We start from the raw sequence: 55,870 nt of genomic DNA, 5'->3' as shown, positions 1-55,870 counted from the left end.
GGGCTGGGCGGGGGGGGGGGGGGGGGGGGGGGGGGGGGGGGCGGTGTCCGGTTGGGGGGTGTGCGGGGCGCCCGGGCGGGCCCCGGCCCCCCCCCTTCTCCGGGTCGGTCTCAGCCTTCGACGCCGAGGCGCTCCAGGATCAGCGTGCGGACCGCCGCGGCGTCGGCCTGACCACGGGTCGACTTCATGACCGCGCCGACCAGCGCGCCGGCCGCCGCGACCTTGCCACTGCGGATCTTGTCGGCGATGCCGGGGTTCGCGGCGATCGCCTCGTCCACGGCCGCGGTGAGCGCGCCGGTGTCCGACACGACCTCCAGGCCCCGGCTGGTCATGATCTCGGTGGGCGAGCCCTGACCGTCGACCACGCCCTCCAACACCGTGCGGGCCATCTTGTCGTTGAGCTTGCCGGCGTCGACCAGCCCCTGCAGCTCGGCGACCTGGGCGGGGGTGGCACCGATCTCGGCCAGCTCCACGCCGCTCTCGTTGGCCCGGCGGGACAGCTCACCCAGCCACCACTTACGGGCCGCGGCCGGAGTGGTGCCGGCGGCCACGGTGGCCTCGATCAGCTCGACCGCGCCAGCGTTCAGCACCGACTGCATGTCCAGGTCGGAGAGACCCCACTGCTCCTGGAGCCGGCGCCGGTGCACCCGGGGCAGCTCCGGCAGGGCGGCCTTCAGCTCGGCGACCCAGGCCGGGTCCGGGGCGATCGGCACCAGATCCGGCTCGGGGAAGTACCGGTAGTCGGTGGCCGTCTCCTTCGAGCGACCCGGGGTGGTGTCGCCGGTGTCCTCGTGGAAGTGGCGCGTCTCCTGGGTGATCCGGCCGCCCGCGTCCAGCACCGACGCCTGCCGCAGCATCTCCGAGCGGACCGCCCGCTCCACCGACCGCAGCGAGTTGACGTTCTTGGTCTCGGTACGGGTGCCCCACTCCGCGCCCGGCAGGTTGAGCGAGGTGTTCACGTCACAGCGCAGCGAACCCTCCTCCATCCGCACGTCGGACACACCGAGGGTGCGGATCACGTCGCGCAACTCCGCGACGTACGCCCGGGCCACGTCGGGGGCGAGCGCGCCGGTGCCGGTGATCGGCTTGGTGACGATCTCGACCAGCGGGATGCCGGCCCGGTTGTAGTCGACAAGCGACTCGGTCGCGCCGTGGATGCGGCCGGTGGACCCGCCGACGTGCAGCGTCTTGCCGGTGTCCTCCTCCAGGTGCACCCGCTCGATCTCGATCCGGACCGTCTCGCCGTTGACCTCGACGTCCAGGTAACCGTCGACGCAGATCGGCTCGTCGTACTGGCTGATCTGGAAGTTCTTCGGCATGTCCGGGTAGAAGTAGTTCTTCCGGGCGAACCGGCACCACTCGGCGATCGAGCAGTTCAACGCCAGGCCGATCCGGATGATCGCCTCGATGGCCGCCTTGTTGGCCACCGGCAGCGAACCGGGCAGACCCAGGCACACCGGGCAGACCCGGGTGTTCGGCTCGCCACCGAAGTCGGTCGGGCAACCACAGAACATCTTGGTGTTCGTGCCCAGCTCGACGTGGGTCTCCAGGCCGATCACCGGTTCGAAGCGCGCAACGACCTCGTCGTACGCGGGCAGTGTCGTGGTCATGAGACGCTCCAGGCGCGATCCGGACAGAACCTGTCCAGCCTAATGGGGTTGCCGGGCCATGCTTCGCCCGGGTTTCCAGAACACCCCGCGACGGGCCCACGCCCCGGCGTATCGAGACGGCCGTCCGGGTAGGTATCGACCATGACGAACACGGGGGACGAACCGGCGGAGATGGAACGGGCCCGGCTGGTCGCGGCCGCCCGGCGGCGCTCGAACCGGCTGACCATGACTGCGGTGGTGCTGCTGCTGGCCAGCGTCTTGGCCACGTTCGCCGTCGGGGTGCTGATCGCCGACGGGAAGGGGAATGCCGGCGGCCTGCCGCCCCTGCTGTTCCTCCTGCTACCCGCGACGGTGGGCATCGCCGTCGCACTGCTGGTGAACGCGTTGATGACCAGAAACCCGTCACCGTCGGACGGCACCGACCCGACCAGCATGCGACGGGTCAAGGCGGCACTGCGCGACGGCCGGACCACCGACCCGCGGATCGACGCGCTAGCCCGCAAGGAGGCAGAGCAGCAGGTACGCCGGCGGTGGTCACCCTGGGCCCTCGGTGTGGCCCTGGCGATGCAGGTGCTACTCGCCGTCGGCACCGACCGAACGCCCACCCGCTGGACAGCCGGAGTGGGGGCGGTGGCCTGGGCGGTGGTGCTCTACCAGCAGTGGCGCACCACCCAACGGGCCCGCCGCTACCTCACCGGTTCGACACTGGATCACGCTGAGCGGTAGCCCAGCCGCATCAGCGCGTCGCGGGTGTCAGTCCACCACCGTTGGTACGCGGGCACTCCCTGCAGACGAGCCAGCGAGACCAACTCGCCAAGCTGGCCGTAGTGGTCGGTAGTCGACCGGCTCACCCGGTCCATCACCTTGTTCAGCGCGTTCTTGGGATCGGCCACTCGCTCCACCAGTCGCGGCTGCGCAGGGAGTCCCATCTCGGCATCAGTCCACCTGACGCCGAGCGCACCACGCAGCGCGTCACCATCCGCGAGAAGCCACGCCTCCGTCTCCCGCACCGGAACCACTGCCACCAGTTGCTCCGCACGCTCCCCCCACAACTCACGCAGCGGTCGCAGCCACTCTGCAACAGTCCGCTCGGCGTTGGCGCCCTGATCGTGATGAAAGAAGATCAGGGAGAAGCTTGCCGGATTCTGCTCGACGAGCCCGATGACGTCAGCTACCGAGCACGGGCCTCTTCGGTCGCGTAACGGCTGAACGTCAGCGACCTCGACCGCGTCCTCGAATTCGGTCAAGCAGATCTCGGTCAACGCCCTGGCAAGCAGCCGGGGAAGAAACTGGTCATCGGTGACGCCCTCGGACACCAACGCGGAGGTCAGATAACGCATCAGGTGTCCAACTCCGCCAGGACCTCGAACTCAGCAATTTCTCTCGGGCTCACCACGCTTCCGACATCCAACGCGTCATCGATCGTGAGCTGCTGCGCCCCTGCGATCGCTCGCCACCGACTGACCCGACTACGGGCCTGGCCGCGCTGGACACGACTGACGACGTCCATGAAGACCGCGTCCGTTCGCAGCCGGGCGTTAGCAGGTTCCAACGCTCGCAGGATCGCCGGCGAGTGACTGCTCAGGATGAGCTGAGTCAGAGCGGCACCATCGGTTCCAGCGTCGATGGCCCGATCCACGAGGTTCCGGAGGTACCTGACGAACTGCGCGAGCCGTTGCGGAAAAATGCCATTCTCAGGCTCTTCGAAGCAGATAAGACCGGCACCCCTGGGATCGTAGAGTGCCGCCAGGAGAGCGATCGCCCGCAGTGTGCCGTCCGAGGCCACCCGGGCAGAGAACGGCGCTTCCTCTCGGGTCAACACTTCCACCTGCCGCTGCCGGCGGGCCTCATCCTCAGCAAGGCGAACCCGGATGACACCCGGGATGACGGCGGCCAAGTCAGCGGAGAGGTCGTTCAGCGCCCCCTCCGGCCTGTCGTCATTGCCAGTCTCATCCGCCAACCGCCGCAGCGTGTTGGCCAGGTGACCTCCGTTGGCCGCGAGGCCATCGGGGTCGTCGTAGGAGTCAGGGGCACGCAGCGCACTGGGATCCAGATGCAGCAGACGCCACGACTGCATCTCCCGCTTGAGTGCGTACAGCAGGGGGAAATCTGTCGCCGTGGTCAGGCTGGACAAGACGGTGGCGGTGGCAGCCGTCGCCGGAAGCCGACGCTTACGCCCCTGATTGCCCTGCTGCCTGATGCTGAAGACCGGCCGGTTCTGCTCGTCCTGCTCCGTCTCCAACGGATCGGCCCCGGTGCGGTAGGCCGCCAACCGCTTACGCTGCGCGGCGTCGAACCGGGCCACCCACGTGTCGTCCGCCCGCCGGATCCTCCGAACTGACTCACGGACGACGTACGGCCGCTGTGTGCCGCTGTGGCCGGTCGACCTGAGTTCAAGCGTCAACTCGTAGCGAAGCCGCGAATGGTTGACTTCGGCCGTGTCACCAAACGCATCGGTAACCGATCTGTCCAGCAGTACTTCCGCGGCAAATGACATCACCTCGACCGAGGATCCGTCGGTATGCTTGTGAAACAGATCCACGATGTCGCCACGCATGTGTTGTGCGGCTTCAAGAACCGGGTCACCGGCCAGTCGCCCAAGAAACTGAATAGCGTCGAACAAGTTCGACTTGCCTGCCGCATTCCGCCCGATGATCACAAGGAAAGGCGGGATGTCCAACGAGAAATCACGGAAAGACTTGAAACCGTCGATCTCGATCCGCGTCAGCATCCCGCCCGCCCTCAGAGCGCCGGTGGAGTGAACGTGCCGACCGCGGACTCCAGCGCGGCCGCGACCCGGTACATCCGGTCGTCGGCCATCGTCGGGGCCATCACCTGAAGGCCCACGGGCAGCCCCTCGGAGAGACCACAGGGCACCGAGATGCCCGGGCCGCCGTACAGGTTGGTCGGGATGGTGAACAGGTCGGCCAGGTACATCTGGTACGGGTCGGCGGTTCGCGCGCCCAGCGGGAACGCCACCGACGGGGTGGTCGGCGAGATCAGCGCGTCGACCTGTTCGAACGCGGCGGTGAAGTCCCGCGTGATGAGTGTACGGACCTTCTGCGCCTGCCCGTAGTACGCGTCGTAGTAGCCCGACGACAGCGCGTACGTGCCGATCATGATGCGGCGCTTCACCTCGGGGCCGAAGCCGGCCTCGCGGGTCAGCGACATGACCTCCTCCAGCGACCGGTTGCCGTCGTCGCCGACCCGCAGGCCGAACCGGACACCGTCGAACCGGGCCAGGTTGGAGGAGCACTCGCTCGGGGCGATGAGGTAGTACGCCGGCAGCGCGTACGCGAACGTCGGGCAGGACACCTCGACGACCTCGGCGCCCATCTTGGTCAGCGCGTCGACCGACTCACGGAACGCGGCCATCACACCCGGCTCGGCGCCCTCGCCGAGGAACTCGCTCACGATGCCCAGCCGCACACCGGTCAGGTCGCCGGTCGCGCCGAGCTTCGCCGCGGCCACCACGTCCGGCACCGGCTGCGGGATCGAGGTGGAGTCACGCGGGTCGTGCCCGCCGATCACCTGGTGCAGCAGGGCCGCGTCGAGCACGTTGCGGGCACACGGGCCCGGGGTGTCGAGCGACGAGGAGAAGGCCACCAGCCCGTACCGGGAGGTGCCGCCGTAGGTGGGCTTCGCACCCACCGTGCCGGTGACCGCGCCGGGCTGGCGGATCGAGCCACCGGTGTCCGAGCCGATCGCCAACGGCGCCTCGTACGCGGCCAGCGCGGCGGCGCTGCCACCACCCGAACCACCGGGGATCCGGCCCAGGTCCCACGGGTTGTGCGTCGGGCCGTACGCCGAGTACTCGGTGGAGGAGCCCATCGCGAACTCGTCCATGTTGGTCTTGCCGAGCATCACCGTGCCGGCCTCCCGCAGCCGCTGCACGATCGTCGCGTCGTACGGCGGGCGCCAGCCCTCCAGGATCTTCGACCCCACGGTGGTCGGCACGCCCCGGGTCGCGAGCACGTCCTTGACCGCGACCGGCACCCCCGCGAGCGGGCCCAGCTCCTCGCCGGCGGCCCGGCGCTCGTCCACCGCACGGGCCGCGGCGAGCGCGCCGTCGGTGTCGACGTGCAGGAAGGCGTGCACCCGGTCGTCGACCGCGGCGATCCGGTCCAGGTGCGCCTGGGTCACCTCGACGGCCGAGGTCTCGCCCCCGGCGACCAGGCTCGCGATCTCCGTCGCGGTCATTCTGGTCAAGTCGCTCATGAAGCCACATCCTCGGTCAGGATCCGCGGTACGCGGAACCGCTGGTCCTCGGCGTCGGGCGCGCCCGACAGCGCTTCCTCCGGGGTCAGGCACGGCGTGACCACGTCCTCGCGGAAGATGTTGGTCAGCGGCACCGAGTGCGAGGTCGGCGGGATGTCCGCCGCAGCGACCTCGCCAACCTGGGCGACCGCCTGGAGGATCACGTCGAGCTGGCCGGCGAACGTGTCCAGCTCCTCCTCGGTGACGGCGAGCCGCGACAGGCGCGCCAGGTGCGCGACCTCCTCGCGGGAGATGGCGGCCATCCGTGCCCCCTTCTGAATTCCTGCTGGTCGGGCGGTGTGCCGGCCGCGCGACAGGTGGAGCGTGACACGCGGTGACCGGAGCGAGTCTATTGTTCCGCTCCGGTGCCGCGTCCTCGACTCCCCCTCCGCCGCGCCTCGCGCCGCGTCGGTGGGCGGGTCAGCGGGTGGGGCGGCGGGCAACGTCCGGCTGCGGGTGCCCGCCGGTCGGACGGACCGGCCGGTACCGGGCCAGCCAGGCGGCCAACTCCTCGGCCGGCATCGGCCGGGCGTAGAACCAGCCCTGAGCGGCGTCGCAGCCGGCGGCGTGCAGCAGCCGCCAGGTCCGCTCGTCCTCGACACCCTCGGCGACCACCCGCAGGCCCAGCGCGCCGGCCAGCTCGATCATCGACCGGACGATCGCCGCGTCGTCGGCGTCGTCGGCCATGCCGAGGACGAACGACCGGTCCACCTTCACCTCGGACAGCGGCAGACGGCGCAGGTGCTGGAGGGAGGAGTAGCCGGTGCCGAAGTCGTCCAGCGAGATGGCCACCCCGATCCGGTGCAGCCGGGAGATGGTGGCCAGCACCCGGCGCGGGTCGGCCATCAACGCGCCCTCGGTGATCTCGACCTGCAGCCGCTCGGCCGGCACCCCGTACCGGGCCAGCCGGTCGGCGATCTGGTCGGCGATCTCGCCGGTGTGCAGGTCGCGCACGCTCACGTTCAGCGCCGCGCGCAGGCCGATGCCGGCCGCCGACCACTTGGCGAGCTGCTCCACCACGTCGTCGACGACCCGACGGGTGAGCAGTCGCATCACGGCGCTCTGCTCGGCGACCCGGATCAGCTCCTCCGGGTCGACCATGCCGCGCGAGGGGTGCCGCCACCGCAGCAGGGCCTCGACGCCGACCACCTCGCCGGTCGCGATGGCGATCTGCGGCTGGTAGTACATGGTGATCTCGCCGGCGTCGTCGGCCGGCTCATCGTCCGCGTGCGCCCACCCGGTCGGTTCGGGTGGCTGCCCAGGCGTACCCGGCGCGACATCCCGCCGCACCCCGGACCGACCCCTGCCCACCGCGCCCCCGTTCGGGGACCGCCGGCCGTTCCCGCCCCCGGCGCGCCGCTCCCGGGCCGAGCCGGGACGGGTGCCGGCGACCGTGGTCCGGGCGTTGCGGCCCCGGATCGGGTCGGCTCCGGTGGCGATCCGGTTGATCAGCTCATCGGAGTGCACCAGCTCGGCGTCGGTACGCCGACGACGCGCCCACCACCGACCAGCTCCCAATGGCGCCGTGGCGACCGTCGGCGCCGACGCGGACCGGCCCGTCGCCACCGCAGGCAACGCGCCCTCGGCCGGCGCCCCGGTGGGCAGCGCCGCTCCGTCACCGCCGCGCACCTCCGCCGACGCGCCAAGGGGTACGTCATCCGTCCGATCGGCGTCGCCCGGCTCGCCGTGCCGGCCGCTCCCGTCCGGCTGCGCGCCCTCGCGCTGACCCTGGCCGCCCGGCTCGGCGTCGAACGGTCCCTCGCCCGACGGGCCGGCCTCCAGTACCCGGCGCAGGTCGGCGAGGAGCCCGAGTCGCTCGGCGGAGTTGTGGTCGGACTCCGGGGCGTACACGGCCACCGTGTCGTTGCGGTGCTTGGCGTCGTACATCGCCACGTCGGCGTGGCGCATCAGGGTGGCGAAATCCTCGCCGTGCTCGGGGAAGAGGGCGATCCCGATCGACCCGCCCACGTCCAACGGCAGCCCGTCGAGCGGCACCGGCTCGGCCAGCGCCTGGACCACCCGGTCGGCCAACTCCCGCGCCTGACCGACGTCGGTCAGCCCGGTCATCACGATGGCAAACTCGTCACCGCCGAGCCGGGCGATCATCTGTGGTCGCGGCTGCACGTCGGTGAGCCGGGCACTGACCTCGACCAGCAGCCGGTCACCCACGGCGTGCCCGAGGGCGTCGTTGACGTTCTTGAAGCGGTCCAGGTCGATCAGCAGCAGCGCCAGCTGCCCGTCGGGTTCACCACGGGCGGTCCGCTCGGCATGCAGGTGCACCTGCTCGGCCACCTCGGTCAGCAGGGCCTTGCGGTTGGGCAGCCCGGTCAGCGGGTCGGCAGCGGCGAGGTGCTGCTGTTCGTTGGTCAACCGCGCCATCCGGTAGACGGCGAAGAGCGGCACCAGCACCAGCGGGATCAGCGCGGCGCTGACCCGCGCCGCGGCCACCAGCACCGGAGCGAGCAGCAGCAGTGAACCGGTGGAGAGCAGCTCGAAGCCGAGGCCCTGGCGGACGGTGGGCCACCAGCGATCCCCGAAACGCAGCCGCACCGCCCAGCTGACCAACCCGTAGTTGACGACGAACCAGGCCAGCGCGGCACCGCCGACGGCGGCCACGCCGGTCCAGTGCAACCGCCCGCCGGAGAAGATCGTGCCCGACCCGAGCTGGATCACCCCGTACGCGGCGGCGAGGGCGCACGCGTACTGGCCGACGTTGAACGCCGTACGCCAGGCGGCGTGCCGCATCCGCCAGCCCGAGACGACCACCCCCACCGCCTGCACCACCACCGCCGGGCCGAGCCCCCAGCCGAGCAGGATCGCGAAGGTGAAGCAGGTCGATGGGAACACCGCCGACGTCTGCCGCCGCCCCGGCGGAACGAAGGGCCGCGCGTCACACACCAGGGCGAGCGCGGCCATCGTCCAGAACGCCACCGGCAGCCGGGGCAGTTCGTCGGGGAGCATCGCGAGTGGAACGGCTGCGGTCAGCGCGGCGACCGCCAGGATGCCGGCGACGAAGGCGGCGAACGGTGCGACCCGTCCCGCAGGAAGCGAGTTGCGTGGGTCGGCGACCTCCACCACACCTCCCGACCGACCATCGACGTGCCGGTGCGCACGTCGTGACCCAATGAAACGCCCTCGGCCCCCAGTTTCCCGGTATGACAGTCACGAATCGGTCGTAGTCGTAATTAAGTTGGTATACGCGGCCAGTCGCCGTGGCCGGCTGCCGACCGGGTCAGCCGCCCGGTTGAGCGACGTCCCGGGCGGCGTCCGGGCCCGCGTCCAGCAGGAGCCGGAACCCGTCCTCGTCGAGCACCGGCACCTTGAGACTGGCGGCCTTCTCGGCCTTTGACCCGGGGTTGTCCCCCACCACCACGAAGCTGGTCTTCTTGGAGACCGACCCGCTGACCTTGCCGCCCCGGCTCTGCACGGCCTCGGCGGCCTGGTCGCGGGAGAAGCCGGCGAGGGTGCCGGTCACCACCACGGTCAACCCCTCCAACGGACGCGGCCCCTCGTCGACCGCCTCCTCGGACATCCGTACGCCGGCCTCGGCCCACTTGCGGACCACCTCGCGGTGCCAGTCCACCGCGAACCACTCCCGGATGCTCGCCGCGATGGTCGGCCCGACCCCGTCGACGGAGGACAGCTCCTCCTCGGTGGCCGCGTCGATGGCGTCCATCGAGCGGAAGTGCCGGGCGAGCGCCTGGGCCGCGGTCGGGCCGACGTGCCGGATGGAGAGTGCCACCAGCACCCGCCACAGGTCCCGTTCCCGGGCGACCGCCAGATTATCCAGCAACTTGGTGGCGTTACTGCCCAGGCTGCCGTCCTTGTTGACGAAGAACGGCGACCGGGACAACTGCTCGGCGTCGAGGTGGAAAAGGTCGCCCTCGTCGTTGATGATCTTTGCGTCGAGCAGGGCTGCCGCGCCCTTGTAGCCGAGCACCTCGATGTCGAACGCGCCCCGACCGGCCAGGTGGAACACCCGCTCCCGCAACTGCGCGGGGCAGCTGCGGGTGTTGGGGCAACGGATGTCCACGTCGCCCTCCTTCGACGGCGCGAGCGGGGTGCCGCAGGCCGGGCAAGTGGTCGGCATGACGAACGGCCGGGCATCGGCGGGCCGCAGTTCGACCACCGGGCCGAGCACCTCGGGAATCACGTCGCCGGCCTTGCGCAGCACCACCGTGTCGCCGATCATCACGCCCTTGCGCTCCACCTCGCGGGCGTTGTGCAGGGTGGCGAGCGCCACTGTGGAACCGGCCACCCGCACCGGCTCGAGCACGGCGAACGGAGTGACCCGGCCGGTACGCCCCACGTTGACGTCGATGTCGAGCAGCTTGGTGGTGACCTCCTCCGGCGGGTACTTGAAGGCGATCGCCCAGCGGGGGGCACGACTGGTCGACCCGAGCCGGCCCTGGATGGAGACCGAGTCGACCTTGACCACCACGCCGTCGATCTCGTGCTCGACATCGTGCCGGTGCTCGGCGTAGTAGGCGATGAACCCCGCCACCCCGGCCAGGTCCGGGACGACCCGCCAGCGGTCGCTGGTCGGCAACCCCCACGACTTGAGTGCCGCGTACGACTCGGACTGCGCCCTGGGTTGGAACCCACGGCGGGCACCGATGCCGTGCACCACCAGGCGCAGCGGCCGGGTGGCGGTGACCCGTGGATCCTTCTGCCGCAGGCTGCCGGCGGCGGCGTTGCGCGGATTGGCGAAGGGCGCCTTGCCCTGCTCCACCAGGCCCGCGTTGAGATCGGCGAACGCGGCGATCGGGAAGTAGATCTCGCCCCGGACCTCCAGCAGCTCGGGAATGTCCGGGAATTCGCCGGACGGGGTGAGCTGGCTGGGCACGTCCCGGATGCTGCGCACGTTTGCCGTGACGTCCTCACCGGTGCGCCCGTCGCCCCGGGTGGCGGCCCGGACCAGCCGGCCGTTCTGGTAGGTCAGGTTGATCGCCAGCCCGTCGACCTTCAGCTCGCACAGGTAGGGCACCGGGCCGCCCGCGTAGCGTTCGACCCGCTCGGCCCAGGCCGCAAGCTCCTCGTCGGCGAAGGCGTTGTCGAGCGAGAGCATCCGTTCGGCGTGGGTGACCGGGGTGAAGTCGGTGGAGAAGGTGCCACCCACCCGTTGGGTCGGCGAATCGGGCGTCCGCAGCGCCGGGAACTCCGCTTCCAACGCCTCCAACTCGCGCAACTGCCGGTCGAAGTCGGCGTCGGGGATGGTCGGCGCGTCCAGGACGTAGTAGCGGTACTGGTGCTCGGTCAACTCCTGGCTGAGCGCGGCATGCCGCTCCCGGGCCTGCGGCGTCGGCTCAGCCCCGGCCGCGGCCTCCTGCGCCGGGCTGACCTGCTGACCGATCTGCTCCTCGGACACACCGCCACCTTCGGACACGCCTGCGACCTCCCTGATCACGCTACTCCGGCACCGTATCGGGCCGGTGGGACAATCCGCCGTCCGCCCGCGCCCGGAGCGACCTGCCCCTCAGCCGCGTCGGTGATCGCTTGACGCCGAGAGGATCTATTCCAAGGGACCTGACCGCCGACGCCCGTCGGTCGGGAACGTGTCGCGGCGAGTCGACCTCCAGCTGCGACAGGGACCAGATGCTCCCGCGCGGCACGACCTCGGGCCGCTCCACCCGCCACGGCGGCTCCCTGCTCTACCTGGCCGACGCGCTGCTCTACCTGGCCGACGCGGCTTCGCTGGCAATCTTGGACACTTTCCGTCAGCTGCTAACGGAAACTGTCCAAGATCTACCCTGTCAACCGCCTCCCGCGCCTCGGACGGCGTCGCCGGCACGGTCTTCGACCATCAGACGCACCACCGCCTCCGCTCACCGAACCCATGGAATAGATCGTCTAGTGGCGGTCGACGGGCCGATCCAGCTACCCACCATCACGTGATCAAGGACGACGGCACGGTGCCCCGGGCCGGTGAGGCAGTGGGCCGGTGGCCCGGTGAGGCAGTGGGCCGGTGGCCCGGTGAGCCGGTGGCCCGGTGAGCCGGTGAGCCGGTGGCCCGGTGGCCCGGTGAGCCGGTGGCCCGGTGGCCCGGTGAGCCGGTGGCCCGGTGAGCCGGTGAGCCGGTGGCCCGGTGGCCCGGTGAGCCGGTGAGCCGGTGAGCCGGTGAGCCGGTGCGGCAGTGAGGCAGTGCGGCGGTGGGCCGGTGCGGCGGGTGCGGTGTGGTTGGCGGGCGGCACGGACCGCGGCGTGCGAGGATCGCCGGACGATGGTGGCCCGTGGGTCGCCGGGACGCGGAGGTACGGATGCGCGCGGCACTGCTCTGGGCGGCGGCGATCCTGCTGGCGGTGGCCGCCGGCTGGGCGTGGAACAGTTGGCGGCACCGGGTGGCCAACCGGCGTCCGGACACCCGGCCGGGTCGGGGCGGCACCGGCGGTCGTCGTCCCACCCCGCCACGGCCCCGTGGCGCCGACCGGCCGACCGGCAAACCTCGCTCGCGCGACACGGGCCGGCACGACGGCACCCCGGCGCCCGGTGAGATCTGGTGGGCCGACGTGCCGTACGCCGACGGCAGCGGGTCGAAGGTACGCCCGTGTCTGGTGCTGCGCGCCGACTCCCGGGGCGCCGATGTCCTGAAGATCACCAGCCAGGACAAGAGCGACCGGGACGACCACGTCCGGATCCCCACCCGGGACTGGGACCCCGGCGCGGAGCACGACAGCTACCTCAGCCTGACCGAGCCAATCCGACTCAGCTCGGCCGCCTTCGCCGACCACGCCGGCCGCTGCGACGCCGACCTGTGGCGACAGGTCCGCAGCCTGCGCCACCTTCCCACCACCTGACCATCCCGCGGCCACCTTTGACCGTCTCGTGGCCGCCACCGACCATGATCAACTCGGATTCCTGAAAGTCGCCGTGTCCGAAGCTCCCGGATACCCCGGTTTTCAGAACCCCGAGTCGATCACGGCTGGCAGACAAAGCGAGACGGGCCAGGGGGACCAGACCAGACAGCCCAGGCGGGCCAGGCGGACCGGACAGGCGGGCCAGGCGGACCGGACAGGCGGGCCAGACGCGGGGCCAGACGGGCGGGGCCAGACGGGCGGGGCCGGACCAGGTCAGGCCAGATCAGTCCCAGGCCGCGCCGAGCGTGGCCAACTGGTCCGCGTACTCGATGCGGTTGGACCACTCGCGCGGCCAGGCGGTCATGCCGACGGCCGCGCCCACGAATGCCCCGGCCAGGGCGGCGATCGAGTCGGAGTCGCCGGCGGTGGTCGCGCCCCGGGCCAGCGCCGCGACCGGATCGTCGGCGTGCCGTACGGCGCAGAGCAGCGCGGTGGCCAGCGCCTCCTCGGCCACCCAGCCCTCCCCGGTGACCTGACACGGGTCGCCGCCGTCGTCCGGTCGCGTCAGGGCGTTCGTCAGCCGGCCGAGCACCGCCAGGCACTCGTCCCAGCCCTGGGCGATGAACTCCTCCGGGGAACCGAACCCGGCGCGTTGCCACAGGTCGCCCAGCCACGACTCCCGGTAGACCAGGCGCTGGGACCGTGCCCGCTCGGTGAGCACCGCGGGAAGTTCGGGCAGCGGGACGCCGGTGCGTAGCGCGAAGACCGCGTACGCGGTGAGTTCGCTGGCGGCCAGCCCGGTCGGGTGGCCGTGCGTCAGCCCGGCCTGCAACTGGGCCAACCCGGCGAGCGTGTCGAGGTCCGTGTCGAGCAACCCGACCGGGGTGACCCGCATGTTGGCCCCGCAGCCCTTCGAGCCGACCACTGTCGCCTCCTGCCAGCGCAGCCCGCGGCTCAGCTCGGCGCAGGCGCGCAGGCAGGTCATCCCCGGGGCACGGTTGTTGTCCGGGCTGACCGCCCAGGCCAGGAAGCGTTGACGCAGCAGTGGCTCCACCACCTCCGGCGTGAACGACGGCGCCTCGCGCAGCGCCCAACCCACCGCCAACGCCATCTGGGTGTCGTCGGTGACCAGCGCTGGCTCGCCGGACAGCTGACGCGGACCGGTCGGGCCGTACCGGCGCTCGATCTCGGCGACGGTCAGGAACTCGGTCGGCTTGCCCAACGCGTCACCGTAGGCGAGGCCGAAGAGCGAACCGGAGGCGCGCAGCGCAGAGGTGTGGATCACGGCGGCCATGGTGCCCGGCCGCCGCAACCCATGGCGAGCTCAGTCCCAGCAGAGGCAGAACGGGTGGCCGGCCGGATCGGCGTAGACCCGGAAGCCGTCGCCCTCACCCGGCAACCGCCGAGCCCCGAGCGCGAGCGCCGCCTTCTCGGCGGCCTCGATGTCGTCCACCGTCACGTCGAGGTGGAACTGCTGGGGGCGCTCCGGGTCCGGCCAGGCCGGCGGCCGCAGGTTGAGCGCCTGTTGGAAGGCGAGACGCGGCTGGTGACCGGGCGGGCCGCCCAGCACCACCCAGTCGTCATCGAAGTCACCCTCGGCGAGCGGTACGCCGAGCAGCTCGGCATAGAACGCCGCCAACGCCCGCGGATCCGGGCAGTCGATCACCACTGAACGCAGCTGTCCAATCATGACCGTCATCCTGCCCACCGGGTCCGACAGAAAACCTCAGTCCTCGGCGAAGCGTCGGCCGGCGTCCCGGCACGCGGCGAGCACCGCCCGGGCGTACTGCGGGGTCGCGCCGGCGAGGCCGCAGGCCGGGGTGACCACCACCTGCTCGGCGAGTTGCCGACGGGGAAAGCCGAGGCGGTCCCAGAGCTGGCGTACCCGATCGGCGATCTGTGCGGAGGTCGGCGCGCCACCGGCCGACGGCGGCCGGGTCGGCGCGGCCCCGGCCAACAACCCGAGGCCGGCGTCGAGCGCCTCGCCCAGCGGGTCGAGGTCGGTGACGAGGTCCAGGTCGAGGGCGACCGCGACGGCGCCGGTGGAGCGGATCAGCTCCAGCGGTACGTCCGGGGCGCAGCAGTGCACCAGCGTCGGCACGCCGACCGCCTCGACGACAGTGCGCAGCAGGGCGGCGGCGTCCACCGACTCGACCGCCCGGTACGCACCCAGCCCGCTCTCGGTCGGCACCCGCCCGGCCAGCACGGTCGGCAGTGACGGTTCGTCCAGTTGCAGCAGCACCGACGCTCCGGGCAGCCGGCGGGCCACCTCCGCGACGTGCCCGCGCAGCCCCTCGGCGAGAGAGCCGGTCAGGTCGCGGACCGCGCCGGGATCGCGCAGCAGGCGGCCACCGATCGGCAACTCCAGGGAGGCGGCCAGCGTGAGGGGGCCGGCGGCCTGCACCTTGATCGGCCCGGCGTACCCCTCGGCCTGCTCGGCGAGCTGGTCCAGGTCGCGTTCCATCAGGTCACGGGCTCGGCGCAGGTCGCGGCCCGGGCGTGGGGCGACCCGCCACCGCCCCGCGTACAGCTCGACGGGAAGTTCGACGAGCAGCCCGGCGGACCGGCCGATCATGTCCGCGCCGGGCCCACGGGCCGGCAACTCGGGCAGGTGGGGCAGCTCGGGAAGCTCACCGAGGACCACCCGCTGAGCCTCGCCGATGTCGGTGCCGGGCAGCGAACCAATTCCGGTCGCCGCGCCGGCCGGCCAGGGCCACGCCTGATCTGTCACGGCCGAAGGCTATCCCGCGTACGCCCCGGCCGTGCGGTCACCCGGTGATCGTCGCGGAGCCGAGGACCACGTCGCCGGCCGGGTCCGGCCGGTACGCCACCACGGCCTGACCGGCGGCGACGCCGCGTACCGGTCGGCGCAGCTCGGCGTGCAGCCGGTCACCGTCGAGCGCGACGGTGGCCGGCACCACGTCGCCGTGCGCGCGCAGCTGCACCTCGCACTCGACTGGCGCGTCCGGGCGGGCGCCGCCGGTCCAGACCGGACGGAAGCCGTGCACGTCGGACACCTCCAGCGCCTCGGCCGGGCCGACCGTCACCGTGTTGGTCTTCGGGGTGATGGAGAGCACGTAGCGCGGTCGGCCGTCCGGGGCGGGCCGGTCCAGGTGCAGCCCGCGACGCTGCCCCACGGTGTACGCGTACGCGCCGCTGTGGCTGCCGACGACCGCGCCGGTGGTCGCGTCCACCACGTCGCCGGGCGCCTCGCCGAGCCGGCCGGCCAGGAAGCCGCGGGTGTCCCCGTCGGCGATGAAGCAGATGTCGTGGGAGTCCGGCTTGTCGGCCACCGCCAGGCCACGCTCGGCGGCCTCCGCGCGGACCTGCGCCTTTGTCGAGTCACCGAGCGGGAAGATCGACCGGTCGAGCTGTTCGCGGGTGAGCACGGCAAGCACGTACGACTGGTCCTTGGCCAGGTCGACGCTGCGCCGCAGCAGCCCGTCCGCGCCGAGGCGGGCGTGGTGCCCGGTCACCACCGCGTCGAAGCCCAGGGCCACCGCCCGGTCCAGCACCGCCGCAAACTTGATCTTCTCGTTGCAGCGCAGGCAGGGGTTCGGCGTCCGGCCGGCGGCGTACTCGGCGACGAAGTCGTCGACCACGTCCTCGTGGAAGCGGTCGGCCATGTCCCACACGTAGAACGGGATGCCGATCACGTCGGCCGCCCGTCGGGCGTCCCGGGAATCCTCCAGGGTGCAGCAGCCGCGCGCCCCGGTCCGGTAGGTCTGTGGGTTGCGCGCGAGGGCCAGGTGTACGCCTGTCACGTCGTGCCCGGCCGCCACCGCCCGCGCCGCCGCCACGGCCGAGTCAACCCCGCCCGACATCGCCGCCAGAACCCTCACCGACCCACTCCCTTCCAAGTCCCCACCAGTCCCCCACCCGTCCCCCCACGACAACCCTATCCACCAGCCCCGAAAACCCCGCCACCCCACGAACCCCAGCCGCCCAACCGCGTCGATCAAGGAGTTGTGGTGCCCGGAATCGAGCCAAGAGCACCTTTTGCACCCCACCACAACTCCATGATCGACGCGGAGAGGGGCGGGGCGGGGCAGGGGCGGGGCGCGGGGGCGGGGCGGGGAGGACAGGGGGTCTAGCGAGGGGTGCGGAGGGCGGCGGCTCGGCGGGCTCGGTCGACCGCTGCCGGGAGGGCCGCGATCAGGGCGTCGATGTCGGCCTGGGTGCTGGTGTGGCCCAGGGTGAAGCGCAGCGAGGAGCGGGCGCGGTCGTCGTCGGCGCCCATCGCGAGCAGCACGTGCGAGGGCTGGGCCACGCCGGCCGAGCAGGCGGAGCCGGTCGAGCAGGCGATCCCCTGCGCGTCGAGCAGGAGCAGCAGCGCGTCGCCCTCGCAGCCGGGGAAGGAGAAGTGCGCGTTGCCGGGCAGCCGGTCGGTCGGGTCGCCGTTGTAGATCACCTCGGGCACCGCCTGGCGGACCCGCTCGATCAGGTCGTCGCGCAGCGCGGCCACCCGGGCCGCGTACTCCTGCTGGCCCTTCACGGCAGTCTCGACGGCGACCGCGAAGGCGACGATGCCCGCGGTGTCCAGGGTGCCGGAGCGGATGTCACGTTCCTGGCCGCCGCCGTGCAGCAGCGGCGTGGCCGGCACGTCCCGGGCGAGCAGCAGCGCGCCCACCCCGGTCGGGCCGCCCAACTTGTGGCCGGTGACGGTCAGCGCGGCCACCCCGCTGGCACCGAAGTCGACAGGCACCTGACCGACCGCCTGAATGGCGTCGGTGTGGAACGGCACACCGTGTTCGGCGGCGACGGCGGCCAGCTCGGCCACTGGCTGGACGGTGCCCACCTCGTTGTTCGCCCACATCGCGGTGACCACGGCCACCTGGTCGGCGTGCGCGGCCAACTCGGCGCGCAGGGCCTGCGGGTCGAGCCGACCGACGGCGTCCACCGGCAGCCAGCCGACCTCGGCGCCCTCGTGCTGGGCCAGCCAGTCGACCGCGTCCAGCACCGCGTGGTGCTCGACGGCACTGGACACCACCCGGCGGCGGTCGGGGCCGGCGCCTCGGCGGGCCCAGAAGATGCCCTTGACCGCGAGGTTGTCGCTCTCCGTGCCACCGCCGGTGAAGATCACCTCGGAGGGCCGGGCGCCCAGCACGGCGGCCACCCGCTCGCGGGATTCTTCGACCCGGCGACGGGCACGGCGGCCCGCCGCGTGCAGGGAGGACGCGTTGCCGACCTCGCGGGCGGTAGCGACGTACGCCTCCAGTGCCTCGTCGAGCATGGGAGTCGTCGCCGCGTGATCCAGGTAAGCCATCGCCTTCAGCGTACGGCCGGCACCTTGGGCACCGGATGCCGGAGGGGACCGCACGCACTGGGCCGGGGGTGGAGTCCCACCCCCGGCCCGTTCAGGCGGGCACCGCGGTGACGACGATGTTGTCGCGGTACTTGCGCGCCTTGGCGTCGAACGGCCCACCACAGGTGATCAGAGTCAGCCGCGGCTTGCCGTCGCGGGCGAAGTACCGGTCCAGCGGGATCCTGGTCTTGGCGTACTCCTCCCGGGCGACGACCCGGTAACGCCGGGCCTCGCCGTCGCTGCCGGTCGCGGTCAGGGTGTCGCCCTGGTCCAGCTCACGCAGCCGGAAGAACGCACCCTTGCCCTGCTTGGCGCTGTCCACGTGACCGGCGATGACCACCGAACCGGCATCCGTCTCCAGGCCGGGGCCGTAGCGGTACCAGCCGATCTGGTCGACGCTCGGCGGCACCTCGAACTCGTTGGTCCGCTCGTTGATGCCGACCGCGTTGACGGTGGCGGTGACGTCAATCTCGGGGATCACCAGCCGTACCGGCGGGATGATCTTCGGGCCGGCGGGCAGCTCACCGGCGGTCACCGGCACCGACGGGGCGTTGGTGGCGGTCGGTGCAGCGCTGGCCAACGTGCTGGCCTCCTCGGCCCCCACCGTCCCGGCTGGCTGGTTGGCGCAGGCCACCAGGGCGGCGACGGTGAGCGCGGCAACGCCGGCGGCCAGGGCCGCCAGCGCGCCGCGGTTGCGCACCGTCACTTGCGGCCGGTCCGTGCGGTCGCCATCCGCACCCCACCACCAACCAGCAGGAGTACGCCGGCACCGGTGAGCACGTACCACCAGGTGTCCACGCCCGTGCCGGCCTGGCCGCCGTCACCGCTGGGCACGCCGCCCGGGGCGGAGTGCAGGCCGGTGATGGTCTGGGCCACCACGTCGAGGGTCTTGCCCTCGGCGGAGCCGATCGCGTAGACGATCGTGGCGGTGCCCTCCTTGAGGTTGAGGTCCGCCGGGCCGATGGCCACGGTGTCGGTGCCGGCCAGCACCACGTCCGCCTTGACGTTGCCCGCGTCGACGTCGCCCTTGGCCTCGTTCGGGTTGGTCAGGTCCTCGAAGACCGGGGTGCCACCGGCACGGACGTCGACCGCCGGGGCGGCGGCGGTGTGCCGGACGATCAGCCGGGCCTTGCCGGCGTCGACCTTCGAGACGTCGTTCACGAACGGCGTGATCTTCGGCTGGCCGGCGGCGTCGAGGTGCGCCGCGATGCTGATGTTCGCACCGCCCGGCACCGCGGCGTTGTCGACCTTGAGGATCGCGCTGCCGATCGGCTCGCCCGGCTTGGTGAGCGCGATGTCGTAGTCGCCCTCCTCCAGGTTCAGCGGGCCGGCGACGTCGCCGGGCTTGAAGTTGTCCAGCGTCTTCTTGCCGTTGACGTAGACGTCGACCGGGGTGTCCGGGATGCCGTGCACGACGGAGACCTTCGACGTGGCGGCGTACGCGGGGGTGGCGGTGAACGCGCCGACGCCGGCGAAGGCCAGCGCGGCGACCGCCCCGCCCGCGGCGACCCGACGGAAGTACGAGAGCTGCATGTCTGCCTCCTGGTAGTTGATGCTGATTCGTCAGGCCTGGCTTGCAGAACGGGTTACGCCGGCTCTCGGACAGGTGGATGCGCCCCGGAGGCACTTTTCTTTTTCGGCTCCGTCCGCATCCAGAACGGGGTCGGGGCACGAATAGCTGGTGAGATGACATCGACCGGGAGAGTGGGGCGGGGACTGTGCCAGCTACAGTCGGGCATGCCCCATCGAAGGCGAGCCGCCCGATGACGGCGCTCCGACAGGAACCGGACCCTCCGGTGGACGACCTCGACCGCAGGTTCCGCGCCGGTGACGACGTGGCGCTCCGCGAGGCGTACGACCGCTACGGTCGCGCCGTGCTCCACCTGGCCACGTCCATGCTGGCGAACCGCAGCGACGCCGAGGACGTCACCCAGGCGACGTTCGTCGCCGCCTGGCTGGGTCGTGAGACGTTCGACCCGGCCAAGGGGTCGCTGATCGGTTGGCTGCTCGGCATCGGCCGGCGGAAGGTGATCGACCGGATGCGCGCCTCGGCCCGGGAGACCCGGGTGGTGGAGACGGTCCGGCAGCTGCCCGAGCCGGCGCAGACCGGCCCGGACCCGGACCGCGTGGTGGACCGGTTGGTGATCGCCGACGAGCTGGCCCGCCTCCCGGACGACCAGCGACGGATGCTGGAGTTGGCCTTCTACGACGACCTGACACACCAGCAGATAGCCACGGTGACCGGCGTGCCGTTGGGCACCGTGAAGAGTCACATTCGACGCGGCATGGCGAGCTTGAAACGCAGATGGGAGGTGGACGGTGCAGCACCTGGACCACGACCGGCTGGTATTTCTGGCGCTCGGTGAGAGCGAGGCCGACAACGGCGAGAGCACCCACCTCGGCACCTGCGCGCACTGCCGTACCGAGCTGGCGACCCTTGAGCGGGTGGTGGGGCTCGGCACCGAGACGCAGGGTCTGGCTGACCTGCCCGACCCGCCGGAGCACCTCTGGCAGGGCATCGAAGCCCAGGTCAGGGCGGCGGAGGCCGGGCCGACGCTGATCGAGACCCGGCGGGTGCCCGAGCAGGCCGGCACCGTGACGGCCGAGCAGTCGCCGGGCGCGGCGGTTACCCGACTGGACCCGGCGCGGCGATCCCGCCGGGGTCGCGGCTGGTCCGGTTGGGTGGCCACCGCGGTGACCGCGGCCGCCGCCGCGGCGGTCGGCGTGGTGGGCACCGTCTCGGTGCTCCGACCGGACGATCCGACGCCCACTCCGCCGCCGGTGGTGGTGGCGAGCGCGCCGCTGGCGGCGTACGGGGCGACCCCGCCGACGGCCAAGGGTGACGCACGGGTTTTCCAGGACGGCCAACTACATCTGCATGTGGCGAATCTCCCGAGCGTCCCGGGGTACTACGAGGTCTGGCTCATCAATCCGACGACGATGGAGATGTTCTCGGTCGGCACCCTGGGTGGCGGCTCGGACGCCCTGCTGCCCCTGCCCCCGAATGTCGACCTCAAGAGCTACTCGGTGGTCGACGTCTCCGCCGAGCAGTACGACAACAACACCCGCCACTCCGGCGACAGCCTGTTGAGGGGCTCCCTGACGGGCTGATCGGCGGGCCGGCTCAGCTCCCCGGCTCGCCGATCAGCTCCCCACACGGCAGTGGCCGCCCGTTCGCACGGGCGGCCACTGTCGTGTCGCACTGTCACTTGCGCTTGCGGATCTCCTCGGCGGCCTGCGGGACGATCTTGAACAGGTCGCCGACCACCCCGAAGTCGGCCAGCTCGAAGATCGGCGCCTCGCCGTCCTTGTTGACCGCGACGATGGTCTTCGAGGTCTGCATGCCGGCCCGGTGCTGGATGGCACCGGAGATGCCGAGGGCGACGTAGAGCTGCGGGGAGACCGTCTTGCCGGTCTGGCCCACCTGGAACTGGTGCGGGTAGAAGCCGGAGTCGACGGCCGCGCGGGACGCGCCGACGGCGCCACCGAGCAGGTCGGCCAGCTCCTCGACCAGCTTGAAGTTGTCGGCGTTGCCGACGCCCCGACCGCCGGAGACGACCACGCCGGCCTCGGTCAGCTCGGGGCGGGAGCCCTTCTGCTCGGCGACCCGCTCCACGACAGTGGCCAGCTTGTCGGTGTCGGTGACCGACACGGTGAGCTGCTCGATCGCCGGGGTGGCCGGCGCCGGGGCGGGGGTGACCGAGTTGGGTCGGACGGTGACCAGCGGCAGGCCCTTGGTGACCTTGGACTTGACGATGGTGGAGCCGGCGAAGGCGACCTGGGTCGCGGTGCCGTCGGCGTCCAGGCCGACCACGTCGGTCAGGATGCCGTTGTCGAGCTTGACGGCGAGCCGGGCGGCGATCTCCTTGCCCTCCTGGGCCGACGCGAGCAGCACGGCGGCCGGCTGCACCCGCTTGACCAACTCGGCCAGCACTGTCGCCTTGGGGGCCACCAGGTAGCCGTCGATCTCGTCACCCTCGGCGGCGTAGATCTTCTCCGCGCCGTACTCGCCCAGCTTGCCGCTCAGCGCCTCGGCGGCGCCGGTGCCACCGAGCACCACCGCGCTCGGGGTGCCCAGCTCACGCGCGAGGGTGAGCATTTCCAGGGTGACCTTCTTGACGCCGAATTCCTTGGTGGCTTCGACGACGACGAGAACCTCAGACATGTCAGAACCCCCCTCTCACACGAACTTCTCGGTGGCGAGGAACTCGACCAGCTTGACGCCGCCCTCGCCCTCATCAGTGATCTTGGCGCCGCCGGAGCGCGGGGGGCGCTTGGTGTGCTCGACGACGGCGCTGGTCGCACCGTCGAAGCCCACCTCGTCGGCCGCGACCCCGAGGTCGGCCAGCGAGAGCGTCTGCACCGGCTTCTTCTTGGCGGCCATGATGCCCTTGAAGGAGGGGTAGCGCGGCTCGTTGATGGTGTCCCACACGGAGACCACGGCCGGGGTGGCGGCGGTGACCACCTCGTAGCCCTCCTCGGTCTGCCGCTCGACGGTCAGCGTCGCGCCGTCGACGGTGAGCTTGCGGGCGCCGGTGAGCGCCGCGACGCCCAGCCGCTCGGCGATCATGTGCGGCATGACCTGGACCCGGCCGTCGGTGGACTCGGCGCCGCAGATGACCAGGTCGGCGTTCAGCTGACCGAGCGCGGCGGCGAGCACCTTCGAGGTGGCGACGGCGCACGAGCCGTGCAGGGCGTCGTCCAGCACGTGCACGGCCTTGTCCGGGCCCATGGAGAGCGCCTTGCGGATCGACTCGGTCGCCCGGTCCGGACCCATGGTCAGGATCGTGACCTCGCCACCGTGCGCTTCCTTGATCTTCAGCGCCTCCTCGATGGCGTACTCGTCCATCTCGTTGATCACGTTGTTCGCTGAACCGCGGTCGACGGTGTTGTCGTCATTGCGCAGGTTGCGGTCCGCGCCCGAATCAGGCACCTGCTTGACGAGTACGACGATGTTCATCGCGCTTCGACGACCCTCCTGTGTGGTGTTGCGATTCGCTCGCCCGGTCTCGGGCGCAGCGTCGCGCGTCGGTCGACGCCAGGTCAACCGCGGGCGGTTGTGCAGTTGCCCACGGCGCAATGTTACCTGCCAGTAGGTTGTGCTCCCGCAGCACTCAGGGTGACACAGCTCACCGACGCGCGGCCGGTCAGGCCGGCTCTGCCAACGCGACCCTGATCTGGTCGATGGCCGCCGTCTCGGCGGGCGCCACCCCGTCGTGCGCCCGGGCCACCTGGTCCGCCGCGGCCAACACCAGATCGCGGTACGCGGCCACGTCCCGCGGGGACTTCTCGCGCAGGATCCGCACCGCCCGTCCCAGCGCCGGCAGCACCACCGACTCGATCTCCAGCTGCGAGTCCCGGGGAAGTCGCGGCAGCGGGCCGCTGGTCAGCGCCTCCTTGACCGCGCCACTGGCCTCGGCCAGCGCGCCGGACGCGGCGATGCTCTCCCGGATCACCCCCAGCACACCGGGGTCGGCGTTGGAGACCAGGAAGACAGCACCGAAGGCACCCGTCTTGAGGGTCAGGCGCTCCTCGTCCGTCAACCGCTGCTCCATGATCACGGAGTGTAGACGTACGGGGTGGTGGTGGTGACCGGGACGAGGCCGAGCCGCTGGAGGATAGGCCGGCTGTCCTCGGAACAGTCGACCTGCATGAGCGTCCGTCCCCGCTGCTCGGCCAGCCGCGCCCGGTAGTTGACCAGCGCCCGGTAGATGCCCTTGCGCCGCCACTGCGGCAGGGTCGAGCCACCCCACAGCGTGGCGAAGGCGGTGTTCGCCGGGAACCGCACCCAGCCGGCGCTCACCACCGTCCCGCCCGCCTCGGCCACCACCACGGTGATCGAGTTCGGGTCGGCGTCGATCTCCTTGGCCAGCCCCCACACCAGGTGCGAGCGGTCCTCCTGCCAGACCTCCTCCTCCATGGCGGCGATCCGCTCCAGGTCCTCCCGGGCGGTCACCTCACGCAGGCGTACCCCCTCGGGAACGACCGGCAGCGCGGCGGCCAGCGGCGCGACCGGGCCGACCACGACGGTCTCCCGGTCCTCCGGCACGAAGCCGGCCGCGCGCAGGCGGTCCGCCAGGTCCGCCGGTTCGTCGTGCCCGTTGAGCTTCCACTCGACCGACTGGCCGCGCTCGCGGAACAGCCGCACCTGCCGGGCGATCAGCTCGTCCAGCGCGGCACCGGTCAACCCGCCCAGGTCGCGGTAGGTGAGGAAGCCACCGGCGTCGAGCCCGATGATCCGGACCAACGGCCCGTCCCGCTCCACCGTCACCCCGGCCGGAACCGGGTCGGGGATCTCCGGGCGGAGTTGGTTGTCGTAGGCGTCGCGCAGGGTCTGTACGTCGAGATCAGTCACCGGCTCAGGCTATGCCGGAGGGGAAGCGGATATTCTCCCACTGTGTGGGAGGTGATCAGGCGGTGGTTCGACCCGGCCGAGCTGGGCTCGGTCGGTGAGACGCCGGACTACCGCTTCTCACTGGCCAACGAACGGACCTTCCTGGCCTGGCTGCGCACCGGGTTGGCCCTGGTCGGCGGCGGGTTGGCCGCCGCGCAGTTCCTGCCGCCCCTGCCGATGAGCCACCTGCGGGAGGTGATCGCGGTGGCGTTGCTGCTGCTCGGCGCGGCGGTCGCGATCCGCGCGGTGGACCACTGGGCGCGTACCGAGCGGGCCATCCGGCTCGGTCAGGAACTGCCTGCGTCCCGGTTCCCCGCCATCCTGGCCCTGGCCGTCGGCGTCGGCGCGTTGCTGCTGGTGGCCGCCGTCCTGATGCGGGCGATCGGCGGGCAGTGAGCACCGGACACGACCCCGGGCTGCAACCGGAGCGGACCCGGCTGGCCTGGCGGCGCACCCGGCTCACGGTGACAGTGGTGACAGTGCTCGCCGTCCGGCTGGCGTCGTCGACGGGCGGCCCGGCCGGAGCGCTGATCGCCGGAGGAACCGTGCTGGTGTGGGCCGCCCTGCTGGTGCTCTGCTGGCCCCGGGGCACCGGCGCCGGTCCGGCCCGCAGCGGCGGTCGAACCCTGCCCCTGGTCACGGTGGGCACGGTGGCACTGGCGCTACTGGGAGTGCTGCTGGTGCTTCGCGGACTGTGGTGACGGGATTCGTTGAGCCATGATGGGTGCATGGTCCGGCTTGGCGTACTCCTCTTCCTGGTGCAGATCGTCCTCGCGGTCTGCGCGCTGATCAGCTGTCTCTCCGCCGAGGAGGGCCAGATCCGTGCCCTGCCCCGGATCGCCTGGGTGCTGATCATCTTGTTCTTCCCGCTGGTCGGCTCGATCGCCTGGTTCATCATCGGCCGGGAGCCCGGCAACGGCGCCCGCAAGGGCTGGCCGGGCGGCATCGGCGGCGCCGAACGACAGCGCCCCCGGCCGGTGGCCCCCGATGACGACCCGGAGTTCCTGCGCTCCGTGCAGGAACGTGCCCAGCAGCAGGACCAGGAGCTCTTCCGCCGCTGGGAGGAAGACCTGCGTCGGCGCGAGGACGACCTGCGCCGCCGCGACGGTGAGCCGCCGCGTGAGGGTGACCGACCCGAGGTGTGAACGCGCCGCCGCCGCCGGCGCAGAGCGACGGCGGCGGCGGGTGCGACTCAGGCCAGGTTCGACGACCGGGGGTACGCGTCGGTCGGGTCGGTGAGCACGTTCACCAGGTACGGCACGCCGGAGTCGAACGCCCGCTGGAGCGCCGGGGCCAGGTCGGCCGCCTTGGCGACCGTCTCCCCCGCGCCGCCGAGCGCGCTGACCACCGTGTCATAGCGCAGCTCCGGCTGGAGGTCGGCGGCCACGTCGTAGCCGTACATGGCCCGCATCGGGTGCTTCTCCAGCCCCCAGATGCCGTTGTTGCCGACGACGATCACCACCGGCAGCTTCTGGCGGACCAGCGACTCGACGTCCATCAGCGAGAAGCCGGCCGCACCGTCACCCATCAGCACGCAGATCTGCCGGTCCGGGTGACTGACCCGGGCGCCCATCGCGTAACCCATGCCGGTGCCCAGGCACCCGTACGGGCCCGGGTCCAGCCAGGTGCCGGGCTGCGACGGCTCCAGGTACCGCCCGGCGTACGACACGAAGTCACCGCCGTCGCCGATGGTGATCGCGTCCGGGGCGAGCACCCGGCGCAGCTCCCCGTAGATCCGGGCCGGGCGGATCGGGTCGGTCTCGGCGGCCATCTCCGCCGCGTCCCGAGCCTTCGCCGCATCCTCGGCCACCCGCAGGTCGGCGATCCAGTCGGTGTGGTCGGCCCGGTCACCGGCGTGGTCGGCCAGCGCGGAGAGGATCAGGCGCAGGTCGCCGACGGGGGCGACGGCAGGCTGCACGTGCGTCGCCCGCTGGCTGGGCGCGTCGACGATGTGTACCACCTTGGCGTCACCGAAGTCACCGAAGCTGAGCCGGAAGTCCAGCGGGGTGCCCACCACCACGACCACGTCGGCGCCGGAGAGCGCGGCCCGGCGGGCCTTCGCGAACGCCAGCGGGTGCGCCGGCGGGAGCGAGCCGCGACCCATGCCGTTGGTGAAGACCGGCACCTGCAACGCCTCGGCCGCCTCGCGCAGGGCGGCGACCGCGTCGCCCGCGTACACGTCGGAGCCGGCGATGATGACCGGCCGCTGCGCCCCGGCGATGAGCAGCGCGGCGCGGCCGACCTCCTCCGGGTCCGGCGCGATCGGGTCGACGCCCGTCACGGTGGGCAGGTCGGCCTCGGCGACCGAGAAGACCGTCTCCAGTGGGAAGTCGAGGAAGGCCGGCCCGCGGTGCGGGGTGAGCGCGGCGGTGAGCGCCGCACCCACCGCGCGCGGAATGTCCTCGGTGCTGAACACCGTCTCGGCGTGCTTGGTGACCGGGGCGACCAGCGGCAGGTGGTCCATCTCCTGGAGGCTGCCGGAGCCCCAGCGGAACGCGGGCGCGCGGCCGCCGAGCACCAGCACCGGCGAGGCGTTGAAGAACGCGCTGGTCATGCCGGAGATGCCGTTGGTGACACCGGGCCCGGCGGTGAGCACGGCGAGGCCGGGGCGGCGCTGGAGCTTGGCCACCGCCTCGGCGGCGAAGACCGCGGACTGCTCGTGCCGGACGTCGTAGATCGGGAAGTCGGTCTTGTACGCCGCGTCGTAGAGCGGGAAGACGTGCCCGCCGGAGAGCGTGAACATCTCCCGTACGCCGTGCGCGCGTAGTGCCGCGAGCGCCAACTCGCCGCCGTGACCCTCGATCCGCTCCGTCATCGCCGCTCCCTCTCGTCGCTCATGACCGAAGCCACACGCTACTGGCCGGTAGGCGCAATGTGAACAATCCTCGACTCACCGTCGGGGCCGGCAGCACGAACCGCCAGCCCCACCCGGTCAGCGGCCGGTGAAGTCCGGCTTGCGCTTCTCGACGAACGCCGCCATGCCCTCCCGCCGGTCGTCGGTGGCGAACAGCGCCGCGAAGAGCTGACTCTCCCACGCCAGGCCCGAGTTCAGATCCATGTCCAGGCCGCCGTCGACCGCCAGCTTCGCCGCGCGCAGCGCCTGCACCGGCCCGGTGAGGTACGGAGTGATCAGCGCGACGGCCGTGTCATACACCTCGGCGGCCGGGGCGACCCGATCGGCCAGGCCGATCCGCAGCGCCTCCTGCGCGTCCACCATCCGCCCCGACATGATCAGGTCCTTGGCGCGGGCCGGGCCGACCAGACGGGCCAGCCGCTGAGTGCCGCCCGCACCCGGGATGATGCCCAGCTTGATCTCCGGCTGGCCGAGCTTGGCGTCCTCGGCGACCACCCGCCAGTCACAGGCCAACGCCAGCTCACAGCCGCCACCCAGGGCGTACCCGGTGATCGCGGCGACCACCGGCTTGGGGATCCGGGCGATCGCGCCGAGCGCGCTGGACAGGTTCGCGGCCCGGTCGGCCATGTCCACGTAGGACATCTCGGCCATCTGCTTGATGTCCGCGCCGGCGGCGAAGACCTTCTCCCCGCCGTACACGATGACGGCGCGGACCTCGGGATCGGCGGTCGCCGCCGTGGCGGCGGCGCGCAACTCCTCCTGCACCTGGGTGTTGAGCGCGTTCATCGGTGGCCGCTCCAGCCGGATCGTGCCGATGCCGTCAGTGGTCTCCAGCCGAACGAACTCGCCCACGCTGCCCTCACTTCCTCGTCGAAGTCGCGTGCCAACCTTACGACCCGGCTCGTTTGGGTAAGTAGTGTGGTGTCAGCCCCGTGGGCGGGAGTCCAGCCATGATCACGTATTACGACGACCGATCGGTGCAGGTCACCTCCACCACCGTCCGCGTCGACGGTCGCAGCTACAAGCTGGCCGACATCACCATGGTCTGGCACCGCCGTGGCACCCGTTCCTGGCGGGTGCTGGTGGGGCGGGGCGCGATCGGCGCCGCGCTCGCCGGCCCGCTGGTCGCGGCGGTGCTCGGCATCGGCGTGGCGGTCTGGCTGCACCGCTCGCCCACCGTGACGATCGCGATCGTCGGCGCGTCGGTGCTGGTCGGGTTGGCCGTCGGCCCGGTCGCCGACTTCCTCTTCGAACACCTGGACCGCTCGTACGCCCGGGGCAGCCGCCAACTGGAGATCTGGGCCCGCTGGCGGGGTCAGCCGGTGCGGTTGCTGCACACCGGCGACGCGCTGCGTTTCGGGCAGATCTACCGGGCCGTGCAACGCGCGGTCGAGCACAGCCAACCGGCCCGCCCCGTCATCCGCCGCTAGCCAGCCGGGCGCCGCCCGCCAGTCGCGCTGCCTATGGAGCTGATGACGCATCAGCTCCAAAGGACCGCCTCAACACTTCTGCCCGCCGGCCGGCCTCCGTCGAATCCTCAGTGCAGAAGCGCCGATCAGAAGGGCCGATCCTTCGCGGAGCAGGCAAGTACCGAGGTCCGCGTGAGGCGAGGGTTGCCTGCCGGTGGTTAGGCTTAGTGATGACCCTCTATTACCGGGACGACGCGGTGCAGGTGACCTCCGAGTCGATCCGGGCGGGCGGTCACGTGATCGCCCTGTCCGACGTGACGTTCGTCTGGCACGCCCGGGGGCAGAAAACCCTGGCCGTACGCGGCCGTGTGCTGGGTCGCGGCGTCCTGGTCCTACTGCTCTCGCTGCCGCCGCTGGTCGCCGTGGTCTGCGTGCTGTCACTGGCGTGGTCGGCACAGGACCGGGGCAACTGGCAGCTCGCGCTGATCATCCTCGCCGCCTGCGCGGTGGGGGCGTTGGCGCTGACACCGTTCCTGGAGATCCCGCTCGGCTGGCTGGACCGCTCCTACGAGCGCGGCAGCCACGTGCACGAGCTGTGGGTGCAGCACCACGGCCGGGAGGACCTGCTGGTGCGCACCCCGGACGCGCTACGGTTCGGGCAGATCTACCGGGCCGTGCAGCGTGCCGTCGAACAGCAGGGAGACCATTGATGACCACCCGCCGCGGCGAGGCCGTCGCTCTCGCCGGGCTGCTCGCCGCAGCCGGCGTCACCCACCTGGTACGCCCCGGCTTCTACGACCCGATCGTGCCGCGCGCGTTGCCCGGCCCGGCCCGGTTCTGGACGTACGCCAGCGGCATCGCCGAGCTGGCGGTGGCGGCGGCGGTGGCGCACCCGGCCACCCGACGGGCCGGCGGTCGGGCGGCAGCCGGTCTCTTCGTCGCCGTGTTGCCGGCGAACGTGAAGATGGCGGTGGACTGGCGGCACCGGCGTCCGGCGAAGCGGGCCATCGCGTACGGCCGGGTGCCGATGCAGGTGCCGCTGATCTGGTGGGCCCTGCGCGTCGCGCGCGCCGACACCGCCGGTCGACGGTCGCGCTGAGCGGCGCCGTCGGGCGGTTGTGGTGCGGCCGACGCACACTTGATCCCATGGCGATTCCTCTCCCCACCCCGTCCGCCGTGGTCGGCCTGACCCGCTCCGCTCTCGACCAGGCGCTCGGCTCGGCCGCCTCGTTCGCCGCCGTGCCCACCCGCGCGTTCGCGGTGCTGGACGGGGTGGAAGCGCTGCTGGCCCGGATCAACGGCGTGGTCGACCGCATCGAGACGACCCTGGACCGGACCGACCAGGTGCTCACCGACGCCGAGGCGGCGGTCCGTGAGGTGGCCGTCATCAGCGCCGCCGCGACCACCGCCATCGACACCGCCACCGAGGTGGCCACTGCCGCCGCCGTCGTGGTCGCCGAAGCCGACCGGGTCTCCCGGGCAGCTGCCACGGTGGTCGCCGAGGCCGATGGGGTGGCCGGCCGGGCCGCCGTCACCGTGGGCACCGCGGCGGAGGCCGCCGCCACGGCGGCCGAGCTGCTGGCGGCGTACGAGCCGGCGTTGCGCCGGGCCGCGCCGATGGCGGGCAGGTTCGTCGAGGAGCTGAGCCACGAGGAGATCAGCGCGGCGATCCACCTGATCGACGAGCTGCCCAAGCTCAAGGAGCACCTGACGGCCGACATCCTGCCGATCCTGGCCACCCTGGACCGGGTCGGGCCCGACCTGCACGACCTGCTCGACGTGACCCGCGACCTGAAGCTCGCCGTGGCCGGCATCCCCGGGCTGGGCATGCTGCGCCGACGCGGCGAGAAGCTCGCCGACGAGCCCGCCGGCTGAGCCCTCGACCGGTCCGCGCCGTGGATCAGCAGTCGCAGGTGATCGTCGCGGTGGGGGCGGTCAGGTCGTCGACCGGGCGCCGGGTCAACCCGGTCTCCGTCATCACCGGCAGCCCCTCCCGCACCCAGTACTCGAACCCGCCGAGCATCTCCTTGACCGGGTAGCCGAGCAGGGCGAACTCCAGCGCCGCCCGGGTCGCGCCGTTGCAGCCCGGCCCCCAGCAGTAGGTGACCACCGCCGAGCCGGGCGGGATCAGCTCCGCCGCCCGGGCCGCGATCTCGACGGTGGGCAGGTGCACCGCGCCCGGTAGGTGCCCCTGCGCCCAGGCGGCCGCGCCCCGGGAGTCGACCACCACCAGAGCGGGCGTACGCGCCGACAGGTCGGCGTGCACGTCGCTGACGTCGGTCTCGACGCTGAGTCGGGCGCGGAAGTGGGCGGCGGCGGTGGCCGGGTCGGCCGGCGCAACGGCGAAGGTGAAGGTCATGCACCGATCCTCGCCACTGCGGGTGGCCGCAGCGAGTGGCGGAGACGACGTCCTGCGCTAACATCCCGCCATGCCGATCCCGGCCACGACAACCGGCCCACGCCCGCTGCCAGCGCCGCGACGCCCGGCAGCCGCGCACCGGGTCGCCGTGCTCGCGTACCCGGGGATGTCGGTGTTCGAGACCGGCATCGTCACCGAGGTGTTCGGGCTGGCCCGGCCCGAGTTCGACGTCGACTGGTACGACCTGGTGCTCTGCGCCGAGCGGCCGGTGCCGGTGCCGGTGGTCGGCGGAGCCAGCCTGCACACCCCGTACGGTCTGGCCGAGCTGGCGGCGGCGCGGACGGTGATCGTGGCGGACGTGACCGCCGACCCCTCCCCCGAGCTGGTGACCGCGCTGCGTCAGGCGCACCGTCGTGGCGCCCGCATCATGTCGATCTGCTCGGGCGCGTTCGCGCTGGCGGGGGCCGGGCTGTTGGACGGCCGGCGGGCCACCACCCACTGGCGGTACGCGGAGCTGCTGGCGCGGCGCTACCCGCGGGTCGAGGTGAACCCGGACGTGCTCTACCTCGACGACGGCGACCTGCTCACCAGTGCCGGCAGCGCCGCCGGGCTGGACCTCTGCCTGCACGTGATCCGGCGCGACCACGGCGCGGCGATCGCCAACGCGGTCGCCCGACGGCTGGTGATCCCGCCGCACCGCGACGGCGGGCAGGCCCAGTTCGTCGAGGCTCCGGTGCCCACCGACCCGGACGACGACCGGATCGTCGGCAGCATCGACTGGGCCCTGGCCCATCTCGCCGAGCCGCTGACCGTGGCCGAGCTTGCCGGGCGGGCGCACATGTCGTCCCGCACCTACCTGCGGCACTTCGCCCGAGCCACCGGGACCAGCCCGATCCGCTGGCTGATCGATCAGCGGATCCGCGCCAGCCTGGCCCTGCTGGAGGAGACGGACCTCGCTGTCGAGCAGGTCGCCCGTGCGGTGGGTTTCGACACCCCGGTCACCTATCGCCACCACTTCGGCCGGTCCATGCTGACCTCACCGTCGGCGTACCGTCGGGCCTTTCGCACGGGCGCGGGCCAGCGGGCGTAACGCGCCAACACCCGCTCGGGCCGGCTCGGCGGGCGAGCGACGCGGTCAGGCCGGCGCGTACAGCTCGTCGATCTCGGCGCGTCGCGGTAGCGCCACCGATGCGCCGAGCTTGCGGACGCAGGCGGCGCCGGCCGCCGACGCCCAGCGCACCGCGTCGACCAGGTCGCGCCCCTCGCCCCAGCCGACGGCCAGCGCGGCGGTGAACGCGTCACCGGCGGCGGTGGAGTCGACCACGTCGACCCGTACCGCCGGCACGTGCACCTCGGCGCCGTCCCGGTCGACGTACCAGGCGCCCTCACCGCCGAGAGTGAGCACGGCTCGGGGGGCCAGGTCGAGCAGCGCCCGGGGCTCCTCCCGGCCTCGACCGGCGAGCGCCTGCGCCTCGCCCTCGTTGACGACCAGCAGGTCCACGGCGTCGAGCAGCTCGGGCGGGAGGTCGCGGGCCGGGGCGGCGTTCAGGATGACCCTGGTGCCGGCGTCGCGGGCGGCGATCGCGGCGGCGGTCACGGTCTGCACCGGGATCTCCAGTTGGGCGACCAGGACGTCCGCCGCGCGCACCGTGGCCAGTTCGTCATCGGTGAGGCCGAGCAGGGCGTCGTTCGCGCCGGGGGTGACCACGATGGCGTTCTCACCCTGGGCGTTGACCATCACCAGCGCCACCCCGGAGGCGCCGTAGACCACCCGCAGCTGACTGGTGTCCACGCCGGCCGCGGTGATGCGGGCCTTGAGGGTGACGCCGAAGGCGTCCGAGCCGATCGCGCCGAGGAAGGCACAGGAGGCGCCGGCCCGGACCGCGGCCACGGCCTGGTTGGCGCCCTTGCCGCCGGGCACCATCACGAAGTCGGTGCCGAGCATGGTCTCGCCCTGTCGCGGCAGCGCGGGTGCCATCGCGACCAGATCCATGTTGGCGCTGCCCACCACGGCGACCCGGGTCTGCGGCACTGTCGTCTCCGCCTGTCCGACGCTCAGGCGGCGCGAGCCGTGAAGCGGTCGCCCGACCGCTCGACCACCAGTGGAAGCCCGAAGGTCTTGGACAGATTGTCACCGGTCAGCGTCTCGGCGAGCAGGCCCTGGGCGACCACCCCGCCCTCGCGCAGCAGCAGCGCGTGGGTGAACCCGGGCGGGATCTCCTCGACGTGGTGGGTGACCAGCACCATCGCCGGGGCGTCCGGGTCGTACGCCAGCTCGGCCAGCCGGGCGACCAGGTCTTCCCGACCACCCAGGTCGAGCCCGGCGGCCGGCTCGTCGAGCAGCAGCAGCTCCGGGTCGGTCATCAGCGCACGGGCGATCTGCACCCGCTTGCGCTCCCCCTCGGAGAGGGTTCCGTAGCGGCGCTCGGCGAGGCCACCGACGCCGAGTTGGCTCAGCAGTGCCCGCGCCCGCGCCTCGTCGCCACGGTCGTAGTTCTCCCGCCAGCGGCCGACCACCGACCAGGCTGCGGTCACCACCACATCGCTGACCCGCTCGTCGGCGGGCAGCCGCTCGGCGATCGCGGCGGTGGTGAGCCCGATCCGGGTACGCAGCTCGTTGACGTCGGTACGGCCGATCCGCTCGCCGAGCACGTGCGCGACACCCGTGGTGGGGTGCAGCCGGCCGGCGGCGAGGTTGAGCAGCGTGGTCTTGCCGGCGCCGTTGGAGCCGAGCACGACCCACCGCTCGTCCAGTTCGACGCGCCAGGTCAGGTCCTGCAGGAGGGCGGTGCCAGAGCGGCGTACGCCGACGCCGTCGAGGCTGACCACCAGATCCGGGTCCACGGGGGCGGCGGCAGGCGCGGCGCCGGCAGCGCCGGGGATCAGGTCACCAGTCACCGCACCATCCAACCACGCAGGGCCGCGCTGCCCCCCATGGGCGGCGCCTCGGCCATAGGGTGAAGCGCCGTGTCGTTGATCACCAAGCCCGAAGGACGGTCCATGTCCCGTCGACGTACGGAACCGCGCGGATGAGCGCGGTCATCGAGATCGAGGGTCTGCGCAAGACCTTCCACAGCATGCGCAACGGCAGACGGGTGGCGGTGGACGGGTTCGACCTGCTGGTCGAGGCGGGCCAGGTGCACGGCTTCCTGGGCCCCAACGGTTCCGGCAAGACCACCACCCTGCGGGCCCTGCTCGGGCTGGTACGCGCCGACAGTGGCCGGATGACAGTGCTCGGCGAACCGTCGCCGGAGCTGCTGACCCGGGTGGCCGGCCAGGTCGGCGCCATCGTGGAGAGCCCGCAGTTCTTCGGTAACTTCACCGGTTACCGCACCCTGCGGTTGTTGGCCCGCGCCGGTGGAGTGCCGGTCTCACGGGTGGACGAGGTGCTGGATCTGGTGGGTCTGCACGATCGCGGCGATGAGCGGGTGAAGGGCTACTCGCTGGGCATGAAGCAGCGTCTGGCGGTGGCGTCCGCGCTGCTGAAGGACCCACGGCTGCTCATCCTGGACGAGCCGGCGAACGGGCTGGACCCGGCGGGCATCCGGGAGATGCGCGACCTGATGCGGTCGTTGGCGGCCAGCGGGGTGACCGTGCTGGTGTCCAGTCACATCCTCGGCGAGATCCAGCTGATCTGCGACCACGTCACGATCATCTCGCGGGGGCGGCGGGTCGCGACCGGTCGGGTGGACGAGGTGCTGGCGGGCCACGACCGGCACGAGTTCCTGGTCCGGGTGGCCGAGCCGGAGCGGGCCGTCGAGCTGCTGCACGCGGCCGGGCTGGCGGCGGTCGTGAACGGCGAGGCGTTGGTGGTGAGCGGGGTGAGCGACCCGACGGTGGTCAGCCGGGTGCTCGGTGAGCAGGGGCTGTGGGTGGGCGAGCTGACGCCGCTGCGGCCGGATCTGGAGAGCGTCTTCCTGGAGCTGACCGGCGGGTACGGCCATCTGTCGGTGCCCCGGCAGGTCGACGACTCGTCGCTGCCACCGGGCGAAGCTGTTATCGACCTCGATCGGGGAGTGGACGCGTGAACCTGGTACGTGCCGAGTTGGAGCGACTGACCGCGCGTCGCTTCGTGCAGCTCATGGTCGTCCTGTTGGTGTTCGCGTTCGCCATCACGGCGGCGACCACGCTGGCCGGCTCCCACAAGCCGACCGTCACGGAGCTGAATTCGGCGCGGTCGCAGGCCGCCGAGGCGCGGCGCGACCTGGAGGCCACCCACCAGGAGTGCCTGGCCCGCCAGGACGGCACCTTGCCGGCCGCCCCGGACCGGTACTTCCCCAGCGACTGCTCGGAGATCGACCCGATCCGGCAGGAGCGGCTGCCGATCCCCGCCGACTATCTGCCGGGTGTGTTCACCTTCGCCGAGCAGGCACGGCCACTGCTGTACTTCCTCATCGCGTTCCTGGTGCTGTTCGGGTTCCTGGTCGGCGCCTCCTACATCGGCGCGGATCTGACCTCGGGCGGTGTGGTGAACCTGCTGCTCTGGCGGCCGCGCCGGATGGCGGTGCTGGTGGCCAAGTTGGGCACCCTGCTCGGCACGGTGCTGGTGCTGGCCCTGCTGGCGTCGGTGTTCTACCTCGGCACGTTCTGGGTGATCGGGCAGACCGCCGGGTTGCCGGGCCGGCTGGACGGCGACTTCTGGAGTTCGCTCGGCGCGGTGCACGGCCGTGGCCTGCTGCTGGTGCTGTTGGCCTCCACGCTGGGCTTCGCGATCGCCACGCTGGGTCGGCACACCTCGGCGGCGCTCGGCGCGTTCGCCGCGTACGCGGTGGTCTGGGAGTTGGGCGCCCGGCTGGTCCTGGAAATCATCGACGCGCCGAAGTCGGACCTGTTCATGCTCTCCAGCCACGTCGGGGCGTGGCTCAACGGCGGGGCGCGGTTCTACGACGAACGGCTCTGCACGGGCAGCGCCGGCCCCAACTGCGATGCGTTCTACGGAATTACCTGGGGGGCGTCGCTGTTGGTGCTGCTCGTGCTCACCGGCGGGCTGACCGCAGCGGCGTTCGCCGTGTTCCGCCGCCGCGATTTGATCTGAGTCGAGGCCCGTCGGGTCGCCCGAGTCCGGGCGGCCCGGCGGACCGGACCGGCCGGTACGCGGCAAGAGCTTGCACGCTGCGGACGGGCGGTGAAGAATTCCTTCACATGACCGCCGCAGCGGGCTCAGCCGACGGTGGAGCCGAACACCTCGTCGCGCACCGCGTCCAGGGCGGTGCGCAGCGCGCCGCGCAGGATCGGCTCCTCGGTCAGCCCGGTCGGCACCACTCGCGGCTGGACCAGGGTGATCGCCGCGACCTCCTGCTGCACCCGGTCGGCGAGCGCCGCCCCACCGGCCTGGCCCACCTCACCGGCGAGCACGACCAGCGGTGGGTCCAGCACCACGCAGGTGCTGGCCACGCCGAGCGCCAACCGACGGGCCAGCTCGTCGAGCATCGGGGCGCCGTCGGCGCCGGCCGCGACGGCCGCACGGACCGCCTCGGCGGCGTCGGCGTCCGGGTAGCCGTGCTCGCGGGCCACCGCGCGCACCGAGTCCGCGCCGACCAGCTGCTGGAAGGCCGGCTTGGCGCGACGGGAGACGTCGCGCGGGATGGGCGCGCCGGGCACCGGCAGGTAGCCGATCTCGCCGGCCGCACCGCTGCTGCCGTGGTGCAGCCGCCCGCCCAGCATGATCGCCAGGCCGACGCCGGCGCCCACCCAGACCAGCACGAAGTCCGACAGCCCCTGCGCGGCGCCGGACTGCGCCTCGGCCACCGCGGCCAGGTTGACGTCGTTCTCGAAGACCACCGGCGTGTGCAGGTCGTCCCGCAGTGCGGCGAGCAGGCCGCTGTGCCAGCGCGGCAGGTTGAAGGCGAAGGTGATGTCGCCGGTGCCGGGGTCGACCAGGCCCGGCGTGCCGAGCACGATGCGTCGTACGCTGCTCAGCTGCGCCTGGGCGCTGCTCGCCGCCTGCACGACGGCGTTGTGCACCACGCCCACCGGGTCGTCGGTGTCCCGGGTCGACTGCTCCACCCGGCCGATGACCGCACCGGTGATGTCGGCGCACGCGGCGACCACCCGGTCCGGCCCGACGTCCACGCCGACCACGTGTGCGCTGCTCGGGCGAACCGCGTAGAGCTGGGCGTTCGGCCCTCGCCCGCCGGCCTGCTCGCCGACTCGCGCGACGAGGCCGCGCTCCTCCAGCCGCTCGACCAGTTGCGACGCGGTGACCTTCGACAGCCCGGTCAGCTCGCCGAGTCGAGCCCGGGTCAGCGGGCCGCGTTCGAGGAGCAGCTCCAGCGCGGCACGGTCGTTGAGCGCCCGCAACAGGCGGGGGGTGCCGGGTAGCCGGGTCGCACTCATGACACGTCCTCTAGTTTTAGTAAGCTTTGCTAACTGTAAACCGACCTGCGAACGGGTAGCCGTAGCGTAACGGTCACCAGGTGGTGGGACGGTCGGCCGAGTCGGCAGGGCCAGCACCACGACCGGTAGGACGTTTCGTACCCGCGGGGGCACCGAAAGGGGAAGATCACGTGGGGTTGGATCCAGGACTGCGCCGGCTGGCGCTGGGCACGCTGCTGGCCGCGTACCCGGGACCGGTCCCGCCGGACTGGGCGGTCGACCTGCTGGCCGACGGGCTGGCCGGGCACACCCTGTTCGGCAGAAACGTGCACGACCCCGCGCAGGTGGCGGCGAGCACCGCAGCGCTGCGCGCCGGTCGGCCGGACGCGCTGATCGCCATCGACGAGGAGGGCGGCGACGTGACCCGGCTGGCACACGCCACCGGCAGCCCGTACCCCGGAAACGCCGCCCTGGGGGCGATCGGCGACGTGGCGCTCACCCGACGGGTCTACCAGTCGATCGGCGCCGAGCTGGCCGCGCTCGGCATCACCGTCAACCTCGCCCCCACTGTCGACGTCAACACCGCCGACGACAACCCGGTGATCGGCACCCGGTCCTTCGGCGCGGACCCGGTGCGGGTGGCCGCCCACTCGGCCGCCGCCGTGGCCGGGTTGCAGGCCGCTGGCGTGGCCGCCTGCGCCAAGCACTTCCCCGGGCACGGCGCCACCGTCACCGACTCCCACCACGAACTGCCCACCGTGGACGCTCCGCTGAGCCTGCTCCGCCAGCGGGACCTGCCGCCGTTCGCGGCCGTGGTCGCCGCCGGGGCGCGCGCCGTGATGACCGCGCACATCCGGGTGCCGGCGCTCACCGGCGCCGACCCGGCCACCTTCAGCCGAGCCGTCCTGGTCGACCTGCTGCGCGCCGAGTACGGCTTCACCGGCACCGTCATCACCGACGCGCTGGAGATGAAGGGTGCCGCGGTGGCCGCCGGCGGGGTCGGGCCGGCTGCCGTCCGGGCGCTGAGCGCGGGCGCCGACCTGCTCTGCATCGGCGCGACTGTCGACGCCGAACTGGTCGAGCGGGTGGCCGCCGAGATCGTCGACGCGCTCGCCGACGGCCGACTGGCGAGGGCGCGGGTCGAGGAGGCGGCCGGTCGCGCCGCCGACCTCGCCGCCTGGACCCGGGCTTCCGGCGGGTCGCCGGCCACCGGCGACACCGAGCTGGGGTACGCGGCAGCGCGCCGGGCGATCCGGGTGGACGGCCTGCTCACCGGCCTGGGCCAGCCACTGGTGGTGCAGCTGCACACCGAGTCGACGATCGCCGAGGGCCGGGTGCCGTGGGGCCTCGGTCCGCACCTGGACGGGGTGCCGGAGATCCGGGTGATCGCCACCGAAACCGACCCGGCCACCCTGCGCGAGTTGGCCGGTGACCGTCCCATCGTGCTGGTCGGGCGGCACCTGCACCGGCTGCCCGGCGGCCCGGAGCTGATCGCCGGCCTGGCGGCCCAGCACCCGGTGACCGTGGTGGAGATGGGCTGGCCGGCGCAGTGGCGGCCGACGGGCGTACGCGCCTTCGTCACCACCTACGGCGCGAGCCACGCCAACGGTCGGGCGGCGGCCGAGGCGCTCGGCCTGGCCGGCTGAGCCAGACGTTCTCCGGCCGGGCCCTCGGGCTCGGCCGGATGGCGCGCCCCCGCGCCTCGGCGAAGTGTCCACAGTCACTCGTCGCCACCTCTTGAACATGTTCAATATCCGCCTAGTCTGATGACGTCGGTAGTTGAACACGTTCAAGAAGGGCGTCCACATGGACATCAAGGTCTGGATGTACCTGATCTACCTCGCGGTCAGCGTCGGCCTGACCATCTGGGTGGCTCGATCACTGGCCCGCAACGGGCAGGTCTTCCTGGAGGAGGTGTTCGCCGAGGAACGGCTCGCCCGAGCGGTCAACAGCCTCCTGGTGGTCGGCTTCTATCTGCTCAACCTCGGCTACGTCACGGTGGCGATGAAGCACTCCGACCCGGTGGATTCGACAAGCCAGGCCATGGAAGAGCTGTCCCTCAAGATCGGCTTGGTGCTGCTGGTGCTCGGCGCGCTGCACTTCTTCAACGTCTTCGCCCTCGGCCGCTACCGCCGAAACCGGCTCCGCCAGCTCGCCACCCACCCCCCGCTCGCCCCGATCGGCCGACTCCCCGTCCCGTCCACCCCACCCGGAGCGCAGCTGGTCGGCGCGTACCCGACCGGACCTCAGCCGACCGGCGCACACCCCGCAGGACCCCAGCCGGCTGGCCCGCAACCAGGCGCCGGCCCGACGCACAACCCACCGACCCGATGACCGTGCCCCCGACCGGTGGCGTCGGTCGGCTCCCGGATCCCACCGCTCACTCCGGCGGTGGGATCCGGGGGTTCACCGTCCTGTTCGACGCGGCCTGCCCGCTCTGCCGTGCCGCACGCCGCTGGTTGACGTCCCGCGCCCAGCTCGTACCCCTGGAGTTCGTGCCGGCCGGGTCCGCCGAGGCCCGGCGGCGTTTCCCCGGCCTGGACCACGACGCCACGCTGCGGGACCTCACCGTCATCGCCGACACCGGCGAGGTGTACGCGGGCGACGGCGCCTGGTTCGCCTGCCTCTGGGCGCTGGCCGACCATCGTTCCACGGCCGAGCGGCTGGCCCGACCGCACCTGCTGCCGCTCGCCCGGCAGACGGTGGCCGCCGCGTCGGCGATCAGGGAGCGGATCCGCGACCCGCGGGCCGAGCCGACCGACGAACCGGCGGGATACGGTGATCCCGATGACCGAGCAGCCTGCGCAGACGACCACTGCGGGTGACCCAGCCACCGCCCGGGGCGAGCAGACCCGGCAGCTGATCCGGGACACCGCGATGCGGCTGTTTCGCGAACGCGGCTACGCCCAGACCACCATGCGGGCGATCGCGCAGGAGGCCGGCGTGTCCGTCGGCAACGCCTACTACTACTTCGGTTCCAAGGACCACCTGATTCAGGAGTTCTACGCCCAGTCCCAGGTCGAGCACCGGGCCTCCGCGCAGCCCGTGCTCGACCGGGAGGAGGCGTTCGGTCCCCGGCTCGCCGGGGTGCTGCATGCGGGAATCGACGTGTTGACGCCCTCACACGGATTCGCAGCCACCTTCTTCAAGACAGCGGCGGAGCCCACCTCCCCGTTGAGCCCCTTCTCCGCGGAGTCCTCCGGCCCTCGACAGGCGGCCATCGACCTCTTCGGCGAGGTGTTGGCCGGCTCCACGGCCAAGGTCGACGCCGAGCTGCGCCCCCAACTGCCCGAGCTGCTCTGGCTCGCGTACATGGGCGTGGTCCTCTACTGGGTGCACGACCGATCGCCGGGCCAGACCAAGACCCGCCAACTGATCGACGGGGCCGTACCACTCATCGACCGGCTCGTGGCGCTGTCCCGGCTCCGGGTCCTGCGGCCGGTGACCCGACAGGCGCTCGACCTGATTCGCACGCTCCGTCACTGATCCGGCCGACACCGTCGGTCGGCGAAGAAGCAGGTCAAGTCCACTTTTCGACACTCCGAATCGACAGCTTGAACCTTGCTCAGAGCCTGTTCGATACGTAGCGTGATCGACATGTAGCGACCCGCCCCGGCGGGGCCGCTACACCCGGAACCGGGGCCTGGGGGGAGGTTGCGGACCGTGGATCCGGCCCGGGATCCACGGTCCGCGCCCAATGCCACTCAGCGCGGATAGACCCCGTACGCGCGCCAGCCCCGGTCCGGAAACCCGGCCGCTTCGGCGACCCGGGCCGAGGCGTGATTGTCCCGCTCGTGCAGGTACGTGGGCACCGCCCCTTCGTCGAGCACCCGCCGGGCCGCCTGGGCCACCAGTCGGCGGGCGAGGCCGCGCCGCTGGGCCGCCGACACGGTGCCGACGGCCAACTCGTGCCCGTACGCGTCGTGCCGTTTGATCCCGGCACCGGCCAGGTAGGCGCCGTCCGGGTCACGGACCACCAGCACCGGCCGGTCGAAGAGTCGCAGCCACGGCGGCAGCCCGGGGGCGGTCGGCTCGGTCCACTCCCCCACATCGGGCAGCGGCGCGGGGGCCCGGCTCCACCGGAAGGGCCCGTCGTGCACGCAGAATTCGGGCCGGCCGACGGCCTCCGGCAGCGCGGCGAGCAGCCGATCCGGCGTACGGCGAATCAACGCGCGGATCGCCGCCACCCGGTCCGGCGCCACCGAGAGCACGGCGCTCCGCCCGGTGTCCACGGCGAGCGCGGGGCGTAGCCGGCCGTCCCAGGCCGGTTCGGCCCGCCGCTGCGAGGCGACCACGTGCAAGCCCGGCCCGGCCGGCCACTGGCCGAGCCAGCTGGCCAGGTGCAGGTGAAGTCGCCGGTCGAGCATGCGCACCTCCCCGTCCCCCGACCCGTCGTGGATCACCGTACGCCGGACGGCAGGGCCGGGCGCAGGATACGTCAGGGCTGAGTGGGCCGGGGGTGCGGGAACCAGGGGCACGAATCGACCGTCATATGTATTTCCATACCTGGACACCTTTCTTTGGGACGGTTAACGCATGCCGATTCAGCCGAGCGACCACTACCAGCAGGACCCCGAGCGACTCTGGCGGGCGGCGGAGGCCGTTGGCGGCAATCCGCCCCAGCCGCGCTACCGCACCCCTCGGACAATCGGCGGAGCCCTGTCGTGGGCCGGGCTGAACAAGCTGGCCGCCGGCAGTTCCAGTCGACACCGCCTGAACACCCACTGACGCGCCGACGTTCGCGCTCGGAGCGACACACCGGAGAGGTCCAGCGGCTGCTTTCGCACACCTGTCGGGTAATTTCTTGTGGTCCGCCATCCCGGCCAACGACAGGAGAAGCTCCGCGCATGGGCAAGAAGACGATCCACGTCTCCGACTTCACCGGCACGGTTCTGCAGCAGGACGACGAGGTGGTCCGCGTCGTCGTGCTGGAGCACCCGGACCTGGTCGCCGGGCCCGTGCAGTTGGACGCCACCCCGGGCGAGGTGGAGAACATCGACGACGCCGCGCTGGACGTGGCGGTGGTGGAGATCCACGACCGCCACGGTGGCGGCGAGCCCCGCCGGGTGGTGTTGACCGCCAGCGAGTTCGACGCGATGGCCACCGACATGCCGATGGCGCAGCTGTTGAAGACGGCCGAGCGGGTTCGCCCACCCAAGGCCCGCAAGGGCGCCGAAAAGATCGACTACGGCACGCTGGAGCACGCCGGAAAGCCACACCGGGGCCGGGTCACCGAGGAGGAGGCCCGGTTGGTGCGCGAGCAACTCGACGAGGTCAACAAGCGCCTCGCCGACGCGGGCGTACGCCAGATCGACCCAGCCGATCCGGAGCACGCCCTGCGTTACGGCTTTCCTGAGGCGTCCTGACCCCGGGTTCTCACTTCTTTCCGACGGCGGCAGCGAGGGCGGCGGCCAGGTCGGCCTCGACCGTCGCCTTGGCCAGCCCGAGGTTGGTGAGCACGCCGGCGCCGTCCTCCTGCTCCAGCAGGGCGAGCAGGATGTGCTCGGTGCCGATGTAGTTGTGCCCGAGGCGCAGCGCCTCCCGGAAGGTCAGCTCCAACGCCTTCTTGCCCCGCCCGTCGTACGGGATGAGGTCCGGCACCTGCTCGGCCCGCGGTGGGAGGACGGCACCGACCGCCTCCCGTACCGCCTCGGGGGTGGCGCCGCGACCAGCCATCACCCGGGCGGCCAGCCCCTCCGGCTCGGCCAGCAGGCCCAGCACAAGGTGCTCGGGGCCGATCTCGGCGTTGCCGCTGGCCCGGGCCTCCTCCTGGGATGCGACCACCACGTTGCGGGCTCGGGGGGTGAACCGGCCGAAGCCGGCGTTGGGGTCGAGCGCGGCCGTGTCTGTCGCCTTCGGCACGAAGCGCTTCTGGGCGGCCTGCTTGGTGACCCCCATGCTGCGGCCGATGTCGGTCCAGGAGGCCCCCGACCGCCGGGCCTGATCGACGAAGTGCCCGATCAGGTGATCGGCAACCTCGCCGAGGTGATCGGCGGCGATGACCGCGTCGGTGAGCTGGTCGAGCGCATCGGTGTGCGCCGTCTTGATCGCCTGGATCAGGTCGTCGAGCTTGACGGTGTTGCTCATCTGAAGAGGTTCGGTCATGCGTCAACCATAAGTTGACGGGCCCCTACCGTCAACCTAAAGTTGACGAAGTGATCCGTCCGGCCCGGCGTACGTCGCCAGGCGGGCCGCAGCCGCCCCAACTCCGTCGCACCGGGGGCCCGGCCGGGTCCGTTGGCCCGGATACGGTGGGCTCCGGTCGAGCGCGGTCACCGGCGGGAAGGGCGGTCATGCGACTGCATGTGGGGTGCGCGATGTGGAGCCACCGGTCGTGGTCCGGCCACCGGCTGCCGCCGACGGAGCGCCTGCGGCACTACGCCAGCTGGTGCGACGCCGTGGAGGGCAACACGACGTTCTACGCGACCCCGGCCCGGGACACCGTGGCCTCCTGGGCCGCCCAGACGGATCCGGACTTCCGGTTCGTCCTCAAACTTCCCAAGGTCATCACGCACGAACGCCGACTCACCGACGTCGGCGAACCGCTGCGTGCCTTCCTGGACGCCATCGAACCGCTCGGCCCGCGCGTCCACGCCCTCTGGATCCAACTGCCCGGCTCGTTCGCGCCCGCCGACGTCCCGGCCCTGGGCCGTTTCCTGGAGCAGCTCCCGCGGTCCCACCGGTACGCGGTGGAGGTCCGCCATCAGGCGTTCTTCACCGACGAGCGCGCGGCCCGACTGCTCGGGGCGACCCTCGCCGCCGCGTCCGCCGAGTGGATCCCCTTCGACACGACCGCCTTCTTCGCCAGCCCGCCGACCAGCGACGCGGAGCGGGACGCCTGGACCAAGAAGCCCCGCGTGCCACTCCGGTCCCGCGCGCTGACCGACCGGCCGATCGTCCGCTACCTCGGGCGCGACGACTCGACGCGCACGGTCGAGGGATGGCAACGCTGGGTCGACCTGACCGTCACCTGGCTACGCGAGGGACGCTCACCGACCATGTTCATCCACACCCCGGACAACGCCGACGCGCCCGCGCTCGCCCGCCGGTTCCACGACGAGGTACGGGCACGCGTACCCGCGCTCGACCCGTTGCCGGAGCCGATCCCGGTCGAGCCGCTGACATTGTTCTGACGTGGACGGTCAACCCTGCTGTTCGAGCAGGTCGTCGAGGTGGGCCGCCGTGCTGATCAGCGACAGATGACTGAACGCCTGCGGGAAGTTGCCGATCTGCTCACCGGTCGGCGCGATCTCCTCGGAGTAGAGGCCGAGCGGGTTGCTGTAGGTGAGCATCTTCTCGAAGGTCAACCGGGCGTCGTCGAGCCGGCCGGCCAGGGCGAGCGCCTGGACGTACCAGAAGGTGCACATGTTGAAGGTGCCCTCGGCGCCGGTAAGGCCGTCCGGCGAGGCGCTCGGGTCGTAGCGGTAGACCAGGCTGTCAGAGACCAGGCCGGTGTCCATCGCCCGCAACGTCGACTCCCACATCGGGTCGGTCGGTGAGATGAAGTTCAGCCCCGGCATCGCCAGCAGCGACGCGTCCAGGATGTCGGAACCGTAGTGCTGCACGAATGCGCGTCGTTCCTGGTTGAACCCCCGCGTCATCACCTGCTCGTAGATGGCGTCACGTTCGGCGGACCAGCGGGCGATGTCGCCGGGGCGACCCCGACGTCGTGCGATGCGGATGGCCCGGTCCAGCGCGACCCAGGACAACACCCGACCGTAGGTGAAGTTCTGCCGACCGGACCGGGTCTCCCAGATACCGTCCTCGGGCTGGTCCCAGTGCTCACAGAGCCAGTCCATCAACCCCGCCGTCTTGCGCCACCCCTCGTACGGCGCAATCAGCCCGTTGCGATCCGCGAGTTCCAACGAGACGAGCGCCTCGCCGTAGATGTCGAGTTGCAGTTGGCCCGCCGCGTCGTTGCCGATCCGTACCGGCGCGGATCCGCGGTACCCTCCAGGTGAGCCAGCACCTCCTCGGGGAGGTCCGGTGAGCCGTCGATCCGGTACATGATCTGCAGCGGCAGGTCGCCGTCGCGGGCGTCGCGAATGCGCGCGTCGAGCCAGAGCAGATACTTCTGGGCCTCGTCGGTGAAGCCCAGGCACAGCAGCGCGTGCACGGAGAAGGACGCGTCCCGGATCCAGGTGTAGCGGTAGTCCCAGTTCCGCTGCCCGCCGATCTGCTCGGGCAGGCCCGCGGTGGGCGCGGCCACCAGGGCGCCGGTCGGGGCGTACGTCATCAGCTTGAGGGTCATCGCCGATCGCTCGACCACCTCCCTCCAGCGGCCCTTGTAGCGGGAACCGCCCACCCACCGCCGCCAGAAGTCGCGGGTCTCGGCGAGCAGTTCGCACGCCTCCTCGGTGGTCAGCGCGCGGGGCGCGTGGGGGCGGGCCGTCTCCAGGACCACCCCACTGATGTCGCCCGCGTGCAGGTTGAACGACGCGGACACGCCGTCGGCGTCGCGCCGGACATCCCTCGCGTCGAACTCGCGTAGCGAGCCCTTGAAGGCGGCCAGGGTCAGGGTCATCGTCGGACTCCGGAAGACGTCACCCTCGGGGTGCACCTCCAGCTCGTACGGATCGCGTCCGTAGTTGAACCGTGGGTGGCAGTGGAAACGGAACCGCATGCTTCCCCGGACCATCCGGACCAGCCGGATCAGCCGGTGCTGGTCGGTGGCCTGCGCGCCGGTGACGGGCATGAAGTCCAACAGCTAACCCACACCGTCGGCGCTGTGGAAGCGGGTGATCAGGATCGGCGTACCGGGCAGGTAGAGCTGCTTGCTCGTGTAGTCGACGCCGTCCGGCGAGAGCTGGAAGTGGCCACCGTTGCGGCGGTCCAGCAGCGCGCCGAAGACGCTCGGGGAGTCGAAGCGGGGCGCGCAGAACCAGTCGACAGTGCCGTCCGTGCTGATCAGCGCCGCGGTCTGTAGATCACCGATCAGACCGTGGTTCTCGACTGCCGGGTAGCTGTCCACGCTGTCCCCCGCCACTCGTACTGGCAATGGCGGCGTTCTACCCGGGTACCGGCGAAAGATGCGGCCCGCGCGGGGGCGGGCGCGAGGAGCGTCAGTGGGCGGGATTCGGCGTGTGCGGGAGTTTGCCGAGTTGGCGCCAGTTCGTCTCGGCGACATCGACACCGTAGTGCTTGGCGGCGGCGAGGATGTTCTGGAAGGCCAGGTCGCGATCCTCGTCGGTGACGCCCTGCACCTGGTCGAACCGGGCGATGGCGTTGCGGACGTGGCCCGCGTCGGTCATCGGTTCCTTGCGTTTCCCAGGGAACGCGAAGACGCTCTCCGGCAGCTCGCGCTTGTCCTTGTCCGACAGGGTGCCGTGCTTCTCGTGGGGCTTCCAGGTCGACCTCATCGCCCAGCAATACCCGAGTGCGGTCCGGCAGCACCTCCGAAGCCGACATTTTCCGAAACTACGGCTGTCAGAAATAGCCGGGGCCAGGCCCGTGCCGGCCTGGCCCCGGGGTCTGGTCGGTCAGCTACGCAGCGTCCACTGCTGGTTCGTGCCACCGTTGCAGGACCAGAGGATGACCTTGGTGCCGTTGGCGGTGGCGGCGCCATTGGCGTCGAGGCAGAGCCCGGACTGGGCGTTCGTGACGGTGCCGTTGCTGTTGACGTTCCACTGCTGGTTGAGCCCACCGTGGCAGTCCCAGATGATGACCGCTGTGCCGTTGGCAGTGCCAGCCCCGGAGGCGTCCAGGCACTTGTTGCCGTACACGGTCAGTTGCTTGCTGGCGGTCTGGGTCCATCGCTGGTTGGTGCCGCTGGAGCAGTCCCAGAGTTGCGTCTGGGTGCCGTTGGTAGTCGAGGAGTTGGGCACCTCGACACAGCGACCGGACTGGCCACCCACGAGTTGTCCGGCACCCGTACCGGTGCCGCCGCCCTGCTGCTGCCGGACGATCGCTGTCGACTCGGCCGACCGGTTGCCCTGTGCGTCGACGACGTAGAGCCGGTACTCGCCCTGGGTGGTCGGCACGGCGATGGACGTGGCGGTGCCGGCCGCCCGGGTCATCGTCGCCCCGGCGGTGAAGGTGGTCGTGCCGTACGGAGCCAACCAGACCGATTTGGTGGCGTCGCCGAGGCTCCGGATCGGGATCGACGCGGTGGCACTGGCGACGAAGGTGCTGGCCGGCAGCACATAGTTCGGTGCGGAGAAACTGCTCGCCGGGATGATGTCCCGGTACGCGTCCTCAAGGCCGGAATTCGCGGCGATGCCGTAGGCCGTCGCCGGCCAGACATAGTCGGAGGAGACGATGATGTCGTTGACCGTGCTGTTCGGCAGATTCTTGTTCGAGACCTTGTTGATGGGGCCGTAGATCTGCGTGATGCTCAGATCGTGTTTCCGCCCGAAGTCGTCTGAATTGATCATCCAGGTGACGTTCTTGTCGATACTCAGCACGTTGTCGCGGAACGTGATGAACGCCGACCCCTCGTCCGGGTGCAGTCCGTACTTGTGCCCCGACGGAACACCCTGGAGATAGTTGTTGGTGATCGTGGTCCCAGGCTGGCTGCCGAGCGTGTAGATGGGAGCCGTGTCACTGAGCCGCTGGACCGTGTCAATGATGTGGTTGTAGCTGATGGTGTTGTTTCTCGCCGTTGTGGTCGGTCGGTTCGGCACGATCGAGCCGGACGACCCGTCGAAGTTCCACCAGCCCCAGCCGAGGGTGATGCCGGACCACGGGGCCTTCTCGATCCGGTTGCGCTGGATGGTGAGGGTGTCGGCGAAGTACGCCGAGATGGGGCTGTGCCCGTTGAACAGGACCGCGCTGTCGTAGAGGTAGTTGTTCTTGATGTCGATGTTCTTCGGTAGCCCCTCGACCGACGCGGAGTACTTCTCCCGGTTGGTCGACGTACCGTCCCCGATGTAGACGTGCTGAGGATGGCCGACGCTGATGGCGGACCCGGCGATGTCGTTGGTGGCGTTCCCGATCAACTGGGTGCTCTGCACGTCGTTGACCATGTTGATTCCGTCAGCGCCGGTGTGCTCGACCCGGTTGCGTTGCAGCAGGAGGCCGTCGGCGTTCTGGATCTGGATGATGCCGGGGGTGACGTCCACGTTGCGGTAGTAGTAGACGTGGAAGTTGCCCTTCGCGTACACCTGCGCGCCGAGATTGCCCTGCTGCGCCTGCTTGAAGGACGAGCCGGCGACGTTGAACAGGTTCCAGTCCGAGTGCCGCACCGTCAGACCGGAAAAGGTGATGTTGCGGGCATGGCTGGTCGTCGAGGTGCCGGCGACCCGGAGCACTGTGGTGACGTTGTTCGGGGCGTAGACCGTCGCGGTCGACATGTTCTCGGCGCTGGCCTTGTAGTAGTAGACCGTCTTGGTGCCCTTGTCGAAATAGAACTCACCTGGCGCGTCCAGGAACTCGTACGCGTTCATGAGCTTGTGGGTGCCGCCGACCTGGGCGTTGCCGTTGAACGCGCCCTGCGCGATGGCCGCCCCTGGTTGCTGAAAGAGCGCGACCCGGTTCGCGCCGTCGGAGCTCGTGGTCACCTGGCGAACGCCCACGATGGCGGTGGTCCAGGTCGTACCCGTCTCGATCTCGATGTCGTCCTGGTTGCGCGGAACGGCGGGGAAGTCGTTGAGGCTGTACTTGGCGCCGTCGCACTGCGAGCCCGACTCCCAGGCCCACGCGGCCTGGTTGGCAGTGATGTTGTACGTCCCGTAGCAGCCCGCCGAGCTGATCGTCTTCGACGCCATGTACGCGCGCTTGTCGTTGACGTAGAGCGCCCGCAGCTTGTTGGCGCGGTCGAGCGGCGCCTTCCAGATGTTGCCGCTGTGCTGGGTCCACCCGGTCACCGGGACGCCACCGTCGAGGACTGGCTTCTCATTGGGGTAGGCCTCGTAGCTGACCCGGAATCCGTTGGTGCCGGAGTCGCTCGCCCCGAATTCGACAGTGCTGGTCACCGGATAGGTCCCACCACGGAGATAGACGTTGATGTCGCCGGTCATGCTCGCGTTTATCGTCCGAACGACGTCGCGCGCCCGTTGGATCGTCTTGAACGGGGACTGCAGCGTGCCGGGGTTGGCGTCGTTACCGTCCGGGGCGACGTAGTAGGTCGCCTGGGCCGCGGCCGAGGCCGGCAGCTGGTTTGTCATCACCGCCGGCAGGGTGGCGGCGACAAGCGCCGCCACCGCGAACAATGACATTCGAGCGGTGGATATGGCTGACTTCACGTCCGTTCCTCTCACTGGTCGTCGATGTGGTGCCCAAAGTGCGTATCGAGCGACGAGTACGGAACAGCGACGCCACTAAGGGCCGGCGGGGACTTCCGTCGCCCCGACCGCACTCTTTGTTAACCGCCCCGAAATTCTTACTGGGAGCGTAGGTCACACGTCTGACCAATGCAACCGGCAATTGGGGGGCGTCTATGTATAAATGCCGTCGGATCGGGCAGATCAACCATGCCGCCCGCACACCCCCGCTTGCGTCGTCCGACGAATCCGGGGCGACGGGGCGGCCTTGCGGCTCTCGTCGCCGAGGCCAGCGACTACTCGCACGCCCAGGGAGGCCAACCAGTCGCCGCCAGCCGGGCCCGTCCGAGTGACGGCCGGGACCTGCGACAACCACGGCCATCAGAAGCAGCCGGTCCAGGGGGCGCAGGTAGTGCGTTGCTCCTTTGGAGCTGAATCGTTTACGACATCACCGCTGCGGGGTCCCCTCGCGCGGTTCGTCTCGACACCACCGCCAGGGGACCCCTCGCCTGATTCGTTTACGGCATCAACTCCAAAGGCACCGCAACTACTGGACCGGCCCACGCTGGCGGTCACGAACGACCCACCGGCTGCCCCGGGTCGGGCCGCCGCATCAACCGCGCCCCCTGAAGATCCCGAATCACGTCACCGATCTGAGCCGGGAGCTGGACGCGGACCGGGACAGCACGATGAGGCCCGGGGCCGGTCAGCTGATGGAGAAGTCCGCCAGCCGCAGCGGGGAGTCGAACACCAGGTACACGTCGTGGGTGCCGACAGTTCGGGCCAACTCGGTGCTGGTGCTGACGTACCGGTAGTCGTCGCCGGTGCTGGGCACGGTGGCCGTGCCGAGCAGCCGGCCGGTGGGCGAGCCCAACCGGATCTGGATGGTGCCGGTGCCCGCGCCGGCCCTGGCGACCTTCGCGGTGAAGGTACGCGCGTCCGGACGCAGCGCGGAACCGTCGAAGGAGATCCACTGACCGGCTGCGGTGGCACCGACCGCCGTACCGCTGGGCTTCGTCTCGTCGACCAGCCGGACCCCCGCGTACCTGTCGAAGTTCTCCGCCCTGGTGGGCCGGGACAGGTCCCGGGCCGGGATCGTCTCGCCACGGACCCGGACCGCGGCGCGGGCCCGGATGTCCTCGGCGGACGCCCCGACCATCAGGTCGTGCACTGACGACTCGACCACCCACCGGCTCCGGGTGACGTCCCAGTGCGCCAGGTCCGCGGCGGGCAGGCGCAGGGTCACCGTACGGGTCTGCCCGGGCGCGAGTTTCACCTGCTGGAACGCCTTGAGCTGGCGGATCGGGGTGGTGTCCCGCGAGGTGCGCTGGTGGGTGTAGAGCTGGACGACCTCGGTCCCGGCCCGGCTGCCGACGTTTGTCACGTCGACACTGGCCGTGATGGTGCCGTCGGCCGCCACCGGCTGGGCACCGGTACGCAGCTGGCCGTACCGGAAACGGGTGTACGACAGCCCGTGGCCGAACGGGTAGAGCGGCTTCGCGGTGCTGTACAGGTAGGTCTGCCGGGACGAGATGATGTCGTACTCCAGCAGGTCCGGCGGCAGTTGCGAGTCCGAGCGGTACCAGGTCTGGGTGAGCCGGCCGGACGGGTTGCGGTCGCCGAAGAGGACGTCGGCGATGGCGTGACCGGTCTCCGCACCGGCGTGGGTGGTCCAGACGATGGCCGGTACGTGCTCCTGCTCCCACCTGATGGTGACCGGGTAGCTGGTCTGGAGCACGAGCACGGTCCGCGGGTTAGCTCTGGCCACGGCTTTGACCAGCGCCTCCTGGCCGGCGCTGAGCGCCGTGGAGGTCCGGTCGTGCGCCTCACGGCCGTTGATGAACGGGTTGCTGCCGACCACCAGCACGGCGGTGTCGGCCGCCTTGGCCGCCGCCACGGCCCGGTCGATTCCGCTGCTGATCACCTCGCGACTGAAGTGGGTCGCGGCGGCCGGGGTCGATGCGCCGAGCTTGAGGGCGCCGTCGTCGCCCACCGTCAGGTACGTGTCCGCGCCGAACCAGCTCTCCTTGGTTTCGTAGCCGACGTAGCGCAGCACCACCGTCCCGTCGGCCTGCGGCTCCAGCTTGAACTGCTGCTGGACGTACCAGCCGTTCGGCTGCTCGTCACGGGTGACGAACGGCCCCCAGTTGTAGCCGAGGTAGCGGCCATTGGCGGCGTTGCGCAGCGTCACCACATCCTGCCCCCAGTCGACCACGTCGAACTGGGCGACGAGTGCCGGGGTCGCGCCGGTCCCGAGGACCGGGTTGGCGTCGGTGGTGCCGGTGGCCGAGACGTACCGCCCGGTCGACACGTCCTTCAGCGCGATCCGGTCCGCACCGTCGAGCCCGCTCACGCTGGCCTTGGCGCCCAGCCGTTCGCGGATGCCGTCCAGCGCCGTCACCTGGTATGGCAGGTCGCCGCCGTACCAGTCCGAGTAGAGGGTGTCGGCCAGCGGGCCGAGCACCGCCACCTTGCGGGTCCGAGCGGGGTTCAGCGGTAGCGCCTGCCGCTCGTTCTTCAGCAGCACCATCGCCTCGCCGGCGGCCTGCCGGGCCAACCGCTGGTGGTCGGGGCTGTTGATGACGTCCGGGGTGATGCCGCCGTACCGGCCGCCGCCCGGGTCGAACTCACCCAGCCGGAATCGGACGTTCAGGATCTCGCGGATCCGGGCGTCGATGTCCCGCTCGGTGAGCAGGCCGGTGGCGAGCGCCTGCTTGATGGCGGTGATGGTGGGCTGCGCGTTGGTGTCGTCGGTGATGAAGCTGTTGAGGCCGGCCTTGATGATCGCGGCGTTCCCCTCGGCCTGGGTCGGGTAGTACCCCTGGGAGGTGACCAGGTTGTTCGGCGCCCAGGCGTCGGTGACGTTCATCAGCGGCTGGTCGGTCCAGTCGCGTACCACCGTGGCCAGGTCCGGGTCCACCGTGGCCGGACGTCCGTTGACCAGGTTGTACGCGGCCATCATCCCGGTCGCCGCGTCGGCGGCGATGGCCGGTTTGAAGGCGGCCCGGTCGTACTCGTTGAGCACCCGAGGCGGGACGTTCGAGGAGGTCACGTCGCGCCGGACCTCGTTGTTGTAGGCCAGGTAGTGCTTGAGGGTCGGTGCGCTCTTCAGGTGGTTCGGGTCACCGCCGGTCATTCCCGAGCCGTACGCGGTGGAGATCGCGGCGGTGAGCAGCGGATCCTCCGAGTAGCCCTCCTCGTTGCGGCCCCACCGGGGGTCGCGCAGCAGGTTGACCACCGGCGCCCAGAGGTTCAGCCCCCAGACCCGGGGGTTCTGCGCGTGGTAGCCGCGCGCCTCGTCGCCGACGGCCGAACCGACCTGCTGGATCAGGTCGGTGTTCCAGGTGCTCGCCATGCCCACCGGCTGTGGGAAGACGGTGCCGCGAGCCTTGACCACCGCGCCGTTGTTGTCGATGTCGGTGGACCAGGCCACCCCGTGCAGCGCTTCGGTGCCGGTCTTGAACAGGCCGATGCCCAGCCGGGGAATGGCCGGCTGGTACTGGTGCAGCCAGGAGATCTTCTCGTCCTGGGTGAGGCGGCCGAGCAGGTCGTCGACTCGGGCGTTCACGGGTAGGCGGGGATCTCGGAACGGGTAGGTGGGCTCGGCCAGCGCGGTGCCGGGAACGGCCGGTAGGGCTAGCAGGGCGAGCGCGAGCGCGGTGATGCCGCGCCGAAGGCGCCAGTTCCGCATGCGGTTCTCCTCATGTCGTACGACAGACGCCCAGCGGGCGCCGAGACCGGCGTGACCAGGCTCGACACCCGGCTGACGGGCCTGAACGACGAATCGTCGAAGCGCTTCGACGACCCGGCCGCGTCACCACGGCCATGATTGTTGTGGTCCGCGAACTATAGATGCGCGCCAATGAGTCGGCAATACCGGCTGGCTCGCCGTCGTGACGCCGGCCCTCGACGCGCCCATCGCGTCACCGGCCACCGACTGAGCGGCAGCCCGCGCGAATCAGCGCGGTTTCAGCGCCCTTTCAGGCCGCTCAATACGTTCGCGGCATGACAAGCAAACGTTCCACGCGCACCCGGCGCGGGACCGCCGTGCTGGCGATGATCGCGGTCACGGCGGCAGGCGTGCTCTTCGGCGAGCCCGCGTCGGCCGATCCCGTCCCCGTCCTCGTCCCGCAGGCGGAATTCGTCCAGTGGCACCGACTGCACCCGAACGCCACGACCGAACAGGCACAGACCCAGCTCACCGCACGCCAGCAGCTGCTCGACGACGCGCTGACCGCGTTCGACCTGCTGCTGCCCGAACAGGACCTGCTGCTCAAGTCCGTCGACATCCTGCTCGGCACACCCGGCGGCGACACCCGGACCTCGCCAGAGATCAACGGCCTGGTCGGATCAGTGATCGGCAGGACGGTCGAACCGTGGGACTCCCGCGAGGAACCCGCATCCGGCGCGCTACGGACCGCCCAGTGGCTGCGCGGCCGCGATGACGCTCTCGCCAGGGTGTGGTCCGCGGTCCGGCAGGCGGCGGCCGTCAGCGCGCCCGTCGCTGGACGCGCAGATCCTCGCCCAGGTCAAAGCGTTGCGCGACGAGGTGCGGGCCCTCGGCGACGAGATGCGGGCCAGCTTCGCGCGGGTCGAGGCGCAGATCAACACGGTGTACGCGAACATGATGGCCCAGTTCGACAAGCTGAACGCGGCGATCGCCGGCAACACCGCGCAGATCACCCTCGTCCAGCAGCAGGTCGCCCAACTCGGTCTGCGCCTGGAGGACATCGCCGCCACCGTGCTGGCCGCGATCGGCGACGCCACCCTGCACGACGCCCGCGCCGACATCAACAGGTACCTCGGCTACCTGGAGAACTTCGGTCAACCCATCCCGACGTACAACGAGTTCGTCGGCCCGGAGAACGAATTCCACCTGACCTCGACGCAACTGGCCAGTGGTGCCGCCTTCGTGGTGCCCGCTACCGACGCCGACAACCCGGCGATCGACCCGACCACCGTCCTGAACAGCTTCGGCGAGGCCCGCTCGATCAACTACCTGGCCCGGGTCGCCAGCGGACGTGACCCGTCGATGGTCGAACCGTCGACGCCGGTCGGCAACCCGACGGTGTGGAACCTTGGCGCGCAGGCGTACGCCATGTTGATGCTGCAGAACCCGACGTACGCCGCCCAGCTGTCGACCGCGCTCGCCGCCTTTCGGACCAACGAGATCCAGGTCCGCTATGAGCCCGACGGCAATGGCGTTCAGGTGAAGACGCTCAAGAACTACGACCTGTTCTGGGACACCGACAAGCCGCTCGCCCCGGCGCCGGCGAAGGCCGACGAGGCGACGGTGCCCTCGTGTAGCGGCAGCAGGCAGATCGACCGGCCCAGCAACGTCCGCTACGACCTGATGTCGAACGTGGTGCGGGCACTCCAGTACGCGTACACCCCGCGCCTCGACGAGCCACCCGCCGGCGTGCGGGAGTTGCCCGAGGTCGGCTACTGCTACACACCGAGCTGGGTGCACACCCGGACGACGGGCTACGGCACCGGGGTGGTTCGCTACTACGGCAAGCTGCGGTTGCAGATCCACAGCCGGTTCCGGCTGAACTCGGCCGCGGCCTGGCAGAACTCGCGGACCGCCGACTACACCTGGCCCGACGAGCAGGTCTACCAGATCGACTGCGAGCGGTTCAACTGCGACAGCGAGACCACCCCTGAGCAGGGCCTGACCCAGAAGTGGCCGTCCGGCCGGTACGCCTTCGCGAGCGCCGCGACGGCGGTGAACAACACCGCGCTGGACACCACGCTGACGCCGACCCTGCGCGGTTTCCTCCAGGCCCGGCAGAAGCTGATGTACGACCGGGTTCGGGAGAAGAGCACCCAGGTCAGCGGTCCGGTGCCCACCGCCCTGAAGAAGGTGAACACGACGGCGCGGCTGCTCCAGGCGTACACCCGGTTGGGTCTGCCCAACGCCCTCGACTCGGACGACGTGTTGTCCGCGAACCTGTTCGGCCAGTACCAGATTCCGGTGAACATGCCGACCGACGCCAAGATCGGCAATGCCTACGCCAGGGCGAGCGGGAACTACGCCCTCTGCGGGCCCTCCCCGTGCGCGCTCGACCCCAGCCGGCCGCTGCGCGACCAGGTCAGCCTCAAGGTGCCCTGCGAGCCCGCTGTCGACTCGTCCAACCTGCCCGGTGACCCGCTCGGCGACTGTCTGATCACCAGCGCGCGGTCCCGCGCCAACGCGCTGCTGCAGCGGTACGAGGTCTGGGCGGACCAGATGACCGCCAGTCTGCACCGCGAGCGGGTGCCGTGGCTGAACGACACCCTCACCGGCCTGCGCATCACCGCCCGCCTGACCCATCCCAACTGACACAGCGTTGCCGGCGCCTGCGGGCGCCGGGCCCCCCCCCCCCCCCCCCAA

51 protein-coding genes and 1 pseudogene are annotated in these 55,870 nt (G+C 71.3%); 22 read left to right on the top strand and 30 right to left on the bottom strand.

Annotated features, from left to right (window positions below):
• Window positions 1–110: 110 nt before the first annotated feature.
• The gene (gene gatB, locus ABZU52_RS00995; protein WP_354969049.1) at window positions 111–1,610 is read right to left on the bottom strand and encodes an Asp-tRNA(Asn)/Glu-tRNA(Gln) amidotransferase subunit GatB; all 1,500 of its coding nucleotides are present in this window, start codon (window positions 1,608–1,610) and stop codon (window positions 111–113) included.
• 141 nt (window positions 1,611–1,751) lie between these two features.
• On the opposite strand from gatB, the gene ABZU52_RS00990 reads away from it, so the two are divergent.
• Window positions 1,752–2,336, top strand: a complete 585-nt coding sequence (locus tag ABZU52_RS00990; protein WP_354969048.1) for a hypothetical protein — start codon at window positions 1,752–1,754, stop codon at window positions 2,334–2,336.
• On the opposite strand, the gene ABZU52_RS00985 is transcribed toward ABZU52_RS00990, so the two are convergent.
• From ABZU52_RS00985 to ligA, 6 genes are all read right to left on the bottom strand, one after another.
• Window positions 2,321–2,950, bottom strand: coding sequence for a DUF4276 family protein (locus ABZU52_RS00985; RefSeq protein ID WP_354969047.1), 630 nt, complete (start codon window positions 2,948–2,950; stop codon window positions 2,321–2,323). The genes ABZU52_RS00990 and ABZU52_RS00985 overlap by 16 nt on opposite strands.
• On the bottom strand, window positions 2,950–4,341 hold the full coding sequence (locus ABZU52_RS00980) for an AAA family ATPase (protein WP_354969046.1): 1,392 nt from the start codon (window positions 4,339–4,341) through the stop codon (window positions 2,950–2,952). The genes ABZU52_RS00985 and ABZU52_RS00980 overlap by 1 nt, the downstream gene beginning before the upstream one ends.
• An 11-nt stretch (window positions 4,342–4,352) precedes the next feature.
• A complete protein-coding gene (gatA, locus tag ABZU52_RS00975; RefSeq protein ID WP_354969045.1) occupies window positions 4,353–5,828 on the bottom strand; it encodes an Asp-tRNA(Asn)/Glu-tRNA(Gln) amidotransferase subunit GatA in 1,476 nt (491 codons plus the stop codon).
• Window positions 5,825–6,130 carry an Asp-tRNA(Asn)/Glu-tRNA(Gln) amidotransferase subunit GatC gene (gene gatC / locus ABZU52_RS00970; RefSeq protein ID WP_091393256.1) on the bottom strand — a complete coding sequence of 102 codons (306 nt, stop codon included), beginning with the start codon at window positions 6,128–6,130 and terminating at the stop codon, window positions 5,825–5,827. Before gatC ends, gatA begins: the two co-directional genes overlap by 4 nt.
• 157 nt (window positions 6,131–6,287) lie before the next feature.
• The gene (locus ABZU52_RS00965; protein ID WP_354969044.1) at window positions 6,288–8,942 is read right to left on the bottom strand and encodes a bifunctional diguanylate cyclase/phosphodiesterase; all 2,655 of its coding nucleotides are present in this window, start codon (window positions 8,940–8,942) and stop codon (window positions 6,288–6,290) included.
• A 157-nt stretch (window positions 8,943–9,099) separates the two neighbouring features.
• Window positions 9,100–11,235 (bottom strand): NAD-dependent DNA ligase LigA, encoded by a 2,136-nt coding sequence (gene ligA, locus ABZU52_RS00960; protein WP_354969043.1) that lies wholly within the window; start codon window positions 11,233–11,235, stop codon window positions 9,100–9,102.
• Between the two features lie 889 nt (window positions 11,236–12,124).
• On the opposite strand from ligA, the gene ABZU52_RS00955 reads away from it, so the two are divergent.
• Window positions 12,125–12,661, top strand: a complete 537-nt coding sequence (locus ABZU52_RS00955) for a type II toxin-antitoxin system PemK/MazF family toxin (protein ID WP_354969042.1) — start codon at window positions 12,125–12,127, stop codon at window positions 12,659–12,661.
• A 283-nt stretch (window positions 12,662–12,944) separates the two neighbouring features.
• On the opposite strand, the gene ABZU52_RS00950 is transcribed toward ABZU52_RS00955, so the two are convergent.
• From ABZU52_RS00950 to ABZU52_RS00920, 7 genes are all read right to left on the bottom strand, one after another.
• On the bottom strand, window positions 12,945–13,955 hold the full coding sequence (locus ABZU52_RS00950) for an ADP-ribosylglycohydrolase family protein (RefSeq protein WP_354969041.1): 1,011 nt from the start codon (window positions 13,953–13,955) through the stop codon (window positions 12,945–12,947).
• A 30-nt stretch (window positions 13,956–13,985) separates the two neighbouring features.
• The gene (locus ABZU52_RS00945) at window positions 13,986–14,351 is read right to left on the bottom strand and encodes a VOC family protein (RefSeq protein ID WP_354969040.1); all 366 of its coding nucleotides are present in this window, start codon (window positions 14,349–14,351) and stop codon (window positions 13,986–13,988) included.
• A gap of 36 nt (window positions 14,352–14,387) precedes the next feature.
• Window positions 14,388–15,392 carry a methionine synthase gene (locus ABZU52_RS00940; RefSeq protein ID WP_354969039.1) on the bottom strand — a complete coding sequence of 335 codons (1,005 nt, stop codon included), beginning with the start codon at window positions 15,390–15,392 and terminating at the stop codon, window positions 14,388–14,390.
• A gap of 37 nt (window positions 15,393–15,429) precedes the next feature.
• On the bottom strand, window positions 15,430–16,503 hold the full coding sequence (mnmA, locus tag ABZU52_RS00935) for a tRNA 2-thiouridine(34) synthase MnmA (protein ID WP_354969038.1): 1,074 nt from the start codon (window positions 16,501–16,503) through the stop codon (window positions 15,430–15,432).
• 248 nt (window positions 16,504–16,751) lie between these two features.
• A complete protein-coding gene (locus tag ABZU52_RS00930) occupies window positions 16,752–17,927 on the bottom strand; it encodes a cysteine desulfurase family protein (RefSeq protein WP_354969037.1) in 1,176 nt (391 codons plus the stop codon).
• Window positions 17,928–18,018: 91 nt separating this feature from the next.
• A complete protein-coding gene (locus tag ABZU52_RS00925) occupies window positions 18,019–18,672 on the bottom strand; it encodes a class F sortase (protein WP_354969036.1) in 654 nt (217 codons plus the stop codon).
• Entirely contained in the window at window positions 18,669–19,499 is an 831-nt protein-coding gene (locus ABZU52_RS00920) for a DUF4397 domain-containing protein (RefSeq protein ID WP_354969035.1), read from the bottom strand. The genes ABZU52_RS00925 and ABZU52_RS00920 overlap by 4 nt, the downstream gene beginning before the upstream one ends.
• 230 nt (window positions 19,500–19,729) lie before the next feature.
• On the opposite strand from ABZU52_RS00920, the gene ABZU52_RS00915 reads away from it, so the two are divergent.
• A complete protein-coding gene (locus tag ABZU52_RS00915; RefSeq protein WP_354969034.1) occupies window positions 19,730–20,332 on the top strand; it encodes a sigma-70 family RNA polymerase sigma factor in 603 nt (200 codons plus the stop codon).
• The gene (locus tag ABZU52_RS00910) at window positions 20,286–21,077 is read left to right on the top strand and encodes an anti-sigma factor (protein ID WP_354969033.1); all 792 of its coding nucleotides are present in this window, start codon (window positions 20,286–20,288) and stop codon (window positions 21,075–21,077) included. Before ABZU52_RS00915 ends, ABZU52_RS00910 begins: the two co-directional genes overlap by 47 nt.
• Window positions 21,078–21,171: 94 nt before the next feature.
• On the opposite strand, the gene ABZU52_RS00905 is transcribed toward ABZU52_RS00910, so the two are convergent.
• The 4 genes from ABZU52_RS00905 to ABZU52_RS00890 all read right to left on the bottom strand — a co-directional run bounded on the left by ABZU52_RS00905 (window position 21,172) and on the right by ABZU52_RS00890 (window position 24,321).
• On the bottom strand, window positions 21,172–22,131 hold the full coding sequence (locus ABZU52_RS00905) for an electron transfer flavoprotein subunit alpha/FixB family protein (protein WP_354969032.1): 960 nt from the start codon (window positions 22,129–22,131) through the stop codon (window positions 21,172–21,174).
• 15 nt (window positions 22,132–22,146) lie between these two features.
• Complete coding sequence (locus ABZU52_RS00900) at window positions 22,147–22,926, bottom strand: electron transfer flavoprotein subunit beta/FixA family protein (RefSeq protein ID WP_112582103.1); 780 nt, start codon at window positions 22,924–22,926, stop codon at window positions 22,147–22,149.
• 187 nt (window positions 22,927–23,113) lie between these two features.
• Window positions 23,114–23,527: a hypothetical protein gene (locus ABZU52_RS00895; RefSeq protein WP_354969031.1), complete on the bottom strand. Its 414-nt coding sequence runs from the start codon at window positions 23,525–23,527 to the stop codon at window positions 23,114–23,116.
• Window positions 23,524–24,321 carry a GNAT family N-acetyltransferase gene (locus tag ABZU52_RS00890; protein WP_354969030.1) on the bottom strand — a complete coding sequence of 266 codons (798 nt, stop codon included), beginning with the start codon at window positions 24,319–24,321 and terminating at the stop codon, window positions 23,524–23,526. Before ABZU52_RS00890 ends, ABZU52_RS00895 begins: the two co-directional genes overlap by 4 nt.
• Window positions 24,322–24,363: 42 nt before the next feature.
• On the opposite strand from ABZU52_RS00890, the gene ABZU52_RS00885 reads away from it, so the two are divergent.
• The 3 genes from ABZU52_RS00885 to ABZU52_RS00875 are packed head-to-tail and all read left to right on the top strand — an operon-like array spanning window position 24,364 to window position 25,505.
• Window positions 24,364–24,756, top strand: a complete 393-nt coding sequence (locus ABZU52_RS00885) for a DUF202 domain-containing protein (RefSeq protein ID WP_354969029.1) — start codon at window positions 24,364–24,366, stop codon at window positions 24,754–24,756.
• The gene (locus ABZU52_RS00880; protein ID WP_354969028.1) at window positions 24,753–25,061 is read left to right on the top strand and encodes a DUF202 domain-containing protein; all 309 of its coding nucleotides are present in this window, start codon (window positions 24,753–24,755) and stop codon (window positions 25,059–25,061) included. Before ABZU52_RS00885 ends, ABZU52_RS00880 begins: the two co-directional genes overlap by 4 nt.
• 27 nt (window positions 25,062–25,088) lie before the next feature.
• Window positions 25,089–25,505, top strand: coding sequence for a PLD nuclease N-terminal domain-containing protein (locus tag ABZU52_RS00875; RefSeq protein WP_354969027.1), 417 nt, complete (start codon window positions 25,089–25,091; stop codon window positions 25,503–25,505).
• 47 nt (window positions 25,506–25,552) lie between these two features.
• On the opposite strand, the gene ABZU52_RS00870 is transcribed toward ABZU52_RS00875, so the two are convergent.
• Window positions 25,553–27,175, bottom strand: coding sequence for an acetolactate synthase (locus ABZU52_RS00870; RefSeq protein ID WP_354969026.1), 1,623 nt, complete (start codon window positions 27,173–27,175; stop codon window positions 25,553–25,555).
• A 117-nt stretch (window positions 27,176–27,292) separates the two neighbouring features.
• Window positions 27,293–28,066, bottom strand: a complete 774-nt coding sequence (locus tag ABZU52_RS00865; protein WP_354969025.1) for an enoyl-CoA hydratase-related protein — start codon at window positions 28,064–28,066, stop codon at window positions 27,293–27,295.
• 98 nt (window positions 28,067–28,164) lie between these two features.
• Between ABZU52_RS00865 and ABZU52_RS00860 the strand changes: the two genes are divergently transcribed.
• The 4 genes from ABZU52_RS00860 to ABZU52_RS00845 all read left to right on the top strand — a co-directional run bounded on the left by ABZU52_RS00860 (window position 28,165) and on the right by ABZU52_RS00845 (window position 30,498).
• Complete coding sequence (locus ABZU52_RS00860; protein ID WP_354969024.1) at window positions 28,165–28,644, top strand: DUF6232 family protein; 480 nt, start codon at window positions 28,165–28,167, stop codon at window positions 28,642–28,644.
• 209 nt (window positions 28,645–28,853) lie between these two features.
• On the top strand, window positions 28,854–29,333 hold the full coding sequence (locus tag ABZU52_RS00855) for a DUF6232 family protein (protein ID WP_354969023.1): 480 nt from the start codon (window positions 28,854–28,856) through the stop codon (window positions 29,331–29,333).
• Complete coding sequence (locus ABZU52_RS00850; protein WP_354969022.1) at window positions 29,333–29,722, top strand: hypothetical protein; 390 nt, start codon at window positions 29,333–29,335, stop codon at window positions 29,720–29,722. The genes ABZU52_RS00855 and ABZU52_RS00850 overlap by 1 nt, the downstream gene beginning before the upstream one ends.
• 47 nt (window positions 29,723–29,769) lie before the next feature.
• The gene (locus tag ABZU52_RS00845) at window positions 29,770–30,498 is read left to right on the top strand and encodes a hypothetical protein (protein ID WP_354969021.1); all 729 of its coding nucleotides are present in this window, start codon (window positions 29,770–29,772) and stop codon (window positions 30,496–30,498) included.
• Window positions 30,499–30,523: 25 nt separating this feature from the next.
• On the opposite strand, the gene ABZU52_RS00840 is transcribed toward ABZU52_RS00845, so the two are convergent.
• Window positions 30,524–30,982, bottom strand: a complete 459-nt coding sequence (locus tag ABZU52_RS00840; protein WP_354969020.1) for a rhodanese-like domain-containing protein — start codon at window positions 30,980–30,982, stop codon at window positions 30,524–30,526.
• 166 nt (window positions 30,983–31,148) lie between these two features.
• On the opposite strand from ABZU52_RS00840, the gene ABZU52_RS00835 reads away from it, so the two are divergent.
• Window positions 31,149–32,072: a helix-turn-helix domain-containing protein gene (locus ABZU52_RS00835; RefSeq protein WP_354969054.1), complete on the top strand. Its 924-nt coding sequence runs from the start codon at window positions 31,149–31,151 to the stop codon at window positions 32,070–32,072.
• Between the two features lie 45 nt (window positions 32,073–32,117).
• Here the strand turns inward: ABZU52_RS00835 and ABZU52_RS00830 are convergent, their stop codons facing one another.
• Window positions 32,118–33,014 carry a ribokinase gene (locus tag ABZU52_RS00830; protein ID WP_354969019.1) on the bottom strand — a complete coding sequence of 299 codons (897 nt, stop codon included), beginning with the start codon at window positions 33,012–33,014 and terminating at the stop codon, window positions 32,118–32,120.
• Window positions 33,015–33,037: 23 nt separating this feature from the next.
• Window positions 33,038–33,880: an ABC transporter ATP-binding protein gene (locus tag ABZU52_RS00825; protein WP_354969018.1), complete on the bottom strand. Its 843-nt coding sequence runs from the start codon at window positions 33,878–33,880 to the stop codon at window positions 33,038–33,040.
• Between the two features lie 131 nt (window positions 33,881–34,011).
• Here ABZU52_RS00825 and ABZU52_RS00820 point away from each other — a divergent pair, with 131 nt between their 5' ends.
• Entirely contained in the window at window positions 34,012–35,010 is a 999-nt protein-coding gene (locus tag ABZU52_RS00820; RefSeq protein ID WP_354969017.1) for an ATP-binding cassette domain-containing protein, read from the top strand.
• Window positions 35,007–36,017, top strand: a complete 1,011-nt coding sequence (locus tag ABZU52_RS00815) for an ABC transporter permease subunit (RefSeq protein WP_354969016.1) — start codon at window positions 35,007–35,009, stop codon at window positions 36,015–36,017. Before ABZU52_RS00820 ends, ABZU52_RS00815 begins: the two co-directional genes overlap by 4 nt.
• A gap of 125 nt (window positions 36,018–36,142) precedes the next feature.
• On the opposite strand, the gene ABZU52_RS00810 is transcribed toward ABZU52_RS00815, so the two are convergent.
• A complete protein-coding gene (locus ABZU52_RS00810) occupies window positions 36,143–37,318 on the bottom strand; it encodes an ROK family transcriptional regulator (protein WP_354969015.1) in 1,176 nt (391 codons plus the stop codon).
• Between the two features lie 170 nt (window positions 37,319–37,488).
• Between ABZU52_RS00810 and ABZU52_RS00805 the strand changes: the two genes are divergently transcribed.
• The 4 genes from ABZU52_RS00805 (at window position 37,489) to ABZU52_RS00790 (ending at window position 40,783) form a co-directional block, all read left to right on the top strand.
• Window positions 37,489–38,943 (top strand): glycoside hydrolase family 3 N-terminal domain-containing protein, encoded by a 1,455-nt coding sequence (locus ABZU52_RS00805; RefSeq protein WP_354969014.1) that lies wholly within the window; start codon window positions 37,489–37,491, stop codon window positions 38,941–38,943.
• A 133-nt stretch (window positions 38,944–39,076) separates the two neighbouring features.
• Complete coding sequence (locus tag ABZU52_RS00800; RefSeq protein ID WP_354969013.1) at window positions 39,077–39,631, top strand: hypothetical protein; 555 nt, start codon at window positions 39,077–39,079, stop codon at window positions 39,629–39,631.
• Window positions 39,628–40,122: a DCC1-like thiol-disulfide oxidoreductase family protein gene (locus ABZU52_RS00795; protein WP_354969012.1), complete on the top strand. Its 495-nt coding sequence runs from the start codon at window positions 39,628–39,630 to the stop codon at window positions 40,120–40,122. Before ABZU52_RS00800 ends, ABZU52_RS00795 begins: the two co-directional genes overlap by 4 nt.
• Window positions 40,085–40,783 carry a TetR family transcriptional regulator gene (locus ABZU52_RS00790; protein WP_354969011.1) on the top strand — a complete coding sequence of 233 codons (699 nt, stop codon included), beginning with the start codon at window positions 40,085–40,087 and terminating at the stop codon, window positions 40,781–40,783. The genes ABZU52_RS00795 and ABZU52_RS00790 overlap by 38 nt, the downstream gene beginning before the upstream one ends.
• Window positions 40,784–41,001: 218 nt before the next feature.
• Here ABZU52_RS00790 and ABZU52_RS00785 read toward each other — a convergent pair whose 3' ends face one another.
• Window positions 41,002–41,664, bottom strand: coding sequence for a GNAT family N-acetyltransferase (locus ABZU52_RS00785; RefSeq protein WP_354969010.1), 663 nt, complete (start codon window positions 41,662–41,664; stop codon window positions 41,002–41,004).
• 169 nt (window positions 41,665–41,833) lie between these two features.
• Between ABZU52_RS00785 and ABZU52_RS00780 the strand changes: the two genes are divergently transcribed.
• Both ABZU52_RS00780 and ABZU52_RS00775 read left to right on the top strand, forming a co-directional pair.
• A complete protein-coding gene (locus tag ABZU52_RS00780) occupies window positions 41,834–42,025 on the top strand; it encodes a DNA repair protein (protein WP_354969009.1) in 192 nt (63 codons plus the stop codon).
• Window positions 42,026–42,144: 119 nt separating this feature from the next.
• Complete coding sequence (locus tag ABZU52_RS00775; RefSeq protein WP_354969008.1) at window positions 42,145–42,663, top strand: hypothetical protein; 519 nt, start codon at window positions 42,145–42,147, stop codon at window positions 42,661–42,663.
• A gap of 10 nt (window positions 42,664–42,673) precedes the next feature.
• Here the strand turns inward: ABZU52_RS00775 and ABZU52_RS00770 are convergent, their stop codons facing one another.
• A complete protein-coding gene (locus ABZU52_RS00770) occupies window positions 42,674–43,402 on the bottom strand; it encodes a Clp protease N-terminal domain-containing protein (RefSeq protein WP_354969007.1) in 729 nt (242 codons plus the stop codon).
• 212 nt (window positions 43,403–43,614) lie between these two features.
• On the opposite strand from ABZU52_RS00770, the gene ABZU52_RS00765 reads away from it, so the two are divergent.
• Window positions 43,615–44,430 (top strand): DUF72 domain-containing protein, encoded by an 816-nt coding sequence (locus tag ABZU52_RS00765; protein ID WP_354969053.1) that lies wholly within the window; start codon window positions 43,615–43,617, stop codon window positions 44,428–44,430.
• A gap of 9 nt (window positions 44,431–44,439) precedes the next feature.
• Here the strand turns inward: ABZU52_RS00765 and ABZU52_RS00760 are convergent.
• The 4 genes and pseudogenes from ABZU52_RS00760 to ABZU52_RS00745 form a co-directional block, all read right to left on the bottom strand.
• Window positions 44,440–46,268, bottom strand: a pseudogene (locus tag ABZU52_RS00760) (glycoside hydrolase family 15 protein).
• Window positions 46,269–46,359: 91 nt separating this feature from the next.
• Window positions 46,360–46,656: a DUF6582 domain-containing protein gene (locus ABZU52_RS00755; protein WP_354969006.1), complete on the bottom strand. Its 297-nt coding sequence runs from the start codon at window positions 46,654–46,656 to the stop codon at window positions 46,360–46,362.
• 120 nt (window positions 46,657–46,776) lie between these two features.
• Window positions 46,777–49,452 carry an RICIN domain-containing protein gene (locus ABZU52_RS00750; RefSeq protein WP_354969005.1) on the bottom strand — a complete coding sequence of 892 codons (2,676 nt, stop codon included), beginning with the start codon at window positions 49,450–49,452 and terminating at the stop codon, window positions 46,777–46,779.
• A 751-nt stretch (window positions 49,453–50,203) separates the two neighbouring features.
• Window positions 50,204–53,188: a glycoside hydrolase family 3 C-terminal domain-containing protein gene (locus tag ABZU52_RS00745; protein WP_354969004.1), complete on the bottom strand. Its 2,985-nt coding sequence runs from the start codon at window positions 53,186–53,188 to the stop codon at window positions 50,204–50,206.
• Window positions 53,189–54,034: 846 nt separating this feature from the next.
• On the opposite strand from ABZU52_RS00745, the gene ABZU52_RS00740 reads away from it, so the two are divergent.
• Window positions 54,035–55,819 carry a hypothetical protein gene (locus tag ABZU52_RS00740; protein WP_354969003.1) on the top strand — a complete coding sequence of 595 codons (1,785 nt, stop codon included), beginning with the start codon at window positions 54,035–54,037 and terminating at the stop codon, window positions 55,817–55,819.
• The last annotated feature ends 51 nt before the right edge of the window (window positions 55,820–55,870 follow it).

Origin of the sequence: Micromonospora sp. NPDC005220, from assembly GCF_040607895.1 — a bacterium.
Classification (GTDB): Bacteria; Actinomycetota; Actinomycetes; order Mycobacteriales; family Micromonosporaceae; genus Micromonospora.
Note: the sequence above shows the minus strand (reverse complement) of the source record. Positions and strands in the feature narration are given on the sequence as shown.

Coding starts and splice junctions, on each gene's coding strand:
- ABZU52_RS00765 (WP_354969053.1), top strand. CDS start 43,615: ATGTGGAGCCACCGGTCGTGGTCCGGCCACCGGCTGCCGCCGACGGAG.
- ABZU52_RS00750 (WP_354969005.1), bottom strand. CDS start 49,452: ATGTCATTGTTCGCGGTGGCGGCGCTTGTCGCCGCCACCCTGCCGGCG.
- ABZU52_RS00900 (WP_112582103.1), bottom strand. CDS start 22,926: ATGAACATCGTCGTACTCGTCAAGCAGGTGCCTGATTCGGGCGCGGAC.
- ABZU52_RS00845 (WP_354969021.1), top strand. CDS start 29,770: ATGGCGATTCCTCTCCCCACCCCGTCCGCCGTGGTCGGCCTGACCCGC.
- ABZU52_RS00835 (WP_354969054.1), top strand. CDS start 31,149: ATGTCGGTGTTCGAGACCGGCATCGTCACCGAGGTGTTCGGGCTGGCC.
- ABZU52_RS00950 (WP_354969041.1), bottom strand. CDS start 13,955: ATGGCCGCCGTGATCCACACCTCTGCGCTGCGCGCCTCCGGTTCGCTC.
- ABZU52_RS00840 (WP_354969020.1), bottom strand. CDS start 30,982: ATGACCTTCACCTTCGCCGTTGCGCCGGCCGACCCGGCCACCGCCGCC.
- ABZU52_RS00990 (WP_354969048.1), top strand. CDS start 1,752: ATGACGAACACGGGGGACGAACCGGCGGAGATGGAACGGGCCCGGCTG.
- ABZU52_RS00850 (WP_354969022.1), top strand. CDS start 29,333: ATGACCACCCGCCGCGGCGAGGCCGTCGCTCTCGCCGGGCTGCTCGCC.
- ABZU52_RS00915 (WP_354969034.1), top strand. CDS start 19,730: ATGACGGCGCTCCGACAGGAACCGGACCCTCCGGTGGACGACCTCGAC.
- ABZU52_RS00945 (WP_354969040.1), bottom strand. CDS start 14,351: ATGATTGGACAGCTGCGTTCAGTGGTGATCGACTGCCCGGATCCGCGG.
- ABZU52_RS00745 (WP_354969004.1), bottom strand. CDS start 53,188: ATGCGGAACTGGCGCCTTCGGCGCGGCATCACCGCGCTCGCGCTCGCC.
- ABZU52_RS00870 (WP_354969026.1), bottom strand. CDS start 27,175: ATGACGGAGCGGATCGAGGGTCACGGCGGCGAGTTGGCGCTCGCGGCA.
- ABZU52_RS00860 (WP_354969024.1), top strand. CDS start 28,165: ATGATCACGTATTACGACGACCGATCGGTGCAGGTCACCTCCACCACC.
- gatB (WP_354969049.1), bottom strand. CDS start 1,610: ATGACCACGACACTGCCCGCGTACGACGAGGTCGTTGCGCGCTTCGAA.
- ABZU52_RS00770 (WP_354969007.1), bottom strand. CDS start 43,402: ATGACCGAACCTCTTCAGATGAGCAACACCGTCAAGCTCGACGACCTG.
- ABZU52_RS00920 (WP_354969035.1), bottom strand. CDS start 19,499: ATGCAGCTCTCGTACTTCCGTCGGGTCGCCGCGGGCGGGGCGGTCGCC.
- ABZU52_RS00775 (WP_354969008.1), top strand. CDS start 42,145: ATGGGCAAGAAGACGATCCACGTCTCCGACTTCACCGGCACGGTTCTG.
- ABZU52_RS00790 (WP_354969011.1), top strand. CDS start 40,085: ATGACCGAGCAGCCTGCGCAGACGACCACTGCGGGTGACCCAGCCACC.
- ABZU52_RS00755 (WP_354969006.1), bottom strand. CDS start 46,656: ATGAGGTCGACCTGGAAGCCCCACGAGAAGCACGGCACCCTGTCGGAC.
- ABZU52_RS00855 (WP_354969023.1), top strand. CDS start 28,854: ATGACCCTCTATTACCGGGACGACGCGGTGCAGGTGACCTCCGAGTCG.
- ABZU52_RS00875 (WP_354969027.1), top strand. CDS start 25,089: ATGGTCCGGCTTGGCGTACTCCTCTTCCTGGTGCAGATCGTCCTCGCG.
- ABZU52_RS00930 (WP_354969037.1), bottom strand. CDS start 17,927: ATGGCTTACCTGGATCACGCGGCGACGACTCCCATGCTCGACGAGGCA.
- ABZU52_RS00780 (WP_354969009.1), top strand. CDS start 41,834: ATGCCGATTCAGCCGAGCGACCACTACCAGCAGGACCCCGAGCGACTC.
- gatA (WP_354969045.1), bottom strand. CDS start 5,828: ATGAGCGACTTGACCAGAATGACCGCGACGGAGATCGCGAGCCTGGTC.
- ABZU52_RS00820 (WP_354969017.1), top strand. CDS start 34,012: ATGAGCGCGGTCATCGAGATCGAGGGTCTGCGCAAGACCTTCCACAGC.
- ABZU52_RS00980 (WP_354969046.1), bottom strand. CDS start 4,341: ATGCTGACGCGGATCGAGATCGACGGTTTCAAGTCTTTCCGTGATTTC.
- ABZU52_RS00955 (WP_354969042.1), top strand. CDS start 12,125: ATGCGCGCGGCACTGCTCTGGGCGGCGGCGATCCTGCTGGCGGTGGCC.
- ABZU52_RS00810 (WP_354969015.1), bottom strand. CDS start 37,318: ATGAGTGCGACCCGGCTACCCGGCACCCCCCGCCTGTTGCGGGCGCTC.
- ABZU52_RS00905 (WP_354969032.1), bottom strand. CDS start 22,131: ATGTCTGAGGTTCTCGTCGTCGTCGAAGCCACCAAGGAATTCGGCGTC.
- ABZU52_RS00795 (WP_354969012.1), top strand. CDS start 39,628: ATGACCGTGCCCCCGACCGGTGGCGTCGGTCGGCTCCCGGATCCCACC.
- ABZU52_RS00985 (WP_354969047.1), bottom strand. CDS start 2,950: ATGCGTTATCTGACCTCCGCGTTGGTGTCCGAGGGCGTCACCGATGAC.
- ABZU52_RS00785 (WP_354969010.1), bottom strand. CDS start 41,664: ATGCTCGACCGGCGACTTCACCTGCACCTGGCCAGCTGGCTCGGCCAG.
- gatC (WP_091393256.1), bottom strand. CDS start 6,130: ATGGCCGCCATCTCCCGCGAGGAGGTCGCGCACCTGGCGCGCCTGTCG.